The sequence below is a fragment of the Pseudomonas sp. YQ_6 genome (genome assembly GCF_043103245.1).
Lineage (GTDB): Bacteria > Pseudomonadota > Gammaproteobacteria > Pseudomonadales > Pseudomonadaceae > Aquipseudomonas > Aquipseudomonas alloputida.
Genome location: NZ_JBICJR010000031.1, coordinates 57,672 through 111,173 on the forward strand (window position 1 = coordinate 57,672; position 53,502 = coordinate 111,173).

41 protein-coding genes and 1 pseudogene (1 of these 42 cut by a window edge) are annotated in these 53,502 nt (G+C 61.5%); 28 read left to right on the forward strand and 14 right to left on the reverse strand.

Translation table 11 applies throughout. From position 1 onward, the window contains the following. On the forward strand, positions 1–1,011 hold the 3' end of the coding sequence (locus ACF8FG_RS10055; RefSeq protein ID WP_318077547.1) for a dermonecrotic toxin domain-containing protein. 3,675 nt of this gene lie to the left of the window's left edge; the window shows 1,011 of its 4,686 coding nt (coding positions 3,676–4,686); the start codon falls outside the window, past its left edge; it ends in the stop codon at positions 1,009–1,011. A 150-nt stretch (positions 1,012–1,161) separates the two neighbouring features. Next, a complete protein-coding gene (locus tag ACF8FG_RS10060; RefSeq protein WP_267273560.1) occupies positions 1,162–5,829 on the forward strand; it encodes a DUF6543 domain-containing protein in 4,668 nt (1,555 codons plus the stop codon). A gap of 30 nt (positions 5,830–5,859) precedes the next feature. Here the strand turns inward: ACF8FG_RS10060 and ACF8FG_RS10065 are convergent, their stop codons facing one another. The 4 genes from ACF8FG_RS10065 to gpmI all read right to left on the reverse strand — a co-directional run bounded on the left by ACF8FG_RS10065 (position 5,860) and on the right by gpmI (position 11,179). Beyond that, positions 5,860–6,627, reverse strand: coding sequence for a divergent polysaccharide deacetylase family protein (locus ACF8FG_RS10065; RefSeq protein WP_014592694.1), 768 nt, complete (start codon positions 6,625–6,627; stop codon positions 5,860–5,862). A gap of 8 nt (positions 6,628–6,635) precedes the next feature. Beyond that, entirely contained in the window at positions 6,636–7,952 is a 1,317-nt protein-coding gene (locus tag ACF8FG_RS10070; protein ID WP_004576741.1) for a S41 family peptidase, read from the reverse strand. 234 nt (positions 7,953–8,186) lie between these two features. Next, the gene (locus ACF8FG_RS10075) at positions 8,187–9,503 is read right to left on the reverse strand and encodes a murein hydrolase activator EnvC (protein ID WP_014592693.1); all 1,317 of its coding nucleotides are present in this window, start codon (positions 9,501–9,503) and stop codon (positions 8,187–8,189) included. 140 nt (positions 9,504–9,643) lie between these two features. Then, positions 9,644–11,179 carry a 2,3-bisphosphoglycerate-independent phosphoglycerate mutase gene (gpmI, locus tag ACF8FG_RS10080; RefSeq protein ID WP_076402343.1) on the reverse strand — a complete coding sequence of 512 codons (1,536 nt, stop codon included), beginning with the start codon at positions 11,177–11,179 and terminating at the stop codon, positions 9,644–9,646. Positions 11,180–11,386: 207 nt separating this feature from the next. On the opposite strand from gpmI, the gene ACF8FG_RS10085 reads away from it, so the two are divergent. From ACF8FG_RS10085 to secB, 3 genes are read left to right on the forward strand one after another with little or no spacing between them, the layout of a single operon-like run. Beyond that, positions 11,387–11,800: a rhodanese-like domain-containing protein gene (locus ACF8FG_RS10085; protein WP_010955605.1), complete on the forward strand. Its 414-nt coding sequence runs from the start codon at positions 11,387–11,389 to the stop codon at positions 11,798–11,800. Position 11,801: 1 nt separating this feature from the next. Further along, the gene (gene grxC / locus ACF8FG_RS10090; protein WP_003249204.1) at positions 11,802–12,056 is read left to right on the forward strand and encodes a glutaredoxin 3; all 255 of its coding nucleotides are present in this window, start codon (positions 11,802–11,804) and stop codon (positions 12,054–12,056) included. A gap of 39 nt (positions 12,057–12,095) precedes the next feature. Next, complete coding sequence (gene secB / locus ACF8FG_RS10095) at positions 12,096–12,581, forward strand: protein-export chaperone SecB (RefSeq protein ID WP_014592692.1); 486 nt, start codon at positions 12,096–12,098, stop codon at positions 12,579–12,581. A 154-nt stretch (positions 12,582–12,735) separates the two neighbouring features. Here secB and trmL read toward each other — a convergent pair whose 3' ends face one another. Continuing rightward, positions 12,736–13,197, reverse strand: a complete 462-nt coding sequence (trmL, locus tag ACF8FG_RS10100; RefSeq protein ID WP_003249209.1) for a tRNA (uridine(34)/cytosine(34)/5-carboxymethylaminomethyluridine(34)-2'-O)-methyltransferase TrmL — start codon at positions 13,195–13,197, stop codon at positions 12,736–12,738. On the opposite strand from trmL, the gene ACF8FG_RS10105 reads away from it, so the two are divergent. Further along, positions 13,196–13,633, forward strand: coding sequence for a hypothetical protein (locus ACF8FG_RS10105; RefSeq protein ID WP_010955603.1), 438 nt, complete (start codon positions 13,196–13,198; stop codon positions 13,631–13,633). The two genes, trmL and ACF8FG_RS10105, sit on opposite strands and share 2 nt — an antisense overlap. 588 nt (positions 13,634–14,221) lie before the next feature. Here ACF8FG_RS10105 and ntrC read toward each other — a convergent pair. From ntrC to glnA, 4 genes are all read right to left on the reverse strand, one after another. Beyond that, positions 14,222–15,658 (reverse strand): nitrogen regulation protein NR(I), encoded by a 1,437-nt coding sequence (gene ntrC / locus ACF8FG_RS10110; protein ID WP_010955601.1) that lies wholly within the window; start codon positions 15,656–15,658, stop codon positions 14,222–14,224. Then, positions 15,655–16,740, reverse strand: a complete 1,086-nt coding sequence (gene glnL, locus ACF8FG_RS10115; protein ID WP_010955600.1) for a nitrogen regulation protein NR(II) — start codon at positions 16,738–16,740, stop codon at positions 15,655–15,657. Before glnL ends, ntrC begins: the two co-directional genes overlap by 4 nt. A gap of 267 nt (positions 16,741–17,007) precedes the next feature. Further along, complete coding sequence (gene aroQ, locus ACF8FG_RS10120; RefSeq protein WP_014592691.1) at positions 17,008–17,550, reverse strand: gamma subclass chorismate mutase AroQ; 543 nt, start codon at positions 17,548–17,550, stop codon at positions 17,008–17,010. 148 nt (positions 17,551–17,698) lie between these two features. Then, positions 17,699–19,105, reverse strand: a complete 1,407-nt coding sequence (gene glnA / locus ACF8FG_RS10125; protein WP_003249219.1) for a type I glutamate--ammonia ligase — start codon at positions 19,103–19,105, stop codon at positions 17,699–17,701. A 470-nt stretch (positions 19,106–19,575) separates the two neighbouring features. On the opposite strand from glnA, the gene thiI reads away from it, so the two are divergent. From thiI to ACF8FG_RS10140, 3 genes are all read left to right on the forward strand, one after another. Further along, positions 19,576–21,030 carry a tRNA uracil 4-sulfurtransferase ThiI gene (thiI, locus tag ACF8FG_RS10130; protein WP_014592690.1) on the forward strand — a complete coding sequence of 485 codons (1,455 nt, stop codon included), beginning with the start codon at positions 19,576–19,578 and terminating at the stop codon, positions 21,028–21,030. 128 nt (positions 21,031–21,158) lie between these two features. Continuing rightward, positions 21,159–22,979 carry a translational GTPase TypA gene (gene typA, locus ACF8FG_RS10135; protein ID WP_010955599.1) on the forward strand — a complete coding sequence of 607 codons (1,821 nt, stop codon included), beginning with the start codon at positions 21,159–21,161 and terminating at the stop codon, positions 22,977–22,979. A gap of 185 nt (positions 22,980–23,164) precedes the next feature. After that, a complete protein-coding gene (locus ACF8FG_RS10140) occupies positions 23,165–24,586 on the forward strand; it encodes a PhoPQ-activated pathogenicity-related family protein (protein ID WP_014592689.1) in 1,422 nt (473 codons plus the stop codon). Positions 24,587–24,684: 98 nt separating this feature from the next. Here ACF8FG_RS10140 and ACF8FG_RS10145 read toward each other — a convergent pair whose 3' ends face one another. Beyond that, entirely contained in the window at positions 24,685–25,089 is a 405-nt protein-coding gene (locus ACF8FG_RS10145) for a YkgJ family cysteine cluster protein (RefSeq protein ID WP_003249225.1), read from the reverse strand. 184 nt (positions 25,090–25,273) lie between these two features. On the opposite strand from ACF8FG_RS10145, the gene ACF8FG_RS10150 reads away from it, so the two are divergent. The 5 genes from ACF8FG_RS10150 to ACF8FG_RS10170 all read left to right on the forward strand — a co-directional run bounded on the left by ACF8FG_RS10150 (position 25,274) and on the right by ACF8FG_RS10170 (position 30,623). After that, positions 25,274–27,724 (forward strand): glycogen/starch/alpha-glucan phosphorylase, encoded by a 2,451-nt coding sequence (locus tag ACF8FG_RS10150; protein WP_019438724.1) that lies wholly within the window; start codon positions 25,274–25,276, stop codon positions 27,722–27,724. Positions 27,725–27,961: 237 nt separating this feature from the next. Further along, positions 27,962–28,972 (forward strand): class 1 fructose-bisphosphatase, encoded by a 1,011-nt coding sequence (locus ACF8FG_RS10155; protein ID WP_010955595.1) that lies wholly within the window; start codon positions 27,962–27,964, stop codon positions 28,970–28,972. A gap of 3 nt (positions 28,973–28,975) precedes the next feature. Beyond that, on the forward strand, positions 28,976–29,572 hold the full coding sequence (locus ACF8FG_RS10160; RefSeq protein ID WP_014592686.1) for a DUF924 family protein: 597 nt from the start codon (positions 28,976–28,978) through the stop codon (positions 29,570–29,572). A 227-nt stretch (positions 29,573–29,799) separates the two neighbouring features. Then, on the forward strand, positions 29,800–30,054 hold the full coding sequence (bamE, locus tag ACF8FG_RS10165; RefSeq protein WP_003249234.1) for an outer membrane protein assembly factor BamE: 255 nt from the start codon (positions 29,800–29,802) through the stop codon (positions 30,052–30,054). After that, positions 30,051–30,623: a lipocalin family protein gene (locus ACF8FG_RS10170; protein WP_004576931.1), complete on the forward strand. Its 573-nt coding sequence runs from the start codon at positions 30,051–30,053 to the stop codon at positions 30,621–30,623. Before bamE ends, ACF8FG_RS10170 begins: the two co-directional genes overlap by 4 nt. A gap of 156 nt (positions 30,624–30,779) precedes the next feature. Here ACF8FG_RS10170 and ACF8FG_RS10175 read toward each other — a convergent pair whose 3' ends face one another. Beyond that, on the reverse strand, positions 30,780–32,144 hold the full coding sequence (locus ACF8FG_RS10175; RefSeq protein ID WP_318082222.1) for a formimidoylglutamate deiminase: 1,365 nt from the start codon (positions 32,142–32,144) through the stop codon (positions 30,780–30,782). Between the two features lie 144 nt (positions 32,145–32,288). On the opposite strand from ACF8FG_RS10175, the gene hutC reads away from it, so the two are divergent. The 14 genes from hutC to ACF8FG_RS10245 all read left to right on the forward strand — a co-directional run bounded on the left by hutC (position 32,289) and on the right by ACF8FG_RS10245 (position 49,937). Continuing rightward, entirely contained in the window at positions 32,289–32,999 is a 711-nt protein-coding gene (gene hutC, locus ACF8FG_RS10180) for a histidine utilization repressor (RefSeq protein WP_173881450.1), read from the forward strand. After that, on the forward strand, positions 32,996–33,568 hold the full coding sequence (locus ACF8FG_RS10185) for a HutD family protein (RefSeq protein WP_010955590.1): 573 nt from the start codon (positions 32,996–32,998) through the stop codon (positions 33,566–33,568). The genes hutC and ACF8FG_RS10185 overlap by 4 nt, the downstream gene beginning before the upstream one ends. A 484-nt stretch (positions 33,569–34,052) precedes the next feature. Next, the gene (gene hutU, locus ACF8FG_RS10190) at positions 34,053–35,726 is read left to right on the forward strand and encodes a urocanate hydratase (protein ID WP_004577162.1); all 1,674 of its coding nucleotides are present in this window, start codon (positions 34,053–34,055) and stop codon (positions 35,724–35,726) included. 108 nt (positions 35,727–35,834) lie between these two features. Beyond that, complete coding sequence (gene hutH, locus ACF8FG_RS10195) at positions 35,835–37,367, forward strand: histidine ammonia-lyase (protein ID WP_003249248.1); 1,533 nt, start codon at positions 35,835–35,837, stop codon at positions 37,365–37,367. Positions 37,368–37,524: 157 nt separating this feature from the next. Further along, positions 37,525–38,928: an amino acid permease gene (locus tag ACF8FG_RS10200; RefSeq protein ID WP_003249253.1), complete on the forward strand. Its 1,404-nt coding sequence runs from the start codon at positions 37,525–37,527 to the stop codon at positions 38,926–38,928. A 15-nt stretch (positions 38,929–38,943) separates the two neighbouring features. After that, positions 38,944–40,149: an imidazolonepropionase gene (hutI, locus tag ACF8FG_RS10205; protein WP_014592681.1), complete on the forward strand. Its 1,206-nt coding sequence runs from the start codon at positions 38,944–38,946 to the stop codon at positions 40,147–40,149. Between the two features lie 10 nt (positions 40,150–40,159). Continuing rightward, a complete protein-coding gene (gene hutG / locus ACF8FG_RS10210) occupies positions 40,160–40,963 on the forward strand; it encodes an N-formylglutamate deformylase (protein WP_014592680.1) in 804 nt (267 codons plus the stop codon). Between the two features lie 169 nt (positions 40,964–41,132). Then, entirely contained in the window at positions 41,133–42,104 is a 972-nt protein-coding gene (gene pip, locus ACF8FG_RS10215) for a prolyl aminopeptidase (protein WP_003249260.1), read from the forward strand. Next, the gene (gene dtd, locus ACF8FG_RS10220) at positions 42,101–42,538 is read left to right on the forward strand and encodes a D-aminoacyl-tRNA deacylase (protein ID WP_003249262.1); all 438 of its coding nucleotides are present in this window, start codon (positions 42,101–42,103) and stop codon (positions 42,536–42,538) included. Before pip ends, dtd begins: the two co-directional genes overlap by 4 nt. A gap of 263 nt (positions 42,539–42,801) precedes the next feature. Continuing rightward, entirely contained in the window at positions 42,802–44,523 is a 1,722-nt protein-coding gene (locus tag ACF8FG_RS10225) for a glucan biosynthesis protein G (RefSeq protein ID WP_392518754.1), read from the forward strand. Continuing rightward, positions 44,516–47,089 (forward strand): glucans biosynthesis glucosyltransferase MdoH, encoded by a 2,574-nt coding sequence (gene mdoH / locus ACF8FG_RS10230; RefSeq protein ID WP_019438720.1) that lies wholly within the window; start codon positions 44,516–44,518, stop codon positions 47,087–47,089. Before ACF8FG_RS10225 ends, mdoH begins: the two co-directional genes overlap by 8 nt. Before the next feature lie 281 nt (positions 47,090–47,370). Further along, the gene (locus ACF8FG_RS10235; protein ID WP_026031986.1) at positions 47,371–48,168 is read left to right on the forward strand and encodes a transporter substrate-binding domain-containing protein; all 798 of its coding nucleotides are present in this window, start codon (positions 47,371–47,373) and stop codon (positions 48,166–48,168) included. Between the two features lie 79 nt (positions 48,169–48,247). Next, the gene (locus tag ACF8FG_RS10240; RefSeq protein ID WP_014592677.1) at positions 48,248–49,210 is read left to right on the forward strand and encodes an amino acid ABC transporter permease; all 963 of its coding nucleotides are present in this window, start codon (positions 48,248–48,250) and stop codon (positions 49,208–49,210) included. After that, on the forward strand, positions 49,203–49,937 hold the full coding sequence (locus tag ACF8FG_RS10245) for an amino acid ABC transporter ATP-binding protein (RefSeq protein WP_076403731.1): 735 nt from the start codon (positions 49,203–49,205) through the stop codon (positions 49,935–49,937). Before ACF8FG_RS10240 ends, ACF8FG_RS10245 begins: the two co-directional genes overlap by 8 nt. A 118-nt stretch (positions 49,938–50,055) precedes the next feature. Here ACF8FG_RS10245 and ACF8FG_RS10250 read toward each other — a convergent pair whose 3' ends face one another. From ACF8FG_RS10250 to ACF8FG_RS10260, 3 genes and pseudogenes are all read right to left on the reverse strand, one after another. After that, a complete protein-coding gene (locus tag ACF8FG_RS10250; RefSeq protein ID WP_318079928.1) occupies positions 50,056–51,006 on the reverse strand; it encodes an RHS repeat-associated core domain-containing protein in 951 nt (316 codons plus the stop codon). Between the two features lie 153 nt (positions 51,007–51,159). Beyond that, positions 51,160–52,032, reverse strand: a complete 873-nt coding sequence (locus tag ACF8FG_RS10255; RefSeq protein WP_392518759.1) for a methyl-accepting chemotaxis protein — start codon at positions 52,030–52,032, stop codon at positions 51,160–51,162. Continuing rightward, a pseudogene (locus ACF8FG_RS10260) lies at positions 52,015–53,433 on the reverse strand (methyl-accepting chemotaxis protein); the annotation flags it as partial. The pseudogene ACF8FG_RS10260 and the gene ACF8FG_RS10255, both read right to left, overlap by 18 nt. Positions 53,434–53,502 lie beyond the last annotated feature (69 nt).

Sequence of the window (53,502 nt, forward strand, 5' to 3'; positions counted from 1 at the left end):
CTTGCGGCGATTCTCAACGCCGAACGGATCAAGAGAATCGGCAGCAAGCTCATCGATGTCCAGCGCCTTGAGGCCTACAAGCAACAGATGGTGCAGCTGAAAACCATAGCCGGTGATGCGCTGGTAGAGGCCATGCGCGAGCAGGCGGCCGGCCAGGCCCGTGGCGCTCGCCGTGCAGTTTATCCACAAAAGAGCCTACAGGTGGCCTACACCCGCGCCGGTCAGATAGTGATTGGCAGCGAAGCGGTGGTCGACGGGCAGCCTGTGTTGGAAGTTGTAGGGGCTCTGAACGAGACGGTGCTGCATCGTTTCCATAAGCAGGGAGACGACTGGGTTGAAGTGGTAGCCCTGGACGAATCTGAATCGGAGCCTCGGTCTTCGACGCCAGACTCCGAAAGCAACAACCGGGAACTGGGCGAGGCAATACTGGCACAGAACGAAAACGTCATCGCCCAGGCCAGAGACCTGGTTGCCAAGGATGCTGACGACAAGGGCCTCATGTCGATACTGGACGGCCAGATCAAAGAAGTGAATGCGCTGCGTGAACAGCTCAGCGATGCCGACGCAGAGCAAGGGCTGCTGGCGCGTATGGACGATGCATTGATTCAACTGCGTCAGGCCCGCCGCGACTGCTTGGTAGAGCTGTACACCAAGACGCGCTATCCAGGTTCCAGAGGGCTGAATTTTCTCCACGAGCAGGGCCTGCTCGACGTGGAGTATGTCGGGCCTCGGCAGGTGGTCTCCGATGGCTATCTGGACGAGTACCGGATCAGCCTGTTGCATGCTCCCGACGAGCCTCGGGTTAAACCCTTGTGGGCCGCGCATTTCCATTTTGCCGACTCGCAGGCGGCGCCAACGGCGTTTGGCAAAGGCCATCTCAAGCTGTGGAGCCAGCGCAAGATGGGGTATCGCGAGCAAATGAAGGCGGCGAGCGAAGGGCAGGTATTGAGTATCTACCGGGGTAACCTGACCTACGCACAGGCCAAAGATGTGATTCCGTTCAACCTCTAACAAACGGCCGGACAGCCTGGTGGCTGCGCCGAGCGAAGCGCCGGCCTACGGTGACCCTGGACTGCGCCAGCGCTTGATAAAGCAATATGTAATGCGGGTGTCGGGCATTCTTGCCGCAGCCTACCGTTTTTCACGGTGGAGGCACCCAGCATGACCAATCCTCAGGTTCCAACATTCGATTTCAGACAGGTGGTTGCCAGGCAGTTCGGCGATCGCCCGACGCTGCGGCAGGTCGCCAGTAAACAATTGCTGCGCTTGTTGCTCTCAGAACTGCCCTGGCTGGCCAATGTCACTCCCGACCTGGCAACGGCGGACCCACTGATGCTGGACAGCCCGGACCCCTCCAGTCCTTACTGGACCACCGGCTCCTTGGTGGACCGGGTGCTGGCCGCCTTGCTCGATTCGAAGCCGCTTAGCCTCGAGCCATTTGATGATGGTCGCCATTACAACCTCGGCCTGACCAAAGACTATCGTTTTCCTGGCTCGGATAGTGAATTCGATACCCGCCAGTTGTCAGGCTTGTCGCCCGCGCTGAACAAATTGGTGCAGCAACTTCCTGAGCATTTCTGCGAGGCTCAGCTGGAATACTGGAGAGCCGATGACAAAGGTGGTGTCCGACGCGACAGCTGGTTGCAGTTGCTGTTAAGGATCGCGTTACTGCGTGGCCTTCCGCTGCAAGGTCTGGACGCACAGGAGCAGGCGTGCATCCGTGGCGTGTTGTACGGCGGTGACGACCAACCAGCGGTGTATTTTGTCCAGACTCAGCTCATCAGCGCCTCGCTGCAGCATGATCAGTTGCAGTGCCTGATGCTGGTTTGCGGCGAGTGGGATGAGCGCGAGGTAGTGCTTTGGTGCGCGCCTTCCGGGGCGGTACGCAGCTTCGATTCGATGTCAGCGTTCGGCCTGGCGCTGCGTGACGAACTGGCGCAGGACTATGCATTCGAGCAGATGCGCTGGCAACGCTATCCGGCCGAAGGCAACGTATTTGCCCAGCAGGTTTCGCTCTTGCTCGATGCACTGCTTTGTCGGGTTGATCGCGCCCGCTGTCTGGCCATCGAGGATGTTCCGGCCCTGGAGCGGCGTTTTGCCCAGCTCAGTGATCCTTCGTCCTGGTTCGAGGTTTACCAGGATGACACGCCGGCAGTAGTGCCGCCTCCAGGGTTGCGTGCCAGTGCTCCCCAGGACAGCTTTGCCTGCAGCGCCGCCTTGCTGCAGATCGCGTTGCATCAGCTCGGCTCGGGCGGCGTGGGGGCGTTGGAGGGTATCCAATCGTTGACCGACTACGCTCGTCAGGCGCTGGAGAAGCAAATCTGGGATGACCATAAGGTTCACAGCTCGCCGGACGATCTGATGTTCGACCTTTATCGTGCTCGTGGGGTGCCGGGAGGTTCGGCAACGGGCACGGGCGGTGGGGAGCCGTTGGAGCCCGCGGGGAGCATGTCGCTTACCCAGTTCGCCATCGGTAACCTCGCTTCCCTCAAAGGAGCAAGCATCGGGCGAATCTACCAGCGCGCCGAGGGGGATGAGCCGAAATGGGTGGATGCGCCGAAATGGCTGAATGCGGACGTCGCCATGGGCCTCGTTACCAAGGTGGATATTGGTCGTCATTACCCTGCCTACGTCGCCGCCCAGTTGGACGACCCGGCCATGCGCGCGGAGCGGGTCAGGCGATTGGGTGGCGAATGGCGTGCTGCGCTGCTCGCCAGTGCTATCTCTGCCAAGCTTGGGGGAAAGATCAGAGAGGTCGGGTTGCAATGTGTGGTCGATTTCTGCGCCGGTCGCATCGACCCGGTAACGCCTCGAATGGTATTGATCCCGTTGGCGTTCAAGCGCAGCGCAACGTCGGCGAACATGGACAAGGTGCTGGGCATGTACCTACTGTACTGCGCAGAGCCTTCGCTGGTATTGCTCTATCGTCCGCTGTTCGCCACTGACACGCTACGTCAATACACCCATCTGGCGGATTTGCTGGGTCATGTGCGCGAGTCGAAGCTGCTGCAGGACAGTATTCTCGACTGGATGGCGCCGAACGTCAGGCCGATATATGAGCATGGGGGGTTCAGTGAGCCTCATACCACCTCCATAGGAATCGATCCCTATATCATTCCCGAGCGTCCAGCGCCCGCCCAATTGGCAGTCACCTACTGGACCGGCGATATTGACGAGCAGCTCTACAATGCGAACCGTGACCTTCTGCTCAGGCTTGCCGACGAGCAGACCGTATCCAATGCCGAGAACCGCTGGCAAACCCTGTGTGAGGGCGCATGGCTGTTATTCAATGTGGTAACTTTAGCGATCCGTGGGCCGGTGGCCTCCGTAGCGTGGTTGGTGCAGTTGCTCGCCTCCCTGCAGCACGACCTGGATGCCCTTGAGCGCGGGAATGAGTTTGACCGAACATCCGCAGTTGCCGACCTTGTGCTCAACCTGGGTATGGCGTTGCTGCATGGCAGGCAACCGCCACGGGAAATTCCCATTCATGAGCTGCCCGGCGCAGCAGCCGTTGAAGGCCCCGAGCCGCAGCGTGGAGCCTATGCCGAGCTAACCATCGTCCCGGTCGAGGAAGCGGCAGCCAGCGAGGGCCTTCGTGGGGGGTGGATCGATTTTTCCTGGCGTGGCCAAAGTGGGTTCAACTGGTTACCGCCTGCACAGCGGCAAGCACTTCGGGCAATGCGTTCAGGGGTGTCGCTCGATGGCAGGGTACCGTTGAGTAGCCCAGGCACAGCAGGCTTGTACCGTATCGACGACGCGTTATACGTCAGCTTGGCCGGGGATACCTACCGCGTGCAGCAATTACCTGGGGGGGTGCGAGTGATCGACGGCCACGGGGCAGTGGGGCCTTGGCTGAGCTCTGCCGATGGCGACTGGCGGCTGGACTCCTCACTTCGTCTGGACGGCGGCATGCCCCGGAACTCCGCCCAGGCTAGGCTGGCAAAGCGATTCGAAGAGTTACATCAGAAGGTCAACCAGCTGGACCAGGAGGTCGAACGCGCGAGGCAGCAATTCGGGCTGATGGCCAAGCAGTCCCTGGAGTCGAAGAAACCGCTGCAGAACCTGAAGGACCTTAGGAGCAGGGCAGCCGCAAAGCTGGCTGACCTGCCGGAGGGGGATGAAAGTGAGCAGTTGGGTAAACTGGTCCAGCGATACGATGAGCGTATAACCGAGTTGGAGCAGGAAGCCTCCCAACACAGAGACCAGTCGATAAAACAGCTGGAAGCCGCTGTCAGCGCCGATACGGCATTACTGCCGATATTGGCAAGCATGAATGAACCCAAGTACGCCAGCGAGCGGCAGAAAGGAGGCTGGGACGACACGCTTCGGCAGCATGAGACGACCGTTCGCGCGGAGATCATCCGCAATAGCGATTTCATCGTCTATGAACTCTGGGACCTTGTTGATTTGCCCCGGCTAGCCGAGATGCAGCAGGCGCTGGATGGCAGGCCAATCGGCCAAGTGTCCGACTTGTATCAGGCGTTCCGGCTCAAGCTGCAGGCCGCAGTTGACCTGCAGGATCGCTTGCTTGCGGGCTACGAGAGTCTCGATCAGATCCTCGCTGATACACCCGACGCCTTCGAAATTACCGGAGCCCCGGATGAACCTGCGCGGACGGTTGCGCAGCTGATAGCCAAGCGCACCATCAATACGGTTCAGCTGCGTTTCCATCAGGTATTGAACCTGGCGGACCTTGCCTTGCACCTGGACAATGAAGCCGGTCGTTCAATTCTTGCCGGTTACAGGGATGATCTGGCGGGCCTGAGCCTGCGCAATGCGGCTGAAGCTCACGGCGCACTGGATTTTGCCAACCTTTCGGCGCAGGACAGGATTGTCATCTTGCAGGAAGCCTGGGATGAGTACAGTGCTGCAATGCTCAACAGCGACCGTATTCGCAAGGAGGGAGGCAGGTTGATCGAGCCGGCGATGCTCGACCGGTACCGGGAGCATGTCGGCAAGCTCAAGCTGGATGCTGGCCGCCGTCTGGTCGAGGCGGCTCGCGAGCAGGATGAGGCCCGCGCGCCCACCAGTCGTCTGCCGTATCCTGTGTCCAGCATGCCGCAGCGGCTGGTGCGTAATGCTCAGGGGCAGTTACAGATCGGAACCGAAGTGCAAGTGCAGGGGCAACGCCTGCTTGAAGTGCGTGAGGGAATCAGCGAAGCGGTGCTTGCGACCTTTGAGCACGTTGAAGGAGAGTGGCGTCAGCGTGATGTAAAACGGCCTTCATTGACTGACGAAGCGCCCCCAGGCGATTTGGCCATGTGGGTGCAATCATTGCTGGATGAAACCAGTAAGGTGCGGATGAAGGCCAAATCGTATGTCGAGCACGATATCAAAGGGACCTTGCTCGCTCAGTTGTTCGACCTGCATCTGGCCAAACTGGAACAGGCGGTGAGTACCGTACGCGAGGCGGGTGGCAGCGACTCACTGTTGAGGGCCCTGGAGCGGGATGCGGATGCGTTGCGCGGTGAGAAAAAGCTCCAGCTCATCACCCTCTACACTGACACCAGCTACCCATCCGCCGAAGCCCTGCGTTACTTGCACGCTGAAGGCTTGATCACCGTCGAATACGGCGAGCGCCGGCTCATGCAGGATGGCGGTGCCTTTGACGAGTATCGTGTGCTGCGCCTGCCGAGCAGGCGTAACCTCTGGGCTGCACATTTTCATTTCCAATCTCAGAGTGATCATGGTGAAAATTTTGTAGCCGGCCACCTGAAAACCTGGAGCCAGCGTCGTATGAGTAGCCGCCTCGCAGCAATGGCGGGGCAACGGATTCACCGTGGGAAGCTGACGTTGGAGCAAGCCAGGGGGATTATTCCTTTCAGCTGACCTGGGCGATACGAGGCGCGAACCTCGTGCTCAGCGGTTGCTGTAGCGGCCGTGCTTGCCATGTGCAGGCATGGCCTGGTTGCTCCGCTCGGCGATCATCTGATTCAAGCCGATCAGGGTAATGCCTTGCCTCTTCAGGCCTGGCAGTTCGCGCTCCAGCACCTCGAGCGTTTGTGGGTAAGGGTGCCCGATCAACACCACCGAGCCTTGCTTGCTGGCCAGCGCAATACCTTGATGAAGTTGCCTGGTAATTGCCTCGGTGGTACGCACATCGTCGAGAAACACATCGCGCGAGACATGTGCCAAGCCTTGTGCCTGCGCTTCGGCAGCTGCCACCGTGGCCGCGCTGGTACGGCTGTCGACAAAGAACAGATGGCGCTGCTGCAGCTCGCCCATCAGCCAAGCCATGGGCTGGCGTTGGGCGGTCATGCGGCTGCCCATGTGGTTGTTGATGCCGGCGGCGTAGGGCACCTTGGCTAGCGCAGTGTCGAGCCGCCTGGCCAGCTCCGTCAGCGGAACCTCCGGGTGCCAGGCATAGGGCCCGGTGGCCGGGTCCATAGGCATGTGCAGGATCACCGTCTTGCCGGCCTTGTGCGCCTGGCGAGCAAAGTCAGTGGCATGCGGGGTGTCGGGCATGATCGCCATGGTCACTGGCCCGGGCAGGGCCAGGGTACGGTTGTCACGCTCGGCGCTCTGGCCCAGGTCGTCGATGATGATGCTCATGTAGGCCTTGTTGGCCGGCGCCGCTTGCGCGATTCCGGCCATCAGGCAAAACAACAGACACAGCAGATAACGCATAGGGTGGCTCAGTCGCCCTTGGTGATGTTCAGGCCCTTGAGCAGGCTCAGTGCCTGGCTCAGCTGGAAGTCGTCATCCTGCGGGCGCTCCTTGCGCTTGCTGCTGCCGGTCGGGCGGTCGGCGCCGCCGTTGCCGTTGCCCAGGTGGCCCTGCAGGTCGGCTTCCTTGAAGTTTTCGGTGTCGGCTTCGGCGGTGAGCTTGGCCGGGCGCACCTCGATGTCCGGGACGATGCCCTGGGCCTGGATCGAGCGGCCGTTGGGGGTGTAGTACAGCGCAGTGGTGAGCTTCAGGGCGCGGTCGTTGGCCAGTGGAAGCACGGTCTGCACCGAGCCTTTGCCGAAACTGTCGGTACCCATCAGCACGGCGCGCTTCTGGTCCTGCAGGGCGCCGGCGACAATTTCCGATGCCGATGCACTGCCACCGTTGATCAGTACCACCAGCGGCACGCCTGCGCTGGCATCGGCCGGGTCGGCCGAGAAACGCAGCTCGGAGTTGGCGATGCGGCCCTTGGTGTAGACGATCAGACCTTTGGTCAGGAAGTGGTCGGCCACTTCCACTGCCGATTGCAGCACGCCGCCTGGGTTGTTGCGCAGGTCCAGCACCACCCCGCGCAGCTTCTTGCCGTTGTCCTTGCGCAGCTTGGCCAGGGCCTTGCCCACTTCGTCACCGGTCTTGACCTGGAACTGGGTGATACGGATGTAGCCGTAGTCGTTCTCCAGTAGCTGGCTCTTCACGCTTTTGACCTGAATGACTGCACGGGTCAGGTTCACGTCGAACGGGTTGCCGCCGTCGCGCACCAAGGTCAGGGTGATCTTCTCGCCGACCTTGCCGCGCATCTTGTCGACGGCTTCGGTCATGGTCTGGCCGCGGGTCGGGGCACCGTTGATCTTGACGATCAGGTCACCAGCCTGCACGCCGGCCCGCGAGGCTGGGGTGTCGTCGATTGGCGAGACCACCTTGATGAAGCCGTCTTCCTGGCCTACTTCAATGCCCAGCCCGCCGAACTCGCCGCTGGTGCTTTCCTGAAGCTCCTGGAAGTCCTCAGGGCCGAGGTAGGCGGAATGCGGGTCAAGGTTGCTAAGCATGCCCTTGATGGCGTTTTCCAGCAGGGTCTTGTCGTCTACCGGTTCGACGTAGGCAGCTTTGATGCGGTCCAGGACCTCGGCGAAGGTGCGCAGTTCTTCCAGCGGCAGTGGCGCCTTGGCGGTCACCTCGGTGGCTGGCACTGCAGCGGCCTTGGCCGGCTCTGCGGCGGTGGCCAGGGGCGCGCCGACCGCCAGGGCGATGGACAGGGCCAGCTGGGTGAGACGAGGCGAGTGCAGCATGTCGAACGAACTCCTGATCCTGTAAGCGCTCCCTGGGGAGCATCGGCGCAGCACTCAGGCTGCGCCGTAGAAATGTGACTAGGCTTTGTACGAAAAGCCTTGATACTTGTTCATGCTGCGTTGAAAACAGCCTCGGAATGCTCATGTACTCCAGTACAGTCGGGCGCGACCCCGGCCGTTCCTCGGCTGTTTTCGCCTTGCCTGACCTGCGTCTCAAGACTTTTCGTACAGAGCCTAGCCCCGGCACCACTGCGAAGGGTCGGTAGGCCGGCCCTGCTGGCGGATAGCGAAATACAAGCCTGCCGCGTCCTGGCCACCGCTGTCGCCAACGGTGGAAATGGCCTCTCCGGCCTTGACGATATCACCGGCATTCTTGAGCAGGCTCTGGTTGTGGCCGTACAGGCTCAGGTAACCGTTGCCATGGTCGAGAATGACCAGAAGCCCGGCACCGCGCAACCAGTCCGCGAATACCACACGCCCGCCGTGCACGGCACGTACCTGGGTGCCTGGGTTGGCGCTGATCATAACCCCGTCCCACTTGGCACGGGCGTCGCTACCGCGGGCATCACCGAAGCGTGCCAGCAATCGACCATTGACTGGCCATGGAAGTTTGCCCCGCGCAGCAGAAAATGCGCCGCCGTAATTTGCGCCATCGCTGGAAACCATCGGCCCGAGGGTGGTGCGGGCCTTTTTCGGCGGTTCCACTGGCTCTGCGGGCTCACGGGCCCGGTCGCGGGCAGCGGCGGCGGCCAGCGCTTCCTGCTGGCGGCGTTTTTCTGCTTCCTGCTGTGCCAGCAGGGCCTTCTTGCGTGCCTCTTCAGCTTCACGCGCCTGGCGGGCGAGGGTTTCCTCGATGGTCTTCAGGACTTTGGCCAGGTCGGCCTGGTCCTGTTCGCGCGCTTGCAGCTTCTGATCGCGGTCCTTCACATCGCTGTTGAGCTTTGCCAGTACCTGCTGGCGCTTGGCGCGCTCGGTTTCCAAGGCCTGGCGGCGGCTGTCGAGGTCGGTGCGCTGGGCCAGCAGTTGTTGTTGCTGGCTGGAAATTTCCTGTTCGACGTTGGCCAGTTGGCGCAACGTCTCGTTGAAGGTGCGCAATTGCTCCAGGCGCGCCTTGCTCAGGTAGTCGTAATAGGTGAGGGTGCGGGCGAATTTCTCGGGGTTCTGCTGGTTGAGCAGCAGCTTGAGGTATTCCTCGCGACCGTTGTTCTGGTAGGCCGAACGGGCCTGAATGGCGATCAGTCGTTGTTGTTCAACGCGGGCGCTCTGGAGTTTTTTTTTCTCGGTATCAAGGCGCTCCAGCTCGCCTTCAGTCTTTTTTAGTTCTTGCTGCAGGGCCTCCACCTGCTTTTCGAGGTTACCGATGTCGGTTTCGGTGGCTTTGAGGTCTTTTTGCACACCGGCCTTTTCTTCCTGGAGCTTGCTCAGCGTTTTCTTGAGCTCGGCAATGTCCTGGCGGGTGGCATCCAGTTGCTGCTGGGTCTGCGCACGCTCATCGGCGAAGGCCGGGCTGAGCAGGCAAGACAGGGCTAGGAGGATCAGGGCGCGAAGCATGGGGTTTGGCGTACCAAGGATGGAGACTGGCCTAGTATGCCCGCCTGGGCAGGCAAAAAAAACGCCTCGCTGCGGATGCAGGGGGGCGTTTGTCTGGAATTCATGTGCAATTGGGGCTGCAACGCAGCCCCTTTCGACATTCAGGCGTCGACCAGAATCGAGGTACCGGTCATTTCCACCGGCTTTTCCAGCCCCAGCAGCTTCAGCATGGTTGGCGCCACGTCGGCCAGCACGCCGCCCTCGCGCACTTTCACGTTGCGCTTGCCCACGTAGATGAACGGTACCGGCTCGGTCGTGTGCGCGGTGTGCGCCTGGCCGGTGCACTCGTCTTCCATCTGCTCGACGTTGCCGTGGTCAGCGGTGATCAGCGCTTCGCCGCCGACCTTGTCCAGTGCGTCGACAATGCGCCCTACACAGGTATCCAGTGCTTCGACGGCCTTGACCGCTGCCTCGAACACGCCGGTGTGGCCGACCATGTCGCCGTTGGCGTAGTTGACCACGATGACGTCGAAGCGCTGCTGTTCGATGGCTTCGACGATGCGATCGGTCACCTCTGGTGCGCTCATTTCCGGTTGCAGGTCATAGGTGGCGACCTTCGGCGACGGGATCAGGATGCGTTCTTCGCCTTCAAACGGCTCTTCACGGCCACCAGAGAAGAAGAAGGTGACGTGGGCGTATTTCTCGGTTTCGGCGATGCGCAGTTGGGTCTTGCCGTTTTTCGCCAGGTATTCGCCCAGTACGTTGTTCAGGCTGGACGGGGCAAAGGCTGCTGGTGCCGGGATCTTCGCCGAATACTGGGTCAGGCCGATGTACGCCGCCATCTTCGGCAGGCGCGCACGGGCGAATTCCGTGAAGTCTGGCTCTACGAATGCACGCGACAGTTCGCGAGCGCGGTCGGCGCGGAAGTTCATGAAAATCACGGCATCGCCATCTTCGACCTTGACGGCTTCGCCAATGCGCGTGGCCTTGACGAACTCGTCGCTTTCGTCGCGGGCGTAAGCGGCTTCAAGGCCAGCCAGGGCCGTGTCAGCGGTGTATTCGGCAGCGCTATCGACGATGAGGTTGTAGGCGGCGCTGACGCGGTCCCAGCGATTGTCTCGGTCCATGGCGTAGTAGCGGCCAATCAGGCTGGCGATACGGCCCTTGCCCAGTTTGGCGAAGGTGGCGTCGAGCAGTTCGATGGACGACTGCGCGCTGCGTGGCGGGGTGTCCCGGCCATCGAGAAAGGCGTGCAGGTAGATCTTTTCAGCGCCACGCTGGGCGGCCAGTTCGGTCATGGCCACCAAGTGGTCCTGGTGGCTGTGTACGCCACCATCGGACAGCAGGCCGAGGATGTGCACGGCTTTGCCAGCACCGACTGCCTTGTCCACAGCACCGGTCAGTACCGGGTTTTCGAAGAACTCGCCGTCGCGGATGGCCTTGGTCACCCGAGTGAAGTCCTGATAGACGACGCGACCTGCGCCGAGGTTCATATGACCGACTTCGGAGTTGCCCATTTGCCCGTCCGGCAGGCCGACATCCATGCCCGAGCCGGAAATAAGGCCGTGCGGCTGGGTGGCGCACAGGCGGTCATAGACCGGTTTATTGGCGGCAAAGATGGCGTTGTGTTCGGGGATATCGCTATGGCCGAAGCCATCCAGGATAATCAGGACCAGGGGTTTGGGCGTGCTCGTCATCAATCAAACTCACGGTTGTTCAAAGATGATAAAGACACGCATTTTAGGGCAAATACGCCACCTGCGGCTAATATTCGTCCCATTCCACCGACCGGCGCACCTGTAGTAGCAACATGAAGGTGGTTTTGTGGCCGGCCCGTCGGGCTTTGGTGGCACCAAGGGGCTGTGTATACTGGCCGGCATTTTCAATCGCCTGGAACACCGCTGATGGTTGCTCACCTGATTCAATTCGCGACAGATCACTACATCCTGGTTGCGATCTTCCTCATTCTGCTGGTCTTGCTGCTCATCAATGAAATCCGTCGTGGTGGCCAGAGCCTGACTAATGGCCAACTGACAGCCCTGGTCAATGCCGAGAAGGCCCTGGTGATCGACATTCGCCCGGCCAAGGAATACTCCGCCGGTCATATCGTCGGCGCTGTGAACATCCCGCAGGACAAGCTGGCCAACCGCATGACTGAGCTGGGCAAGCATAAAGAAAAGACCTTGATCGTCGTCGACGCGATGGGCCAGCAGTCCGGCACCATTTGCCGCGAGCTGCTCAAAGCTGGTTACAACGCCGCCAAACTGAGCGGTGGCGTTTCCAGCTGGAAAGCCGATAACCTGCCCCTGGTGAAGTGATATGAAGCCTGTCATCGTCTACTCCAGCGACTACTGCCCCTACTGCATGCGCGCCAAGTACCTGCTCGAGAGCAAGGGCGTGGCCTTCGAGGAAATCAAGGTCGACGGCAAGCCGCAGGTTCGCGCCGAGATGAGTCAGAAAGCCGGCCGTACGTCGGTGCCGCAGATCTGGATCGGCAGCACCCATGTCGGTGGATGCGATGACCTCTATGCCCTGGAGCGCGCGGGCAAGCTCGACGCGTTGCTGGCGGCCTGATTTGCACTGCATTCAAAAACATTAGGATAAGGATCTGACATGACTGACCAACAGACCAACGGCGCTGCTGCAGAAGACAACAGCCCTCAGTTCTCCCTGCAACGTATTTATGTGCGCGACCTGTCGTTCGAGGCCCCGAAAAGCCCGCAGATCTTCCGTCAGACCTGGGAACCGAGCGTTGCCCTGGACCTGAACACCAAGCAGAAATCCCTGGAAGGCGACTTCCACGAGGTCGTACTGACCCTGTCGGTTACCGTCAAGAACGGTGACGAAGTGGCCTTCATTGCTGAAGTGCAGCAGGCCGGTATCTTCCTGATCGCCAACCTCGATGCGGCTTCGATGAGCCACACCCTGGGTGCGTTCTGCCCGAACATCCTGTTCCCTTATGCTCGTGAGGCCCTGGACAGCCTGGTGACCCGCGGTTCGTTCCCGGCGCTGATGCTGTCGCCGGTCAACTTCGACGCCCTGTACGCGCAAGAAATGCAGCGTATGCAGGAAGCGGGTGAAGCGCCTACTGTGCAGTAATAACTGCCGGTATCAAGAAAGCGCCTTTCGGGCGCTTTTTTGTTGCCTGTGTGGGCCTCTTCGCGGGTAAACCCGCTCCTACAGGGGATCGCGCCGTTCCCTCGACCTGTGTAGGAGCGGGTTTACCCGCGAAGAGGCCCGTACGGGCAACACATCAGCTCCCGGCAAACCCGTTCTGCCGCCACGCCTCATACACCGTCACCGCCACGGTATTGGACAGGTTCAGGCTACGGCACCCTGGCCGCATCGGCAGGCGCAGTCGGTGCTCGGCCGGCAGGCTGTCCAACACCTCGGCCGGCAGCCCGCGGCTCTCTGGCCCGAACAGGAAGGCGTCGCCTGGCTGGAAGGCCACTTCGTGGAACGGGTGCGAGCCCTTGGTGGTAAAGGCGAACAACCGTGGGTTGCCAAGGCTTTCCAGGCATCCGGCCAAGCTCTCGTGGCGCTTGAGCGTGGCATACTCGTGGTAGTCCAGCCCTGCGCGGCGCAGGCGCTTGTCATCCAGTTCGAAGCTGATGGGTTCGATCAGGTGCAGGGCGCAGCCGCTGTTGGCGCATAGGCGAATGATGTTGCCGGTATTCGGCGGAATTTCTGGTTGAAAAAGGATGACGTGAAACATGCACGGCTCCAAACGTGAAGATGACGGGCATTCTACCCCTGAACCGGACGTGCGTTCGAAGGCCTTCCCACGGGTGATGCTGTCATTGGCGATCGTTGGCTTGATGGTAGGGCTGATGATCGGTCGCCTGACTACGCCGGACGAGCGTGAGCTGCAGCAGGTGCAAGTGATGCAGGATGGCCTGGAGCTGTGGTTCAACGAAGAGCCCAAGCTGCATGGCGAGAACGTGGAAGGGACGGTGGCGTTGCTGTTTCAGGCCCAGGGCAAGGCTCAGCAAGGGCAGCTCAGCCTGCAGGGCAAGCCGGTTAGCTGGCGGGTACAGCACAGCAAGGAAGGTTTGTTGCTGACGGTGGTGGCCGCGCGCCCTCTGCACGGCGAATGGGCCGGTGCAGAGGACGCTGGGCGCTGGCGGGTGCAAGTGAAACTGCACGAATAAAAGAGGGGATATCCCGGCCTGCCTGTACCAGGGTCCCCAAAAGGGGTACTGCGTATAAAGGGGGGATTTCCCGGCCTGCCTGTACCGAGGTCCCCAAAAGCGGCGGTGCTGCAAATAAAAGAGGGGTTCACCCGGCCTGCCTGTACCAGGGCCCCCGAAACTGGAGATGTATTGCTTATTGCAGGGGGCGTGCCAGTTTTGCAAAAGCCGTGAATACTGGGCTTTGCGGGTTATTTGGCCGGATTTTGAGGGGATTTGTGCCTTCGAGAGGTGCAGCCGGCACAGGAACGGTGCATTCAGAAGGCTGAAATGGCTGGGGCCGCTTTGCGCCCCATCGCGGCACAAGGCCGCTCCCACAGGATCGTGGTAGGAGCGGGTTTACCCGCGAATACGGTGGCGGCGGCAACGCTGAACGGCAGGTGGAGATTGGCCAGCAGGCCCGGCCTCTTCGCGGGTGAACCCGCTCCTACGACGACCGCGATGTGTGTCCATCGCATCAGCCTTGGGGGCAGAAGTGTCCTGTGGGGGCGGCCTTGTGTCGCGATGGGCTGCAAAGCAGCCCCAGCAATCTAGAAGCTAATTCAGAGCTCAGTGGTCATCACCTTCCTCATCATCCCCCCCAGCCACATTCATCCCCAGCTCCTTGATCTTGCGTGTCAGGGTATTGCGCCCCCAACCCAGCAACAGCGCCGCATCGCGACGGCGGCCGGCGGTGTGCTTGAGTGCTGTTTCGATCATGATCCGCTCAAAGCTCGGCACTGCGCTGTCCAGCAGGCTGGTCTGCCCGCGCGCCAAGGCCTGGTCGGCCCACTGGCGCAGGGCCTGCTCCCAGTTGGTCACCGGCGCGGCATCGTGTGGCAGGTTCAGCAGTTCTGGTGGCAGGTCGCCGATCAGCACTTCGCGGCTGGAGGCCATCACGGTGATCCAGCGGCAGGTGTTCTCCATCTGCCGCACATTGCCAGGCCATGGCAGGTTGCGGATGAACTCTTCGGTTTCCGGCTTGAGGATCTTCGGCTCGACTGCCAGCTCTTGGGCCGCCCGTGCAAGGAAGTGGCGGGCGAGGGCGGGGATATCTTCGCGGCGGTCAGCCAGGCGCGGAATGTGGATACGGATCACGTTCAGGCGGTGGAACAAGTCCTCACGGAACTTGCCGGCCTGCACCAGTGACTCCAGGTTCTGGTGGGTGGCGGCGATGATGCGCACGTCGACTTTGACCGGCACATGGCCGCCTACGCGGTAGAACTCGCCATCGGCCAGCACACGCAACAGGCGGGTCTGGGTGTCGGCAGGCATGTCCCCGATCTCGTCGAGGAACAGCGTGCCACCATCGGCTTGCTCGAAACGGCCGCGACGCAAGTTGGCAGCACCTGTGAAGGCGCCTTTCTCATGGCCGAACAGCTCCGACTCCATCAAGTCCTTGGGGATGGCGGCCATGTTCAGGGCAATGAACGGCGATGCTGCTCGTGGGCTGTGCCGGTGCAGGGCGTGGGCCACCAGTTCTTTGCCGGTGCCGGACTCGCCATTGATCAGCACGGTGATGTTGGAGTGGCTGAGGCGGCCGATGGCGCGGAACACCTCCTGCATCGCCGGGGCTTCACCAATGATCTCCGGGGTGCGCGCCAGGTTCTGTGGCACATCCAGGCCTTGCTGCTCCTGGGCGTGCTGGTTGGCGCGCTTGACCAGTGATACCGCTTCGTCGACGTCGAATGGCTTGGGCAGGTACTCGAAGGCACCGCCTTGGTACGAGGCCACGGCGCTGTCCAGGTCGGAGTGGGCGGTCATGATGATGACCGGCAGGCGCGGATGCTGCTCGCGGATCTGCGCCAGCAGGTCGAGGCCGCTGGTGCCAGGCATGCGAATGTCGGAAATGATCACGTCGGGTTGCTGGCGTGCCAGGCGTCCCATGACACCGTCTGCGCTGTCGAAGCTCTGGGTGGTCATGCCTTCCTGTTGCAGGGCTTTTTCCAGGACCCAGCGGATGGAGCGATCATCGTCGACGATCCATACGGTTTCACTTCGGCTCATGAGGCGGTGGCTCCTTGTTCCAGAGGCAGGTAAATCGAGAAGGCGGTATGGCCAGCGTGGCTTTCACACTCGATCAGGCCCTGGTGCTGGCTGATGATGTTCTGGGTAATGGCCAGGCCCAGCCCGGTACCGTCCGGGCGGCCACTGACCATGGGATAGAAGAGGGTTTCCTGCAGTTCCGGCGGGATGCCCGGGCCGTTGTCGATGATCTCTACCCGCGCTACCAAGCGGTGACGCACGTGGCCGATGGTGAACTGGCGCAGGGCGCGGCTGCGCAAGGTGATGCGACCCAGGCGCAGCTCATTCTGCGAGCTGATCGCCTGCATGGCGTTGCGCACGATGTTGAGTACGGCCTGAATCATCTGTTCTCGGTCGATCAGCACGTCCGGCAGGCTTGGGTCGTAATCGCGCACCAAAGTGATGCACCCCTGGCTTTCGGCATCGACCAGGCTGCACACCCGCTCCAGCACTTCGTGAATATTGGTCATGGCCAGCGACGGCAGCTTGTTCGAGCCGAGCATGCGGTCGACCAGGTTACGCAAACGGTCCGCCTCTTCGATGATCACGTTGGTGTAGTCGCGCAGCCCTTCCTCGGGCAGTTCGCGGGCCAGTAGCTGGGCCGCTCCGCGGATGCCGCCAAGGGGGTTCTTGATTTCGTGGGCCAGGCCGCGCACCAGCATCTTGGTGGTTTCTTGCTTGCTCAGTTGGGCCTCTTCCTTGGTGATGCGCAGCAGCCGGTCCCGCGGGTGCACTTCGAGCAACAGCAGGGTCTGGCCTTGATGCAGTATCGGCGTTACCGCGTAGTCGACGGTGATGGTCTGCCCGGTCAGCGATGTAAGCTGCGCTTCACGCTTGGTGAATGGGTGCGCCTGCTCGACCGCCTGGCGCAGCGAACTGAGCGCCTCGGTCGATTCGGTGAACAGCTCGCTGATGAACTGCCCATGGCTGCGCTGGCCACTGACGGCCAGCAGCATTTCTGCCGCCGGGTTCATGTACTCCAGGCGCAGCTCGGCGTTGAGCAGCAACGTGGCGGTGGTCAGGTTGTCCAGAAGCAGACGGTGCTGTGCATCGCTGATGGTCATAAGGCGTCGTTGACCTCGTTTGGCGCTTGCCTGGCACTTGGGGCCAGATCCGAGCGTGCTGTGGATCCGCTGATGCGAGACTCTCTTCCTGCAAAAAATGCAAGAAACAAACCAAGGCTCCGAAAAGAAGCGGAAATAGCTGAGAAAGGCCTGGATTTGCGCTCAATCGGATCAAAATTTGCTGAGCGGGCGCTCCGCGCGACCTGTTTTGGGGTGCATGGCGGAGCGTTTGGCGTTGTTATGCACCAATATAGAGCATTGGCGCGCCTAGTGTTTCGGGCACAGCTGTGCGGTTGCGCGGACCAGGGTAAGGTGGCGTATCGGGTCATTGGTGCGGGCGTGCAGGGCGTTGGCGAGTTTACGCGCGCAGTCCTCTGGAGGGTGCCGGTCGAAGCGCCCCAACTCGAATAGAAGCGTTGTCTGAAGCTTGTCCAGGCGAGGCCGCAGTTGGTCGACCAAATCAAGGACGGCTGCTGATGGCCTCTGCTCTAGCATGACCCAGCGATCGAGCAAGGTGTACTGCATCAGCTTGTTGGCCTCGATCTGGTCGCTGAAGAAAGCTGCGGCGCGTTCAGGGCTGAGGTCATGGTCGGCAGCCTGCTGGCGCACCAGGGCAAGGACTTCGCGCTCGCGCTCGGGCGCCGCTACGGCAAGGTTGTGTTCCCACTTGTGCAGTGCGACCGAGCTGGCCAGGTCCAGTCGGTACTCGATGTTGGACAGGAGTGGGTTGAATTCAGGCTGGGATGCTTCAGGAGCGATGCAGCCGATCAAGGCAAACGGCAAGCAAAGTGACGTGATGGCCAGGCGCATGGTGTTCTCCATACAGAGGGAGAATGGATTGTGCGCAGTTGACCAAACGCTGCTTGTAGGGGCGTTCTGATTCGCATGTATGAAAACAAAAACGGCCTCCCGAGGGAGGCCGTTGTGATCATGTCATCGGCGCGATGCGCCAATCAGATCAGCAGCTGTAGTACAGCTCGTATTCCAGCGGGTGTACGAAGGTACGGACCTTGATTTCTTCTTCGCTCTTCAGCTCGATGAAGGCATCGATGAAGTCGTCGGAGAACACGCCGCCCTTGGTCAGGAACGCACGGCCTTTATCCAGCTCTTCCAGAGCTTCTTTCAGGCTGCCGCACACTTGCGGGATGTTCTTGGCTTCTTCTGGCGGCAGGTCGTACAGGTTCTTGTCGGCCGCGTCGCCTGGGTGGATCTTGTTCTGGATGCCGTCCAGGCCAGCCATCAGCAGGGCCGCGAACGCCAGGTACGGGTTGGCCGATGGGTCCGGGAAGCGTGCTTCGATACGGCGGGCTTTCGGGCTGCCAACGTAAGGAATACGGATCGAGGCGGAACGGTTGCGAGCCGAGTAGGCCAGCATTACCGGGGCTTCGAAGCCTGGAACCAGACGCTTGTACGAGTTGGTCGACGGGTTGGTGAAGCCGTTCAGGGCCTTACCGTGCTTGATGATACCGCCGATGAAGTACAGGGCGGTGTCGGACAGGCCGGCATAGCCTTCACCCGAGAAGGTGTTCTTGCCGTCTTTCCAGATCGACATGTGCACGTGCATGCCCGAGCCGTTGTCGCCGTACAGTGGCTTCGGCATGAAGGTGGCGGTACGGCCGTAAGCGTCGGCAACGTTGTGCACGACGTATTTCAGCGCCTGTACTTCGTCAGCCTTCTTCACCAGGGTGTTGAACTTGACGCCGATTTCGTTCTGGCCGGCAGTCGCCACTTCGTGGTGGTGAACTTCAACGGTCTGGCCCATTTCTTCCAGGGCGTTGCACATGGCAGTACGGATTTCATGGTCGTGGTCGAACGGCGGAACCGGGAAGTAGCCGCCTTTCACGCCTGGACGGTGGCCTTTGTTGCCGCCTTCCACGTCAGCGCCGGTCATCCACGAGCCCTGCTCGGAGAAGATCTTGAACATCGAACCGGAGATGTCCGAGTGGAACTTCACTTCGTCGAAGATGAAGAACTCAGGCTCTGGGCCGGCGAATACGGTGTCACCGATGCCGGTGCTCTTCAGGTACTCTTCAGCGCGCTTGGCGATGGCGCGTGGGTCGCGGTCGTAGCCCTGCATGCTCGACGGGTCGACGATGTCGCAGGTGATGATCAGGGTTGGTTCTTCGGTGAACGGGTCCAGAACGGCGGTTTCGTCGACCGGCATCAGGATCATGTCGGACGCTTCGATGCCTTTCCAGCCAGCGATGGAGGAACCGTCGAACATCTTGCCGACTTCGAAGAAGTCTTCGTCCAGCGCATCACGCGACGGCATGGTCACGTGGTGCTGAATGCCTTTGGTGTCCGTGAAACGCAGATCAATCCACTTGACGTCATGATCTTTGATGAGTTGAACCGACTTCGACATGTTGTCCTCCGGATGGTCTAGAGCGCGGTGGGCCGCTGCCCTGGAAAAAGGGTGTTGCCGGGCGCGGATAGTCGGCCAAGCTTACCTGCCTCACAAGGGAGCAAATTGCATGCCAGTGCCCGAAAATGGCGAGGGTGGGATAAAAGGGGGCGTTTGCGGGCATTTGGCGTTGGGTTAGCGGGTAAAAGTGCACCCTTACGATGCGTTTTTTGATCGTGTCGCACCAATAGGGTGCGCTGCATAAGTGATGTGCCAGCTTCTTGGGCCTCTTCGCGGGTAAACCCGCTCCTACGGGCTTTGCACCGCCTGTAGGCGCGGGTTTACCCACGAAAGGGCCGGAACAGGCACTGCAAAACCTGGCCTCTGCATTTATCTCAAAGCTTCTGATCAAAAGTTGGTCAAATCCTGAGCAATTTCCGATATAATTCGCGCCCCTCATTTTCGGCAGGCCCTGCGCGCGCTGTTAACCAATGAAACTTATCGTCAAAGTCTTCCCAGAAATCACCATCAAAAGCCGGCCGGTGCGCAAGCGCTTCATCCGCCAGCTTGGCAAGAACATCCGCAACGTGCTCAAGGATCTCGACCCTGAGCTCGCGGTCGATGGTGTCTGGGACAATCTCGAGGTGGTCACCCGCGTCGAAGACGAAAAAGTCCAGCGCGAGATGATCGAACGCCTCACCTGCACCCCGGGTATCACCCACTTCCTGCAGGTAGAGGAATACCCGCTGGGTGACTTCGACGACATCGTCGCCAAGTGCAAGCACCACTTCGGCCACCTGCTGGCCGGCAAGCACTTCGCCGTGCGCTGCAAGCGCGGTGGCCACCATGACTTCACCTCGATGGACGTCGACCGTTACGTCGGCAGCCAGCTGCGCCAGCAGTGTGGCGCCGCCGGGATCGAGCTGAAAAAGCCTGAAGTGCTGGTGCGCATCGAAATCCGCGACCAGCGCCTGTACGTGATCCACAACCAGCACAATGGCATCGGCGGTTATCCGCTGGGTGCCCTGGAGCAGACCCTGGTGCTGATGTCGGGTGGTTTCGACTCCACCGTTGCGGCGTACCAGATGATGCGCCGCGGCCTGATGACCCACTTCTGCTTCTTCAACCTCGGCGGCCGTGCCCACGAGCTGGGCGTGATGGAAGTGGCCCACTACCTGTGGAAAAAGTACGGCAGCAGCCAGCGCGTCCTGTTCATCAGCGTGCCGTTCGAAGAAGTGGTTGGCGAGATCCTCAACAAGGTCGACAACAGCTACATGGGCGTGACCCTCAAGCGCATGATGCTGCGCGGCGCCGCCCATATGGCCGACCGCCTGCAGATCGACGCGCTGGTGACCGGCGAAGCGATTTCCCAGGTGTCCAGCCAGACCCTGCCGAACCTGTCGATCATCGACTCGGCCACCGACAAGCTGGTGCTGCGCCCGCTGCTGGCCAGCCACAAGCAGGACATCATCGACCAGGCCACCGAAATCGGCACCGCGGACTTTGCCAAACACATGCCGGAGTACTGCGGCGTGATCTCGGTAAACCCGACCACCCATGCCAAGCGTCACCGCATGGAGCACGAAGAAAAGCAGTTCGACATGGCCGTGCTGGAGCGCGCTCTTGAGCGCGCCAAGTTCATTTCCATCGACCATGTGATCGATGAGCTGGGCAAGGACATCGAAATCGAGGAAGTGGCCGAGGCGCTGCCAGGCCAGATCGTCATCGACATTCGCCACCCCGATGCCCAGGAAGACGAACCTCTGGTGCTGGAAGGTATCGAAGTCCAGACCATGCCGTTCTACGCCATCAACAGCAAGTTCAAGCACCTGGACCCCACGCGCCAGTACTTGCTGTATTGCGACAAGGGTGTGATGAGCCGTTTGCACGCACACCATCTGCTCAGTGAGGGACATGCCAATGTGCGTGTTTATCGTCCGACATAAGACGCCGGGGCTGTATGGCGGCAGTATTCGCCATCGCCCTCCCGACCGCCGGGCCCGCTGAGCCTTAAACGGTACATATTGGCCGCCTACACTGGGCGGCAACCGAATCCTCTGATCGAGATACACTTGTGATCGAAAATCTGCGTAACATCGCCATCATCGCCCACGTTGACCATGGTAAAACCACTCTGGTCGACAAACTCCTGCGTCAGTCCGGCACTCTGGAGCGTAACGAGCTCAACGACGAGCGCGTCATGGACTCCAACGACCAGGAAAAAGAGCGCGGTATTACCATTCTGGCGAAAAACACCGCCATCAACTGGAACGGCTACCACATCAACATCGTCGACACCCCCGGCCACGCCGACTTCGGTGGCGAGGTTGAGCGTGTAATGTCGATGGTCGACTCCGTGCTGCTGCTGGTCGACGCCCAGGACGGCCCGATGCCGCAAACCCGCTTCGTGACCAAGAAGGCTTTCGAAGCCGGCCTGAAGCCAATCGTCGTGATCAACAAGGTTGACCGTCCGGGCGCACGTCCTGACTGGGTTCTGGACCAGATCTTCGACCTGTTCGACAACCTCGGTGCCACCGACGAACAGCTGGACTTCAAAGTGGTCTACGCCTCGGCCCTGAACGGCATTGCCGGCCTGGACCACACTGCCATGGCCGAAGACATGACCCCGCTGTACCAGTCGATCGTCGACAACGTACCAGCTCCGTCTGTTGACCGCGACGGCCCGTTCCAGATGCAGATCTCCGCACTGGACTACAACAGCTTCCTCGGCGTTATCGGTGTTGGCCGTATCGCCCGTGGCCGCGTCAAGCCGAACACCCCGGTTGTCGCCATCGACACCAACGGCAAGAAGCGCAACGGCCGTATCCTGAAGCTGATGGGTCACCACGGTCTGCACCGCGTTGACGTCGAAGAAGCCCAGGCTGGCGATATCGTCTGCATCAGCGGTTTCGATGAGCTGTTCATCTCCGACACCCTGTGCGCCCCGGATGCGGTAGAAGCGATGAAGCCGCTGACCGTTGACGAGCCGACCGTTTCGATGACCTTCCAGGTCAACGACTCGCCGTTCTGCGGTAAAGAAGGCAAGTTCGTCACCAGCCGTAACATCAAGGACCGTCTGGACAAGGAGCTGCTGTACAACGTTGCCCTGCGCGTTCAGGAGACCGACTCCCCTGACAAGTTCAAGGTTTCGGGCCGTGGTGAGCTGCACCTGTCGGTGCTGATCGAAACCATGCGTCGTGAAGGCTTCGAAATGGCCGTGGGCCGTCCTGAAGTGATCATCCGCGAAGTCGACGGCGTGAAGCAGGAGCCGTTCGAGAACGTCACCATCGACATCCCTGAAGAATCCCAGGGCAAGGTCATGGAAGAGATGGGTCTGCGTAAAGGCGACCTGACCAACATGGTTCCGGATGGCAAGGGCCGCGTTCGTCTGGAGTACAACATTCCAGCCCGTGGCCTGATCGGTTTCCGTAACCAGTTCCTGACCCTGACCAACGGTGCAGGCATCCTGACCTCGATCTTCGATCGCTACGACACCATGAAGTCGGGCCAGATGTCCGGCCGCCTCAACGGCGTACTGGTTTCGGTCGAGACCGGCAAGGCACTGACCTACTCGCTGGAAACCCTGCAGGCTCGCGGCAAGCTGTTCGTTGAACACGGCCAGGAGATCTACAACGGTCAGATCATCGGCCTGAACAGCCGTGACAACGACCTGGGCGTGAACCCGACCAAAGGCAAGAAGCTCGACAACATGCGTGCTTCGGGCAAAGACGAAGTCATCGCCCTGGTACCGCCAGTTCGCCACACCCTCGAGCAGGCCCTGGAATTCATCCAGGACGACGAGCTGTGCGAAGTGACGCCTAAGTCGATCCGTCTGCGCAAGAAGATCCTGGACGAAGGCGAGCGTACCCGCGCAGCCAAGAAAGCCAAGAACTGAGTTAGCTCAGGCTGAATGAAAACGCCCCCGGTCGAAAGGCCGGGGGCGTTTTTGTTTGCCTTGTGGAAAGCTCCAGTAGGAAGCGACTGTGTTTTGCAGGTGCTTGTTCGACGGCAAACCGAGGAGCCTTGTGACAATCAGAAGCCGTGCTTAGGTTGGCTGGCTCTTTCTTTGGAGCTTGGAACATGAATTGTCGTTACCTGTTGTTTATTCCGTGTCTCGCCGTCAGTTTTCAGGCCAGTGCCCAGCAGGCGTGTAGCGCGTTGCGACCGCAGGAAATAGCCCGCTGTCATGTCGAGAAGGTGAGACAGGCACCCTTGCAGTACCAGTTGGAGCAGAAGACACCCGCACAGGGCTATACGCTGTATAAATACCGGATGACCTCACAGACCTGGTCGCCTGAGCCCGTTGTTGAGCCCCGCCTGTGGGAGCACCGCGTCGAACTGTTCGTGCCAGACGTGGCATTGGCGGAGAAAGCGTTGGTAGTAGTCAATAACGGTGTGAGGTTTGGTGAGGAACAACAAATCCCTGACTACTCGTCCGAGGCGTTGAGTGCCATTGCCGTGCAGACACAGACTGTTGTGGCGTCGATCAGCGATGTGCCCAACCAGTATGTGACCTTCCGTGATGCACAAGCGCCGATGCGCGAGGATGATGCCGTGGCCCACACCTGGGCGCATTGGCTGCGTAACGAAGCGGCTGCCCCGGAGCTGCCGCTGCATGTGCCAATGGCCGCTGTCGCCAGCAGGGGCATGGACCTCATGGCTGACGCGTTGCCCGAGCTACGCCTCGAACAGTTCATCATCACCGGTGCCTCGAAACGCGGTTGGAGTGCATGGCTGACGGCCATGGCCGATGATCGGGTAGTTGCCATCGTGCCCAGCGTCATCGATGTTGCCGACACTTCCAGCATGCTGGAGGGCTTGCGCAAGCGGTACGGTGGTTCATGGCCATTGGCGCTTTGGCCCTATCAGGCTGCGGAGGTATTGCAGCAGTTGGGCAGCCCGGCCTTCGCTCGGTTGATGGCACTGATGGACCCGATGCAGTACCTGGATGAGCCGGGTGCTCGCCTGAAGATACCGAAATACCTGGTGTCCGCCAGCGGGGATGATTTCTTCGCCCCTGATCACGCCACGGACTACCTGCAGCGCCTGCCTGGCCAGACCAGCCTCAGGGTGCTGCCGAACTCGGACCATGGGGGCGTGCGTGCGCATGTTGTCACTACCCTCGTGCCGATGGTTCAGCGTATCCAGGCCAGCCTGCCGATGCCTCGCGTGCAAGTGGCTCCGGGCGAAGGAGCTGCGCATGTGCTGGTACGGCTTTCGGAAATGCCTGTAGCAGTTAAGGTATGGACTGCGGCTAACCCCTTGGATCGGGACTTCCGCCATGCCTGTGGGGTACGCTACACATCGCAGACGATCATCCCCAGTGAGGCGTTCAGCCTTGACTGGGCGCCGCCGGCGCAAGGCTGGCAGGCGCGGTTCGTAGAGGCGCGGTTTGCTGATGGTTTCGTTGTCACCAGCCCGGTCAGCGTTTTGCCGCAGACTTATCCTGAGCATCCACCAGCGGATCAGGGTGGTGCTTGCCGGAGCTTCCCCGCTGGTTGAAATGGGAGCGGTGGGTTCAGTGCTTCATGCCCAACTCGGCATCGCCACAGAATCGAGCGCCGCCCGCGCGGCGCTCGATTTATGCCCCGGCGCAAGACTCAACGCCCAACCACCTTGGGCTTGTAGGCGCAATACCCCGGCCGTGGCCCGACCTTGGGGTGGTTGCGGCAGGTATCCGGGCGCTTGTCATAAATGGTGCATAGCCGGCTTTTACGATCCAGGTACATGCAGTCGTCGTTGCTCATCCGGGTCAGGGTGAAGATCCCGGACTTCTGGTTGAAGCGCTCGATGATGCCTTCTTTTTGCAGGCGCTTGGCCACGTTCTTGGGGGGTTCGTCTTTTTCGAACTCGTCGACCACACCGATACGGATCAGATCCTTGATCTTCACCTCCACCGGCAGGGTGCAGCAGGTCGAATGGCAGCCATGGCACATGTTGCTGGTATAGCGCTGCCAGGTCTCCAGGCGGTCGACTTCGGCCGCGGCGATCAGGGTCGTTTTCATCTTTATAGGGTGGATCACGGTCTTGGGGCGCGCGATGATACCGGAATTGTTCAATTTATGAACAACCTTTTGCCGGAATCGCAGAGTGGGCATGAAAACTGCGAACCGTAACTGTCGCTCTCTGTCGAAGGGTCTAGTCTGAACACTCTCCCTCCGCTTTCGTCAACTTGCCCGAGGATGCCGCATGTCCCAGGAACCCAAAGCACGTGACGCCGAAGTCGCGGATTTTCGCGCTGCTGTACTGAACAAGCTGACCTACGCGGTCGGCAAGGACCCCGAGCACGCCTTCGACCATGACTGGTTCGAAGCCATTGCTCTGGCCGCGCGCGATCACATGGTCGACCACTGGATGGATCACACCCGGCAGGCCTATCGGCGCAGCCAGAAGCGTGTCTATTACCTTTCCCTGGAGTTTCTCATCGGCCGCTTGCTGTACGACAGCCTGAGCAACCTGGGCCTGCTGGACGTGGCCCGCGATGCGCTGGAAGGGCTGAATGTGGACCTCGAACGCATTCGCCTGCTCGAGCCGGACGCCGCGCTGGGCAATGGTGGCCTTGGCCGTCTGGCTGCGTGCTTCATGGAGAGCATGTCTACCCTGGGTATCGCTGCCCATGGTTACGGCATCCGCTACGAGCACGGGCTGTTCCGTCAGGCCGTGGTCGATGGCTGGCAGCAGGAACAGACCGAAAACTGGCTGGATTTCGGCAACCCCTGGGAGTTCGAGCGCGCCGAGGTGATCTACCCGATCAGCTTTGGCGGCAGTGTCGAAACGGTGCACGATGCAAGCGGTAGCCAGCGCCAGGTATGGTGGCCGGGCGAGACGGTGCGAGCGGTGGCCTACGACACGCCGGTAGTCGGCTGGCGTGGATCCAGCGTCAACACCCTGCGCCTGTGGCGTGCGCGGGCGCTGGAAGAGCTGCACCTGGAGCGCTTCAACGCCGGTGACCACCTGGGGGCTGTGGCTGAAGTGGCGCGTGCCGAGAGCATTTCGCGTGTGCTTTACCCCGCCGACAGTACCGAGGCCGGTCAGGAACTGCGCCTTCGCCAGGAGTACTTCTTCGTCTCGGCTTCGCTGCAGGACTTGCTGCGGCGCCACCTGAACATGCACAAGGACCTGCTCAACCTGCCTGATGCAGCGGCCATCCAGCTAAACGACACCCACCCTTCGATTGCGGTGGCGGAGCTGATGCGGTTGCTGGTGGATCAGCACGAAGTGCCTTGGGAAAAGGCCTGGGAGCTGACCGTCGGCACGCTCGCCTACACCAACCATACCCTGTTGCCAGAAGCCCTGGAAACCTGGCCGGTAGCGCTGATGGAGCGCATGCTGCCGCGGCACATGCAGATCATCTACCTGATCAATGCCTACCATATCGATGCGTTGCGGGCCAAAGGCCTGCACGATTTCGACGTGCTGCGCGCGGTTTCGCTGATCGAGGAAGACAACGGCCGACGGGTGCGCATGGGCAATCTGGCGTTTCTCGGCTCGCACAGCGTCAACGGTGTGTCGGCGCTGCACAGCAAGTTGATGAAGAGCACGGTGTTCTCCGAGCTGCACAAGCTTTACCCGCAACGGATCAACAACAAGACCAACGGCATTACCTTCCGCCGCTGGTTGTACCAGTCCAACCCTCAGCTGACCGAGATGCTGGTCGAGGCGCTTGGGCCGGAACTCAAGGACGACCCGCAGACGCTTCTGGCGGGCCTGGTGCCGTTCGCCGACAAACCCGGTTTCCGCAAGCAGTTCGCTGCCCAGCGGCTGCACAGCAAGCGTGCCCTGGCCAGCATCATTCAGGATCGCATCGGCGTCACGGTCAACCCCGAGGCGTTATTCGACGTTCAGGTCAAACGCATTCACGAATACAAGCGCCAGTTGCTCAACCTGCTGCACACCGTTGCACTGTACCAGGCCATACGCAACGACCCCGGCACCAACTGGGTGCCGCGGGTGAAGATCTTCGCTGGCAAGGCTGCGGCCAGTTACCACCAGGCCAAACTGATCATCAAGCTGGCCAACGACATCGCCCGGGTGGTGAATAACGACCCGACAGTGCGCGGCCTGCTGAAGGTGGTGTTCTTGCCCAACTACAACGTCAGCCTGGCCGAGAGCATCATCCCGGCGGCAGACCTTTCCGAGCAGATATCCACCGCGGGTTACGAAGCTTCCGGTACCAGCAACATGAAGTTCGGCCTCAATGGTGCGCTGACCATTGGCACCCTGGATGGCGCCAACGTGGAGATGTGCGAACAGGTGGGGGCCGACAACATGTTCATCTTTGGCCTGACCGCGCAGCAGGTTGAAGCGCGCAAGCGTGCTGGTGATTTTGGCGCCAGTGCTGCCATAGCCGCTTCCAACCGCCTGACCGATGTGTTGCAGGCCATTCGCAGTGGTGTGTTCTCGCCAGACGACCCTTCCCGGTACACCGGGTTGATCGACGGCCTGGTGGCCTACGATCGCTTCCTGGTGTGTGCCGATTTTGACGCCTACTGGGATGCTCAGCGCCGGGTCGAGGATCTGTGGCACACACCGCAGGAGTGGTGGCGCAAGGCGGTGCTCAATACCGCGCGGATGGGCTGGTTCTCGTCGGATCGGACCATTCGCGAGTATGCGACCGAGATCTGGAAGGCGCTGGATTGAGGCAGGCCTGTGCTGGCTTGATCGCGGGTAAACCCGCTCCTGCAGGGCCCTCATAAGCCTGTAGGCGCGGGCGCGCCCGCGAACCGCCCCACAACCAGACCACCGGCCTGGCGAAGGCTGAACTACCGACCTATTGTGCCGTCTGAGAGCCGTGGCGAGTCTCATCACTCGCTAGCCCGTCACTCTCCCTGTAAACTGCGTGGGTTTTTCATCCCCCCAATCCGTTCGGAGCCATACATGTCCCGCGTTACCCTGAGTCGCTATCTGATTGAGCAGACCCGCAGCAACAATACCCCTGCCGATCTGCGCTTCCTGATCGAAGTGGTAGCGCGTGCGTGCAAGGAAATCAGCCATCACGTGTCCAAAGGCGCCCTCGGTGGTGTGCTGGGCAGCATGGGCACTGAAAACGTGCAGGGCGAGGTCCAGAAGAAACTGGACGTGATTTCCAACGATATCCTGCTGGAAGCCAACGAGTGGGGCGGTCACCTGGCTGGCATGGCTTCCGAAGAAATGGACAACGCGTACCAGATCCCGGGCAGGTACCCGAAAGGCGCCTACCTGCTGGTCTTCGACCCGCTGGACGGTTCGTCGAACATCGACGTCAACGTGTCGGTCGGTACCATCTTCTCGGTTCTGCGTTGCCCTAACCAGTACCTGAGCCAGAACGAAAGCCTCAACGAAGAAGCGTTCCTGCAGCCAGGTACCGAGCAGGTTGCTGCCGGTTATGCCATCTACGGCCCGCAGACCATGCTGATCCTGACCCTGGGCAACGGCGTCAAGGGCTTCACCCTGGATCGCGAACTGGGCAGCTTCGTGCTGACCCACGAAAACATCCGCGTACCGGAGACCACCGCCGAGTTCGCCATCAACATGTCCAACCAGCGCCACTGGGAAGCCCCGGTACAGCGCTATGTGGGCGAACTGCTGGCAGGCGAGACCGGCCCGCTGAAGAAGAACTACAACATGCGCTGGATCGCCTCGATGGTGGCCGACGTGCACCGCATCCTGACCCGTGGCGGCCTGTTCATGTACCCACGTGACGCCCGCGAACCAAGCAAGCCGGGCAAGTTGCGCCTGATGTACGAAGCCAACCCGATGTCGTTCATCATCGAACAGGCCGGTGGCGCTTCCACCAACGGTTACGATCGCATCCTCGACATCAAGCCAGAAAGCCTGCACCAGCGCGTGTCGGTGATTCTCGGCTCGAAGGAAGAGGTCGAGCGCGTTACCGCTTACCACAAGGAGTAAATCATGCTCGCACCTTGGCAGCCGTTGCTGGAATGGTGGTTCGGTTGGGGCACCAGTGCCCAGGCCGTGGCTGACGAGAAGAGCACGCTGTGGTTCGGCAAGCATTACGATGCCGACGCCCATGCGCTTTTTGGCGACTTGGTCGAGCACGCCCTGGCGGGTGGGCTCGAAGAGTGGCAGCAAAGCCCGCAGGGCTGGCTGGGCCTGCTGATTTTGCTCGACCAGCTGCCACGCATGATCTACCGCGACACGCCGCGTGCCTTCGAGGGCGACCGGCGTGCTCAGGTGGTGGCCATGCAGGGCCTGCAGAAGGGCTGGGATTACCAGCTGCTGCCGATCCAGCGCGTGTTCGTGCTGCTGGTACTGGAGCATGCCGAAGTGCTGGACTGGCAGAACCTGTGCGTGGAGCGTTATCGAATGCTGCTGGACGAACAGCCCGAGGCCAACCGCCGGCTGTTCGAAGGCTTCCTCGACTATGCCGAACAGCACCAGCGCGTAATTGCCCGCTTCGGGCGCTTCCCGCACCGCAACCTGGTGCTGGAGCGGCCGAGCACCAGCGAAGAGATGGACTTTTTGCTGGAGCCTGGGTCCCGGTTCTAAGGCCCAAGGGGCCTGCTGCGCAGGCATCGCGACGCAAGGCCGCTCCAATTAGGGGCGGCCTTTTTTATTGGGCGCATGATTAATGCTTTGTGATTAATCGCACAATAGTGGCCATCCGACCAATGGTGTAGGGGCATAGGGGGTGGGGCAGGGAACCTGGGAGGGATTTTCACGTCGAAGGTCACTGCAGGCCACTCGCCTGTATCATCTTTCAGGAGTGTCCCTTCATGTCGTTGCGTTCCCTCGCCCTGTTGTCGCTGTGCGTCGTGCTGACTGCCTGCAGCAAGATCAATCAGGAAAACTATTCCAAGATCAAGGCCGGTATGAACAAGGCCGAGGTCGAGCAGTTGCTCGGCACGCCGACCGAGTGTTCTGGCGCGTTGGGCATGAGCAGCTGCACCTGGGGGGACGAGAAGAGCTTCATCAGCGTGCAGTACGCAGCTGACAAAGTGCTGATGTATTCCGGGCAGGGCCTCAAATGAGGCGTGCGTACCTGCTGATGGGGGTATGCCTGGCGTTGCTGCTGGGCGGTTGTGCAGGTTCCGTGCACGACCCGCTGGCGCCGAAAACCGCCGGCCATGTCGACCTCAAGCGCTACCAGGGCAAATGGTACGAGCTGGCGCGCCTGCCCATGCGCTTCCAGGAAGGCTGCGAGCAGTCCGAGGCCCATTACAACCTCAGGCCTGATGGCAGTTATGGCGTGCTCAACCGCTGCCGCACCATGGGTGATGAATGGCTTCGCGCGGAAGGGCATGCGAATATCCAGGAGCCGGGGCACACCGACAAGCTGTGGGTCGAGTTCGATAACTGGTTCACCAGGCTGGTGCCTGGCGTGGCGCGGGGTGAGTACTGGATTCTTTATGTGGACGACCACTACCGCACGGCAATCGTCGGCAGCCCGGACCGTAAGTACCTTTGGATTCTGTCGCGCACGCCGACACTGCCGGCTTGGGAGCGCGAGAACCTGCTGTCCAGGGCGCGGCAGCAGGGGTATGACACCAGCCGCTTGATCTGGCGGGCGTCCGATCAGCAAATTGTAAAAATGCACTGAGTTTTTTGGGGTTGCGTGGCAACCCTTCGCGGGCAAGCCCGCTCCCACAGGTTCTGCGCTGAACCCTGGGCTGCCCCCAAGACGTTTTGTGGGGCAGTCCACCACCCTGTGGGAGCGGGCTTGCCCGCGAAGGGCTGCAACGCAGCCCCGGTACGCTCAGCCCAAAAGCTGGCGCAACACCTTGGCAAACGCCCGCCCGCTTTCTTCTTCTTGGGCATGCCGCCCCTGGCGCACTACCCACTGCCCATTCACCATCACATCGCGCACCTGGCGATCGCCGCCGGCAAACAGCCAGCGGTTGAGAATGGCATCACCCTCCGCCATGGCGATGTAGGGGTCCTGCCCATCGAGCACCAGCCAGTCGGCACGCTTGCCCACTGCCAACTCGCCGACCGCCTGACCCAGCGCCTGCGCGCCGCCGGCCAGCGCCGCGTCATACAGCGTGCGCCCGACCATCGGTTGGTCGCCGCGATACAGGCGGTTGCGCCGCTGGTCCCGCAGGCGCTGGCCATATTCCAGCCAGCGCAGCTCTTCCACCACGCTCAACGACACATGGCTGTCCGAGCCAATGCCCATACGTCCGCCCTGTGCCAGGAAGTCCACTGCCGGGAAGATCCCATCGCCCAGGTTGGCTTCGGTGGTCAGGCACAACCCGGCCACTGCGCCGCTGCGGGCCATGGCAGTGACTTCGTCCGGTTTGGCATGGGTAGCGTGTACCAGGCACCAGCGGCGGTCCACGTCCACGTGCTCGAACAGCCACTGCAGCGGGCGCAGGCCGCTCCAGGCCATGCAGTCGTCGACTTCCTTCTGCTGTTCGGCGATGTGGATATGCACTGGGCACTGCCTGTCGCTGGCCGCCAACACTTCGGCGATCTGCCCAGGCGTTACCGCCCGCAGCGAGTGGAAGCAAAGGCCCAGTTGCTGCGCCGGTTGCGCGGCCAGCAGCGGGGCGAGCTGGGCTTGCAGCTGCAGGTACTGCCCGGTGGAGTTGATGAAGCGCCGCTGCCCGTCGTTCGGCGCCTGGCCGCCAAAGCCTGCATGGCTGTACAGCACCGGCAGCAATGTCAGGCCGATGCCGCTGTCGGCTGCGGCCGCGCTGATGCGTCGCGACAGCTCGGCGGGGTCGGCGTAGGGCTTGCCGGCCTGGTCGTGGTGCACGTAGTGGAACTCCGCCACCGAGGTATAACCGGCCTTGAGCATCTCGATGTACAACTGGCGGGCGATGACCTGAAGCTGCTCTGGGCTGATCTGCCCGACCAGGCGGTACATCAGGTCTCGCCAGGTCCAGAAACTGTCGTTGGGGTTGCCGGCAACTTCCGCCAGGCCTGCCATGGCGCGCTGGAAGGCATGCGAGTGCAAGTTGGGCATGCCGGGCAGCAGCGGGCCGGCCAGGCGCTCGGCGCCTTCGGCCGAAGCGCCAGGCTCGATGCTGGCCACGCGACCATCGCTGGCGACCTCGATACGCACATGGCTGGCCCAACCCGTAGGTAGCAGGGCGCGTTCGGCGAAGTAGGCTGACATCGGTGGAATCCTGTTATTGTTAACTTGTATATACATATACAGGCGTTTGCCTGCCGGGTAAACTGCGGCAAGCTACCGCTCATTTCATTTGCACAAGGATCCATCGCCGTGCCGACACCTCCTGTCTCCGTGCTGGTTGCCCAGATGGGCGAGGGCCCGGCGCCGCTCTACGCCCGGGTCAAACAGATGATCATCCAGCAGATCGACAACGGCAGCTGGCCACCGCATCACCGGGTACCTTCCGAGAGCGAGTTGGTCAACGAGCTGGGTTTCAGCCGCATGACCATCAACCGCGCCCTGCGTGAACTCACCGCCGAGGGCCTGCTGGTGCGCATGCAAGGGGTCGGCACCTTCGTGGCCGAGCCCAAGGGCCGTTCGGCGCTGTTCGAGGTCAACAACATTGCCGATGAAATTGCCGCGCGCGGGCACCAGCATAGCTGCCAGGTGATCACGCTTGCCGAAGAAGCGGCCGGCTCCGAGCGGGCGCTGGCTCTGGACATGCGTGAAGGTCAGCGGGTGTTCCATTCGCTGATCGTGCATTTCGAGAACGGCGTGCCGGTGCAGATCGAGGACCGCTACGTTAACGCGGCCATCGCCCCCGATTACCTCAAGCAGGATTTCACCCGGCAGACGCCTTACGCCTACCTGTCCCAGGTGGCGCCGTTGACCGAAGGTGAGCATGTGGTCGAGGCGATCCTGGCCGAGCCGGAAGAATGCCGCCTGTTGCAGATCGAGCGGGGCGAGCCTTGCCTGCTGATTCGTCGTCGCACCTGGTCCGGCCGCCAGCCGGTGACCGCTGCACGGCTGATCCACCCCGGTTCCCGTCATCGCCTGGAAGGACGTTTCAGCAAATGAGTCAGCTGCAGTTGTTGCGTGCGCACGATTACCCGCGCATGCCGTGGAAGAACGGTGGCGGTTTCACCGAAGAGATTACCCGCGACAGTGGCGAGGGCCTGGACGGTTTTGGCTGGCGTCTGTCGATTGCCGATATCGAAGAGTCGGGCGGGTTTTCCACCTTTGCCGGCTACCAGCGGATCATCACCGTGCTGCAGGGCGACGGCATGCGCCTGCTGGTCGACGGCCAGGCCAGTCGGCCATTGCTGGCGTTCGATGCGTTTGCGTTCAGCGGCGAGAGCCAGGTCAGCTGCAAGTTGCTGGGCGGGGCGATCCGCGATTTCAACCTGATCTATGCACCGCAGCGATATCGGGCGCGCTTGCAGTGGCTGGATGGCACCAGCCGGGTGTACAGCTCGGCGTCGACGGTGTTGTTGTTTGCTGCCAGCAGCCTGGTCGAAGTCACTATTTCCGGGCGCGAGACGCAGCGGTTGGGGTTGTTCGACTGCTTGCGGCTGGAAGGCAATGATGAATTGCTGGGGCTGGTTGTGCAGGGGCGATGCTGCCTGATCGAACTTGATGGGCGCTGAAGGTTCGGCTGTAGATTTTTGGCGCCTGTGAGATCGAGCGCCGCCAGGTGTCCGCCTCGACACATTCTGCGCCTGTGAGATCGAGCGCCGCCCGCGCGGCGCTTCGCGGGTAAACCCGCTCCTACGTTTGTTTCAGGTCAATTATGCCTGTGGGATTTGCGCGCGAACGCCTTGGTGCATGCCTCGATATCGCGTCGTACAAACAAGGCGGTCGCGCGCGCCAGGCACAGGATGGACTGGCCCGAAACAAACGTAGGAGCGGGTTTACCCGCGAAGCGCCGCGCGGGCGGCGCTCGATCTACGCACCGCCGCAGAACTTAAGCCGGACCGGCGCTCGCTTTACCCCCCCCCAAAAAAAAAAGTCAAGGTAGGAACGGCAAGGTCCGATTATTTTGGTTGTCCATGCTTGTACATACAAGTAAAGGTGTGTTTGTATATTGACCACGACATACCCGCCCGCGGACGACCGCAGAGGACCTTTCCCGTGACCGACAACAACAAATACCGTGACGTTGAAATCCGTGCCCCACGTGGCAACAAGCTGACCGCCAAAAGCTGGCTGACCGAAGCGCCACTGCGCATGTTGATGAACAACCTCGATCCACAGGTCGCGGAAAACCCGAAAGAGCTGGTGGTATACGGCGGTATCGGCCGCGCCGCGCGCAACTGGGCCTGCTACGACAAGATCGTCGAAACCCTGACCCGCCTGGAAGACGACGAAACCCTGCTGGTGCAGTCGGGCAAGCCGGTCGGTGTGTTCAAGACCCACAGCAACGCACCGCGCGTGCTGATCGCCAACTCCAACCTGGTGCCACACTGGGCCAATTGGGAACACTTCAACGAACTGGACGCCAAAGGCCTGGCCATGTACGGCCAGATGACCGCCGGCAGCTGGATCTACATCGGCAGCCAGGGCATCGTCCAGGGCACCTATGAAACCTTCGTCGAAGCCGGTCGCCAGCACTACGGCGGCAGCCTGAAAGGCAAGTGGGTACTCACCGCTGGCCTGGGCGGCATGGGCGGCGCCCAGCCACTGGCCGCGACCCTGGCCGGGGCTTGCTCGCTGAACATCGAATGCCAGCAGAGCCGTATCGACTTCCGCCTGGAAACCCGCTACGTCGACGAGCAGGCCACTGACCTCGACGACGCCCTGGCACGCATTGCCAAGTACACCGCCGAAGGCAAGGCCATCTCCATCGCCCTGCATGGCAACGCCGCCGAAATCCTCCCAGAGCTGGTCAAACGTGGCGTGCGCCCGGACATGGTCACCGACCAGACCAGCGCCCACGACCCACTGAACGGCTACCTGCCTGCCGGCTGGACCTGGGAACAGTACCGCGACCGTGCGCAGACCGAACCGGCTGCAGTGGTCAAGGCTGCCAAGCAGTCGATGGCCGTGCACGTGCAGGCCATGCTGGACTTCCAGAAGCAGGGCATCCCGACCTTCGACTACGGCAACAACATCCGCCAGATGGCCAAGGAAGAGGGCGTGGCCAATGCCTTCGACTTCCCAGGCTTCGTCCCGGCCTACATCCGCCCACTGTTCTGCCGCGGAGTCGGCCCGTTCCGCTGGGCGGCGCTGTCCGGTGAAGCCGAGGACATCTACAAGACCGACGCCAAGGTCAAGGAACTGATCCCCGACGACGCCCACCTGCACCGCTGGCTGGACATGGCCCGCGAGCGCATCAGCTTCCAGGGCCTGCCGGCACGTATCTGCTGGGTAGGGCTGGGCCTTCGCGCCAAGCTGGGCCTGGCTTTCAACGAAATGGTCCGCAGCGGCGAGCTGTCGGCACCGGTGGTGATCGGCCGTGACCACCTCGACTCCGGCTCGGTATCCAGCCCGAACCGCGAAACCGAGGCCATGCGTGATGGTTCGGACGCTGTTTCCGACTGGCCGCTGCTCAACGCCCTGCTGAACACCGCAGGCGGCGCCACCTGGGTATCGCTGCACCACGGCGGTGGCGTGGGCATGGGCTTCTCGCAGCACTCGGGCATGGTGATCGTCTGCGACGGTACCGATGAGGCCGCCGAGCGCATCGCCCGGGTACTGACCAACGACCCAGGGACTGGCGTCATGCGTCACGCCGATGCCGGTTATGACATCGCCATCGACTGCGCCAAGGAGCAGGGCCTGGACCTGCCGATGATCACCGGCTGATCACCACGCTTTGGATCGCACCCTGCAAGGGGTGATACTGAACAACAAGAAGGAGCGCGCAGGCACCCACAAGCGGGCCTGCGGCTCCACGCGATTTGGAGTAGTAACGTGACCGAACTCACCCTCAAGCCCGGCACCCTGACCCTGGCCCAGCTGCGCGCGATCCATGCCGCGCCCGTGCGCCTGCAACTGGATGCCAGTGCCGCGCCGGCCATCGACGCCAGCGTCGCCTGTGTCGAGCAGATCATTGCCGAAGACCGTACTGCGTACGGTATCAACACGGGTTTCGGCCTGCTGGCCTCGACCCGCATCGCCAGCCATGACCTGGAGAACCTGCAGCGTTCGCTGGTGCTGTCCCACGCCGCCGGTATCGGCGCGCCGCTGGATGACGACCTGGTGCGGTTGATCATGGTACTGAAGATCAACAGCCTCAGCCGTGGTTTCTCCGGCATCCGCCGCAAAGTCATCGACGCGCTGATTGCCCTGGTCAACGCCGAAGTCTACCCGCACATCCCGCTGAAAGGCTCGGTCGGCGCATCCGGTGACCTTGCGCCGCTTGCGCATATGTCGCTGGTGCTGCTGGGTGAAGGCAAGGCACGCTACAAGGGCCAGTGGCTGCCGGCCACCGAGGCCTTGGCGATTGCCGGCCTCGAGCCGCTGACCCTGGCCGCCAAAGAGGGCCTGGCCCTGCTCAACGGTACCCAGGCCTCCACCGCCTATGCCTTGCGTGGCCTGTTCCAGGGCGAAGACCTGTATGCCGCTGCCATCGCCTGCGGTGGCCTGAGCGTCGAAGCTGCGCTGGGCTCGCGTTCGCCGTTCGATGCGCGTATCCACGAAGTGCGTGGCCAGCGCGGCCAGATCGACACCGCTGCCTGCTTCCGTGACCTGCTGGGCGACTCCAGCGAAGTGTCGCTGTCGCACAAGAACTGCGACAAGGTCCAGGACCCGTACTCGCTGCGCTGCCAGCCGCAGGTCATGGGTGCCTGCCTGACCCAGCTGCGCCAGGCCGCCGAGGTGCTGGGCATCGAAGCCAACGCCGTGTCGGACAACCCGCTGGTGTTCGCTGCAGAAGGTGATGTGATCTCCGGCGGCAACTTCCACGCCGAACCGGTGGCCATGGCCGCCGACAACCTGGCCCTGGCCATCGCTGAAATCGGCTCGCTCAGCGAGCGCCGCATCTCGCTGATGATGGACAAGCACATGTCCCAGCTGCCGCCGTTCCTGGTGGAAAACGGTGGGGTCAACTCCGGCTTCATGATCGCCCAGGTCACCGCTGCCGCCCTGGCCAGCGAAAACAAAGCCCTGTCGCACCCGCACAGCGTCGACAGCCTGCCAACTTCGGCCAACCAGGAAGACCACGTGTCGATGGCCCCGGCCGCCGGCAAGCGCCTGTGGGAAATGGCAGAAAACACCCGTGGCGTGCTGGCCATCGAATGGCTGGGCGCGTGCCAGGGCCTGGACCTGCGCAAAGGCCTGAAGACTTCGGCCAAGCTGGAGCAGGCGCGCCAAGCGCTGCGCAGCGAGGTGCCGCACTACGACCGTGACCGTTTCTTCGCGCCGGATATCGAAAAAGCCGTGGACCTGTTGGCCAAGGGTAGTCTGACCGGTTTGCTGCCGGCGGGTGTGCTGCCAAGCCTGTAATGCTCCTTGGGGCCGCTTGGCGGCCCTTCGCGGTCAAGCCCGTTCCTACACAGCCTGCGATAGGCAAACGCTATCCATGTAGGGCGGGCTTGCCCGCGAAGGGGCTGCGCAGCAGCCGCTCAATCTCACGACCACAAAAACAATTCAAGGACGTGACATGCAACAAGCTCAAGGTCTCAAGCGCGGGCTAAGTGCCCGCCACATCCGTTTCATGGCCCTCGGCTCCGCCATCGGCACCGGCCTGTTCTACGGCTCTGCCTCGGCCATCCAGATGGCAGGCCCGGCCGTGCTGCTGGCCTACCTGATCGGTGGCGCTGCAGTGTTCATGGTCATGCGCGCCCTTGGCGAAATGGCCGTGCACAATCCGGTGGCCGGCTCCTTCGGCCACTACGCCACCACCTACCTCGGCCCAATGGCCGGCTTCATCCTCGGCTGGACCTACGCTTTCGAGATGGTCATCGTCGCCATCGCCGACGTCACCGCGTTCGGTATCTACATGGGTTTCTGGTTCCCGGAGGTAGCCCGCTGGATCTGGGTGCTGGGCATCGTTTTCCTGATCGGCGGCCTCAACCTGTGCAACGTCAAGGTATTCGGCGAAATGGAATTCTGGCTGTCGCTGCTCAAGGTCGGCGCCATCGTGGCGATGATCCTGGCCGGCCTCGGCATCATGGCCTTCGGTTTCAGCCAGGTGGGTACCGGGCATGCCGTAGGCATGAGCAACCTGTTCGACCACGGCGGCTTCATGCCTAACGGCGTGGGGGGCTTGATTGCGTCGTTTGCCGTGGTGATGTTCGCCTTCGGCGGTATCGAGATCATCGGCGTCACCGCCGGCGAGGCAAAAGACCCGCAGCGCGTCATTCCCAAAGCGATCAACGCGGTGCCACTGCGTATCCTGCTGTTCTACGTGCTCACCCTGTTCGTGCTGATGTGCCTGTACCCATGGCCGCAGATCGGTAGCCAGGGCAGCCCGTTCGTGCAGATCTTCAGCAACCTGGGCATTGGCTCTGCCGCTGCCGTGCTGAACGTCGTGGTGATTTCCGCTGCCATCTCCGCCATCAACAGCGACATTTTTGGCGCTGGCCGCATGATGTATGGCCTGGCCCAGCAAGGCCACGCCCCGCGCGGTTTCAGCAAGTTGTCAAAACATGGCGTACCGTGGATGACCGTCGTGGTGATGGGGGCTGCGCTGCTGATCGGCGTATTGCTCAACTACCTGATCCCGGAAAATGTGTTCCTGCTGATTGCCTCGATCGCCACCTTCGCCACGGTGTGGGTGTGGCTGATGATCCTGCTCACCCAGGTAGCCATGCGCCGCAGCATGAGCCGCGAGGAAGTGGCCCAGCTCAAGTTTCCGGTACCGTTCTGGCCATACGGCCCGGCCATGGCCATTGCGTTCATGGTGTTCATCTTTGGCGTGCTCGGCTACTTCCCGGACACCCAGGCGGCATTGATCGTCGGCGTGATCTGGGTGGTGTTCCTGGTGGCGTCCTACCTGCTGTGGTGCAAGCCGCGCGCAGGGCAGGGCCAACCGGTAGCGGAGCCGGCCGAGCTGCACCGCTAGCAAAGGAGATTGTGCATGAGAACCCTCTGGCAGCATTGCCATGTTGCAACCATGGCCGATGGCCGTTACTCGGCCATCGAGGACGCGGCGATCGTCACCAGCGCCGGGTTGATCGAGTGGATAGGCCCACGCGCCGAGCTGGCGCCGGTCGAAGCTGACCGCACGGTTGACCTGGGGGGGGGCTGGGTCACCCCCGGGCTGATCGACTGCCACACCCATGCGGTGTTCGGTGGCAACCGCAGCGGCGAGTTCGAGCAGCGCCTGCAGGGCGTGAGCTATGCCGAAATCGCCGCGCAGGGCGGTGGTATCGCGAGTACCGTGCGGGCTACCCGGGCAGCCAGCGAAGACGAACTGTTCGCCAGTGCTCGCCAGCGCGTTCAGGCACTGATGCGCGATGGAGTGACCACCCTCGAGATCAAGTCCGGCTACGGCCTGGACCTGGCCAACGAGCGCAAGATGCTGCGAGTGGCCCGGCGCCTGGCTGACGAGTTGCCGTTGACGGTGCGTGCCACGTGCCTGGCGGCGCACGCTTTGCCCCCGGAGTACGCAGGTCGGGCCGATGACTACATCGCGCACATCTGCGATGAAATGTTGCCGGCCCTGGCCGCCGAAGGCCTGGTAGATGCGGTGGATGCCTTCTGCGAACACCTCGCGTTCTCGCCGGCCCAGGTCGAGCGACTGTTCATCAAGGCACGCGAACTGGGCCTGCCGGTCAAGCTGCATGCCGAACAGCTGTCATCATTGCACGGCTCAAGCCTGGCCGCGCGTTACCAGGCACTGTCGGCTGACCACCTGGAGTTCATGACAGAGGAAGACGCCGTGGCCATGGCAAACGCCGGCACGGTCGCCGTGCTGCTACCGGGTGCGTTCTACTTCCTGCGTGAAACCCAGCTGCCGCCAATGGATGCATTGCGCCGCCACGGGGTAAGGATTGCCCTGGCCAGCGACCTCAACCCCGGCACTTCGCCAGGGTTGTCGCTGCGGTTGATGCTGAACATGGGCTGCACCTGCTTCCGCATGACGCCGGAAGAGGCCCTGGCAGGCGTTACGGTGCACGCCGCCACGGCGCTGGGCCTGGGTGACAGCCACGGCTCGCTGCAAGTGGGCAAGGTGGCCGACTTCGTTGCCTGGCAAATCGAACGCCCCGCCGACCTGGCCTACTGGCTGGGTGGCGACCTGCCCAAGCGCGTAGTGCGCATGGGCCACGAAATCTCCAATTGAGCGAGGCACGATGGACAAGGTATTGAGTTTTCACCAAGGTCGCCTGCCGCTGCTGATCAGCATGCCGCACGCTGGCTTGCGTCTGACCGACGCCGTGCGCGACGGCCTGGTCGACCAGGCGCAAAGCTTGCCGGACACCGACTGGCACATCCCGCAGTTGTACGACTTTGCCCGTGACTTGGGTGCCAGCGTGGTGGCCGCAGAGTACTCACGCTTCGTCATCGACCTGAACCGCCCGGACGACGACAAGCCGCTGTACGTCGGCGCCACCACGGGCTTGTACCCGGCGACCTTGTTCGGTGGCGAACCCCTCTTCAAAGACGGGCTGGCGCCGTCTGGCGAAGAGCGCAGACGCTATCTGGAGCAGATCTGGCGCCCTTATCACGCGACCATTCGTCGTGAACTGGACCGCTTGCGTGAGCAGTTTGGCTATGCGCTGCTGTGGGATGCCCATTCGATCCGTTCGCTGATACCGCACCTGTTCGACGGCAAGTTACCGGACTTCAACCTGGGTACTTTCAACGGCGCCAGTTGCGATCCGGCACTGGCTGAGCGGCTGCAGGGTGTGTGCGCCAAGGTGCAGGGTTACAGCCACGTGCTGAATGGTCGGTTCAAAGGCGGTCACATCACCCGGCATTATGGCGACCCGGCCAACCATATCCATGCTGTGCAACTGGAGCTGGCGCAAAGCACCTATATGGAGGAAGTCGAGCCATTTGCCTACCGGGAAGACTTGGCGCAACCGACGCAAGCGGTATTGAGGCAGCTACTGCAAGCGCTGCTGGCCTGGGGCGACGAGCGTTACAAGCGTTGAGTGGAGGCGGCGACGCTATCGGCGTCGCCAGGCACCGTGGGAGGCAGTTGCCGGAAATCTGCGCAAGGGTCAATTCGCGCCGTTCGAACGCGTCAGCAAGGACGGTGCTGAAAGCGCAATTCAGGTTTATGATGGCCCACGGCCGAATAATCCTCACACGGAGTGCGCAATGCAGACCCTCTACCCGCAGATCAAACCCTACGCCAGGCACGATCTGGCCGTGGAAGCGCCGCATGTGCTTTATGTCGACGAAAGCGGCTCGCCGGAAGGTCTGCCCGTGGTGTTCATCCACGGAGGCCCCGGTGCTGGCTGCGACGCCCAGAGCCGCTGCTACTTTGATCCCAACCTGTACCGCATCATCACCTTCGACCAGCGCGGCTGTGGCCGCTCCACGCCCCATGCGAGCCTGGAGAACAACACCACCTGGCACCTGGTCGAAGACCTGGAGCGCATTCGCGAACACCTTGGCATAGACAAGTGGGTGCTGTTTGGTGGCTCTTGGGGCTCGACCCTGGCCCTGGCCTACGCTCAGGCTCACCCAGAACGCGTGCACGGCCTGATCCTGCGCGGCATCTTCCTGTGCCGGCCGCAGGAAATCGAGTGGTTCTACCAGGAAGGCGCCAGCCGCCTGTTCCCCGACTACTGGCAGGACTACATCGCACCGATTCCACCGGAGGAACGCGGCGACCTGGTCAGGGCCTTCCACAAACGCCTGACCGGTAACGACCAGATCGCCCAGATGCACGCCGCCAAGGCGTGGTCCACCTGGGAAGGCCGTACCGCCACCCTGCGCCCCAACCCGCTGGTGGTCGACCGCTTTTCCGAACCGCAGCGGGCGCTGTCGATCGCCCGCATCGAATGCCACTACTTCATGAACAACGCCTTCCTCGAACCGGACCAGCTGATCCGCGATCTGCCCAAAATCGCCCACCTGCCGGCGGTGATCGTGCATGGTCGCTACGATGTGATCTGCCCCTTGGACAACGCCTGGGCGTTGCACCAGGCCTGGCCGAACAGTGAGTTGAAAGTGATCCGTGACGCCGGTCACGCGGCTTCCGAGCCTGGCATCACCGATGCCTTGGTGCGTGCCGCCGACCAGATGGCCCGGCGCCTGCTCGACCTGCCTCTGGAAGAAGCATGAGGGGCCTGCTGCAGCGCGTGCGCGGTGCGCGGGTTGAAGTGGCGGGGGAGGTGGTCGGCGCCATCGACCAAGGGTTGCTGGTGCTGGTCGCGGTCGAGCCTGAAGATTCCCGTGAACAGGCCGATAAGCTGTTGCACAAGCTGCTGAATTACCGGGTGTTCAGTGACGAGCAGGGCAAGATGAACCTGTCGCTCAAGGATGTCGGGGGTGGCCTGCTACTGGTGTCACAGTTCACCTTGGCGGCCGACACCCGCAATGGCATGCGTCCAAGCTTCTCGACCGCAGCGCCACCGGCCCTCGGCGCCGAGTTGTTCGACTATCTTTTGCAACAGGCAAAAGCTCAGTACGCCGACGTAGCCAGCGGCCGTTTTGGTGCGGATATGCAGGTGCACCTGGTCAATGATGGCCCCGTAACATTTATGTTACAAATATGAGGTCAAAAAACCCTTTGTTCACAGGAAAACAAGGGGTTTTGTACGATAAATAGTTGCTCCAGCCTGATGCGTTGTCACGCAACCTGCTGGATAATCGCGCGCTGCATGGACCTGCGTTCGCAGGTCCGTTTCACTCTGACTCGAGCATTGTCTGGATCCGTTTGGGGAATCATTACGCCCTCGCGGGGTCCGAACAGTGCTCGCCAACCCGGCATTTGTCGCTGGCCGTTGGTTTCATGATCTGTTTTCGGCGAGGGTTGCTCGTGATTGTTAGTCCCCAAAAAGCATCAAGAATCCCCGGCGTCCGGCTACGCAAGGCGCTGATGGCCAGTGTGGCTCTGGTCGGCCTGATGAGCGCGGGCCAGCTGTGGGCATTCAATCTTGACGATGTTGCAGCCAAGGCAAAGGATCTGGCCGGCCAGAAGTACGACGCACCAAAAAGCAACCTGCCGGCCGTGTTCCGCGACATGAAGTTTGCGGACTACCAGAAAATCCATTTCCTGCAGGAAAAGGCCGAGTGGGCCAAGGACAAGACCCCGTTCAAACTGTCGTTCTATCACCAAGGCATGCACTTCGACACCCCGGTGAAAATCAACGAGGTCACCGCCACCAAGATCAAGGAAATAAAGTACGACCCGAGCCGTTTCGAGTTCGGTGACGTGCCACACGATCCGGAAACCACCAAGAACCTCGGTTACGCCGGTTTCCGCGTGCTGTACCCGATCAATAAGGCCGACAAGCAGGACGAGATCATGACCCTGCTTGGCGCCAGCTATTTCCGTGTAGTCGGCAAGGGCCATGTGTACGGCCTGTCGGCCCGTGGCCTGGCCATCGACACCGCACTGCCATCGGGCGAAGAGTTCCCGCGCTTCACCGAGTTCTGGGTTGAAAAGCCCAAGCCGGCCGACAAGCACCTGGTGATCTACGCCCTGCTGGATTCGCCGCGCTCCACCGGCGCCTACAAGCTGACCCTGCGTCCGGGCAACGACACCGTGGTCGACGTGCAGTCCCGCGTGTTCCTGCGTGACCACGTCAGCCGCCTGGGCATTGCGCCGCTGACCAGCATGTACCTGTTCGGCCCCAACCAGCCGTCCAAGGTGCTCAACTACCGTCCGGCCCTGCATGACTCCGAAGGCCTGTCGATTCACGCGGGCAATGGCGAGTGGCTGTGGCGCCCGCTGAACAACCCGAAACACCTGGCTGTGAGTAACTTCAGCGTCGAGAACCCGCGTGGTTTCGGTCTGATGCAGCGTCAGCGCGCCTTCAGCGACTACGAAGACCTCGACGACAACTACCAGAAGCGCCCAAGCGCCTGGATCGAGCCGAAGGGTGATTGGGGCAAAGGCACCGTCGACCTGGTCGAAATCCCGACTGCCGACGAGACCAACGACAACATCGTGGCCTTCTGGAGCCCTGAAAAGCTGCCTGAGCCAGGCAAGCCGTTCGAGTACGCCTACCGCCTGCACTGGACCATCGACGAGCCGAAGTTCCAGGCCCCCGAGCTGGGCTGGGTCAAGCAGACCCTGCGTTCCACTGGCGACGTCAAGCAGTCCAACCTGATCCGCCAACCAGACGGCAGCGTGGCCTTCCTGGTCGACTTCGCCGGCCCGGCGCTTGCCGCCCTGCCGGAGGATACCGCCGTGCGTAGCCAGGTCAGCGTGGGCGACAACGCCGAGGTGGTCGAGAACAACCTGCGCTATAACCCTGAGACCAAGGGCTGGCGCCTGACCCTGCGTTTGAAGGTCAAGGAAGCCAACAAACCGACCGAAATGCGTGCCGCGCTGGTGCGTGATGTGCCGGTCGAAGCCGCCAAGCCTGCCAAGGATGCCAGGCAGGACAAGGCAGCAGCCAAGCAAGCCAAGGCCGAGAAATCCGCCAAGGCCGAACAACCTGCCGCCGATGCGGCGCCCACCAACGGGACCCCGGCCACCACCGAGAAGGTGCTGACCGAGACCTGGAGCTATCAGTTGCCTGCCGATGAGTAACTCAAGCGCAAGGCCGGAATCGCTTGGCGAGTACCTGGCCCACCTACCCCTGAGCGATGAGCAGCGGGCTGAACTTGCCAGCTGCACCTCGTTCAGTGAGCTACACCAACGCTTGGCGGCCAACCCGGCCGCCAGCTCTGCCGAGGCCGTGCAGGCCTCGGTGGGCCCGCGCCTGACCGTGGGCAGCGCCGCCGAGCTGGAAGATGCCGAAATGCTCGGCGTCGACGGCAGCGGTCGCCTGTGCCTGAAGATCGCTCCGCCGATCAAGCGCACCAAGGTCGTGCCCGAGCCATGGCGCACCAATGTGCTGATCCGCATGTGGCGACGCATGACCGGCCGCCCCAACGCCCCGCAGCCGCCCAAGCGCGAGCTGCCGCCGGCTCGCTGGCGCACGGTTGGCTCTATCCGCCGTTACATTCTGCTGGCGCTGATGATCGGCCAGACCATCGTCGCTGGCTGGTACATGAAAGGCATCCTGCCGTACCAGGGCTGGTCGTTCGTGGACTTCGACGAAATCGTCAACCAGCCGCTGTGGGACACGGTGGTGCAGGTGTGGCCGTACGCTCTGCAAACTTCCATCCTGATCCTTTTCGGCATCCTGTTCTGCTGGGTGTCGGCGGGCTTCTGGACCGCGCTGATGGGCTTCCTCGAGCTGCTCACCGGGCGCGACAAATACAAGATTTCCGGTAGCAGCGCAGGCAACGAGCCGATCGCGCCCGAGGCGCGTACCGCGCTGGTGATGCCGATCTGCAACGAAGACGTGCCGCGGGTGTTCGCCGGCCTGCGCGCAACGTTCGAGTCGGTGGCCGCCAGCGGCAACCTCGACCGGTTCGACTTCTTTGTGCTCAGCGACACCAACGACACCGACATTGCCGTGGCCGAGCAACAGGCCTGGCTGGATGTGTGCCGCGAAACCAAAGGCTTTGGCCGCATCTTCTACCGCCGCCGTCGGCGCCGTGTGAAGCGCAAGAGCGGCAACCTCGACGACTTCTGCCGTCGCTGGGGTGGCGAGTACAAGTACATGGTTGTGCTCGACGCCGACAGCGTCATGAGCGGCGAGTGCCTGAGCAGCCTGGTACGCCTGATGGAGGCCAACCCGGACGCCGGCATCATCCAGACCGGGCCGAAAGCCTCGGGCATGGACACCTTGTATGCACGCATGCAGCAGTTCGCTACCCGCGTGTACGGCCCACTGTTCACTGCCGGTCTGCACTTCTGGCAGTTGGGTGAGTCGCACTACTGGGGCCACAACGCGATCATCCGCATGAAGCCGTTCATCGAGCACTGCGCCCTGGCACCGTTGCCAGGCAAAGGCGCGTTCGCCGGTGCCATCCTTTCCCACGACTTCGTCGAGGCCGCGCTGATGCGCCGTGCCGGCTGGGGTGTATGGATTGCCTACGACTTGCCGGGCAGCTATGAGGAACTGCCGCCAAACCTGCTCGACGAGCTCAAGCGCGACCGCCGCTGGTGCCACGGCAACCTGATGAACTTCCGCCTGTTCCTGGTCAAGGGCATGCACCCGGTTCACCGTGCGGTGTTCCTCACCGGGGTGATGTCTTACCTGTCGGCGCCGCTGTGGTTCCTGTTCCTGGTGCTGTCGACCGCGCTGCTGGCGACCAACACGCTGATGGAGCCGCAGTATTTCATCGAGCCGTACCAGCTTTACCCGCTGTGGCCGCAGTGGCACCCGGAGAAGGCTGTGGCGCTGTTCTCCACCACCATTGTGCTGCTGTTCCTGCCCAAGCTGCTCAGCGTCATCCTGATCTGGGCCAAGGGCGCCGTCGAGTTCGGTGGGCGAGTCAAGGTTACCTTGTCGATGCTGATGGAGATGCTGTTCTCCATGTTGCTGGCACCGGTACGCATGATCTTCCACACCCGCTTCGTGCTGGCCGCATTCCTCGGCTGGGCTGCGACCTGGAACTCGCCGCAGCGTGACGACGACTCCACGCCGTGGGGCGAAGCGGTGCGCCGGCATGGCCCGCAGACGCTGCTGGGCATTGCCTGGGCCGCACTGGTGGCGTGGTTGAACCCGAGCTTCCTGTGGTGGCTGGCGCCTATCGTCGGTTCGCTGGTGTTGTCGATCCCGGTATCGGTGATTTCCAGCCGCACCCGCCTGGGCTTGGCGGCCAAGGACGAGAAGCTGTTCCTCATCCCAGAGGAATACGCCACCCCACAAGAGCTGCTGGCTACCGACCAGTACACCCACGAAAACCGCTGGCATGCCCTGCATGATGGCTTCGTGCGGGCCGTGGTCGACCCGCGGCAGAATGCCCTGGCCTGTGCCATGGCCACTGCCCGTCATGGCCAGGCGGCACCGATCGAAGCGTTGCGTGCCGAGCGCGTTGCCAAGGCGATTGAAGTCGGGCCAAAAGGCCTGGACCTCAATACTCGCCTGGCCCTGCTCAGCGACCCGGTGGCACTGAGCCGCCTGCACGAGCAGGTGTGGGCCGAGCACAATGCGGCCTGGATCGATGTGTGGCGTGCGTCGATCAACAATGACCCGCATTCGCCGCTGTTGCCGTTGCACCCGGAAAACGCAGGCCAACCGGCACTCGTCGGCGCCTGATCGGGCCTCTTCGCGGGTAAACCCGCTCCTACGGGGGCCTGATCGGGCCTCTTCGCGGGTGAACCCGCTCCTGCCAGGGATACACATTCCCTTGTAGGAGCGGGTTCACCCGCGAAGCTTTTTGGCCTGGCCCCCTCATTTTGGCCAACAAAGTCCCCCCGCAGCTCTAGGTCCACGGGCCGCCATGCGTTAGCATCCCTCTCCGATACGACGCTTCGGCCAGTACGGCCGTGCCAACACAATAAGATTCGCTACTTTTCTTGCTAGGGGACTTGGTGATGATCAAGAAATACCTTTCGCGACTGCTGGTCGGTGTGACCGCCCTGGTCGCCGTGACCGCGGCACAGGCGGGCGCCATCGATGACGCGGTCAAGCGCGGCACCCTGCGGGTGGGCATGGACCCGACTTACATGCCGTTCCAGATGACCAACAAGCGTGGCGAGATCATCGGCTTCGAAGTCGATATCCTCAAGGCAATGGCCAAGTCCATGGGCGTGAAGTTCGAGGCCGTGTCCACCGCCTATGACGGCATCATCCCGGCCCTGCTGACCGACAAGTTCGACATGATCGGCAGCGGCATGACCCTGACCCAGGAGCGCAACCTGCGTCTGAACTTCAGCGAACCCTTCATCGTGGTTGGCCAGACCCTGCTGATCCGCAAGGAGCTGGCTGGCGAGATCAAGTCGTACAAGGACCTGAACAACGAGAAGTACCGCCTGACCTCCAAGCTTGGCACCACCGGCGAAATGGTGTCCAAAAAGCTGATCAGCAAAGCCAAGTACCACGGTTACGACAACGAGCAGGAAGCCGTCATGGACGTGGTCAACGGCAAGGCCGACGCCTTTGTCTATGACGCGCCGTACAACGTGGTGGCGGTGGATAAAGCCGGCGCCGGCAAGCTGCTGTTCCTCGACGAGCCCTTCACCTACGAGCCGCTGGCCTTCGGCCTGAAGAAAGGCGACTACGACAGCATCAACTTCATCAACAACTTCCTGCACCAGATCAAGCACGACGGGACCTACGATCGTATTCACGACAAGTGGTTCAAGAACAAGGACTGGCTGAAGGAAATGGAATAAGGCTCAGGCCACAAGCCCGGCTTTATGACCCCGACGCGCAGGCAAACCCTGCGCGTTCGCATTTACGGAAGTACCCCACGTGATCAAACACAAGAAAGCCCAGTGGCCTTGGCATGGGTTGACCGCCCTGGTCCTGGTAGGCCTGGCGCTCAGCCTTTACATGGCCACCTCGATGATTTCCTACGAGTGGCGCTGGAACCGCGTACCGCAGTACTTCGCCTACAAGGCCGAGGAAACACAACGCGCTGCCGGCTACGGCACTGTGCAGGAAATCGTCATCTCCGGTGACAACGCCCGCGTCACGCTGAAGGACGAAAATGGTGCCGAGCAAGTGCTCGATGTGGCCAAGGACAGCCTGCAACTGAGCCGCGGCGACGATGTTGCCGAAGGCGACCAGATTGGGGTAACCCGCCATTGGGCCGCTGGCCCGCTGGCATGGGGCCTGTGGACCACCTTGTGGATCTCGGTGGTGTCCGGGGCGCTGGGCCTGGTGATCGGCCTGTTCGCCGGATTGTGCCGGTTGTCGAACAACCCGACCCTGCGCGACCTGTCGACCGTGTATGTCGAGCTGGTGCGCGGCACGCCGCTGCTGGTGCAGATCTTCATCTTCTACTTCTTCATCGGCACCGTGCTCAACCTGTCCCGCGAGTTTGCCGGGGTAGCGGCCCTGGCATTGTTCACCGGTGCTTACGTGGCCGAAATCGTCCGTGCTGGCGTGCAGTCGATTGCCAAGGGCCAGAACGAGGCTGCCCGGTCGCTGGGCCTGAACGCAGGCCAGTCGATGCGCCATGTGATCTTGCCGCAGGCGTTCAAGCGCGTGCTTCCGCCCCTGGCTGGCCAGTTCATCAGCCTGGTCAAGGACACATCGCTGGTGTCGGTGATCGCCATCACCGAGCTGACCAAGAGTGGCCGTGAGGCTATCACCACCTCGTTCTCTACCTTCGAGATCTGGTTCTGCGTGGCAGGCCTGTACCTGCTGATCAACCTGCCGCTGTCGCACATTGCCAGCCGGCTCGAGCGGAGGCTTGCGCAAAGTGATTGAAGTCCGTGACCTGCTGAAAGTCTTCGACACCCGTGGCCAGGTGGTAAGGGCTGTGGATAACGTCACCACTCAGGTCGCCAAGGGCGAAGTGGTGGTCGTGCTCGGCCCGTCGGGGTCGGGCAAATCGACGTTCCTGCGCTGCCTCAATGGCCTGGAGCATTTCGACCAAGGCCATGTGGCCATCGATGGCCTGCAACTGGCCGACCCCAAGACCGACATCAATGCCTACCGCCGCGAAGTCGGCATGGTGTTTCAGCACTTCAACCTGTTTCCGCACATGACCGTGCTGGAAAACCTGTGCCTGGCGCAGAAGGTGGTGCGCAAGCGCAACAAGGCCGAGCGTGAAGCCAAGGCCCGGGCGTTGCTGGAGAAGGTGGGTATTTCGCAGAAGGCCAACGAGTACCCGTCGCGCTTGTCTGGCGGCCAGCAACAGCGGGTGGCGATTGCCCGGGCCCTGGCGATGGACCCGAAAGTGATGCTGTTCGACGAGCCGACCTCGGCGCTTGACCCGGAAATGGTCGGTGAGGTGCTGGACGTGATGAAGACCCTGGCCCAGGAAGGCATGACCATGGTTTGCGTCACCCACGAAATGGGCTTTGCCCGCGAAGTGGCCGACCGCGTGCTGTTCTTCGACCATGGCAAGCTGCTGGAAGATTCCGCGCCAGGCGCGTTCTTCGATGCGCCGAAGGACCCGCGTGCGCAGGCGTTCCTGCGCCAGGTATTGTGAAACTTGGTGGGCGGTAGAGCGTAGCCAACCCCGGAGCTCGCTTCCTGCGGGTTGGCTATTTCACTCATCCGTTGATTTGGAATACAGCTGGCAAATGAATAATTGCGTGGCATGTGGCTTAAGTGATTTTTCTAATTGCTTTTGAAACTACATGAGGATATTTCTCTGCTAGGTAATCTAGACGGCTGCGCGCTGCCTGAATTGCTATTTTGTTATGTTTAACTCGCCACTTTGCTGCCTCAACTTTCGACGGTGTTTGCTCTAGTTCGAGGCGCTTTGTAGTCAACTGGTCATGCTCGGCTGCAAGATTCTTCAATCCGGACGCTTTATCGGCGTAACCTGCGTATAAGTAACTTGCCTTTACGCCGTGCTTGCTATTTTCGTATATGACTGTGCCATCCATTTTGCTCATATCGTCCATGAACGCTAACATTTCCTCATTTGTTTCTTGGAGTTTGGTATCAATCGTTTGAATATCTCGCTGTATCTGAACGTCTTTTCTTTCTTCGTTTCCGACGTTAAACTTTAAGTTTTCAGTGCTGTCTATGTGATGTTTCAAATTCTTTGAGGCTTTGACTAGAGACTTTCCAGCTTTCCAATTCTTGTAGCGCGCTATAAGTCCACGGGCATTTCCTGAAGGATCATTATAATTAATCGGGTCTCCCGCAGTGTAAGCATATGTATTAAGATTTCCGGCCAAGAAAATGCTGGCACGATCGGCAGAAATAAATCGCCTAAGACGGGGGCTGTATCCACGTTCTCCACGGCCTAACAAGTACACGCCGAAATCTTCCAGATGCTCTCCGTTGAAGCCTAGTGTTACAGGTAAAGGCCCAGTGCCGTAATTTCCATAAGCACAGTATGTCACGCTGTTGATGGCAGAACTCTGGGTCGAAACCAACACGGACTTTGCTCTGTCCACAGCAATCAGGTTGGTCTCGGTAAAGGGTGACCCCCCTAGCTGGCACAGCGGAGTGCCGGCCGCGGTCATCACTCTTATTGAACTACCGGGCACTCCAATAGATGCGAGCCGATCATGCTCATAAAAGCGTAACTGACGATTAGCCATGAGAAGATTCCCTGTTGAATCATGACCTCAAGGATGCGGGCAGCAAGGTAGCCCCGACAACTGACAAAAATGCCAGGTTGGTGCGCTCCGGTAATTCTTTATGCCAAAGCCCGGTTTGAACGGTCGAGGGGCTGCAAAGCAGCCCCGCTAACCTCAGATGCTGAACCGCCCAACCATCCCCCGCAATTGCTGCCCCAGATGCTCCAGCTCTCCACTCGAGGCGGCCGTCTGCTCACTGGCCGCACTGGTCTGATCTGAAACATCCCGAACATTGATCACACTTCGGTTGATCTGCTCGGCCACCACGCTCTGCTCTTCACTGGCGGTGGCAATCTGCTGGTTCATGCCCTGAATGCTCGATACCGTGTCGGTGATCTGGCTCAGTGCGTGCCCGGCCCTGCGGCTCAGCTCCACGCTCTGTTCGGTCAGGCTCTTGCTGCTGTCCAGCAAGCGAGTCACTTCGTCGGTACCGTTGTGCAGACTGTCTATCAGTTGGCCGATCTCTTCGGTCGCCGTCGACGTGCGCTGTGCCAGACCACGCACCTCATCGGCCACTACGGCAAAGCCGCGGCCGGCTTCACCGGCCCGCGCCGCTTCGATCGCTGCGTTCAGCGCCAGCAGGTTGGTCTGTTCGGACACCGACTTGATCACATCGAGAATGCTGCCAATCCTTTGGCTCTCGCCTGCCAGGTGCTGCATGGCCGCCAGGCAATGGTCCATCTGCCCGGCCAGTTGTTCGATACGGCCGATGGCTTCGGCTACTACCTGGTCACCCACCTGAGCCTGCTGGTCTGCATTGGTGGCGGCCAGCGAGGCTTGCTCGGCGTTCTGTGCCACTTCCTGCACAGTGGCGCTCATCTGGTTCATGGCAGTGGCCACCTGGTCAGTTTCCTCGCGCTGCTGATTGATGCGCAGCTTGGTGTCTTCGCTACTGGCCGCCAACTGCGTGGCGGCCTGTGACAGCTGGCCGACACCCTGATCAATGCCACCGATCAGCTCGCGCAGGCTCAAGGTCATCTCGCGCATGCTGGTTTGCAGCTGGCCCATCTCGTCGCGACGTTGCACGGTGTCGACCTGGCTCAGATCCCCCTTGGCGATGCGCGCGGCCACAGCCAGCGTCTGGCGCAATGGCTGGGTGATCTGCAAGGTGATCAGCCAGGCGGCCAGCGCCCCTACCACCATTGCCAACAGCGCCACACTGGTCAGCAGCGACCGGGCGGCCAAGGCCTCTCTGTCGCGTTGTTCGACCTTGCGTTTGCCCAGTTCGAGGCTCACTGTTCGTAGCTCATTGCCCATGTTTTCCATGTTGTTCTGCAACTGCTCGACACGTACGGCGGCGCGGCGATACTGATCCAGGCTGGTGCGGTACTTGCTCAGCTCGACACCCGGTTGCTCACTGATGGCGCGTGGCAAGCCCAACGGCGCAAGGCCTTCAAGCAGTTGCGCAAGGCTACTGTCGGCGGCGTCGAGGGCGTTATCACCGACTTTGGCAAAATCCTCGACCGGGACGAAGGTGTAGGCTGGAACCAGGCTTTGCTGGTTGGCACCTTCGACATGCCGGCTGAGGGTGTCCATCAGGCCCAGCACACCACTTTGCTGACTGTCGTCAGGCATTTTCAGCAAGGCCTGGGTCTGCAGTTGGTCAATCGCCTCGCTGAGTGCATGCTCCTGCGACTGCAGGGCTTCGCGCAGGGCTACACGGCTGGCGACGCTGCGCTGCAGTTCGCTGAAGTTGTCGCGCAGGCTCTGCAACAATGCCATTTTTTCTGTCAGCAACTGCCGTGACTCATCGACGTTGCTGCGTTGTTGCAGGGTAGTGAGCATGCTGTTGAGCTGGTCGAGGATATTGCTGATGCGCGCTCTGCTGGCATCGTCGTTGAGCACGCGGTAGGTGATGCGTTCCGCGCGCAGGTCTTTTGTCAGGTCGTTGATCAGGCCTATTTCGCTGAGTTGCTGTGAGCGCACGATGGCACCATCCAAGGCACGCCAGCCGCTGATGGTGGTGGCCAGGGTGAGCAGCAGGACCACGGCGAAGCCGAGGGCCAGCTTGGCGGCGACACTGATGTTGCCGAGCTTGCGGTTGAGGGAGCCAAGCATGGGGAATCTCCGAGCGAGTGAGAGAAAGGATGCAGGCGCATGGCTGGCATCACATCTCTGCCCATCGGCAGCGGAGCTGTAGGACTTGACCTGATAATCAGGTAGGAAAATTCGCCGCGAACAGTAGGATATATTTCGTCCTGTGCCGGTCTCTTCGCGGCGGCAATGGTGAACGGCGGGGGGAGATTGGCCAGCAGGCCCGTCCTCTTCGCGGGTAAACCCGCTCCTACGACGGCCTGTGCATGTGTGTAGGAGCGGGTTTACCCGCGAATACGGTGGCGGCGGCAACGGTGAACGGCGGGTGGAGATTGGCCAGCAAGGCCGGCCCATTCGCGGGTGAACCCGCTCCTACGACGGCCTTTGCATGTGTGTAGGAGCGGGTTTACCCGCGAATACGGT

Coding starts and splice junctions, on each gene's coding strand:
- ACF8FG_RS10060 (WP_267273560.1), top strand. CDS start 1,162: ATGACCAATCCTCAGGTTCCAACATTCGATTTCAGACAGGTGGTTGCC.
- ACF8FG_RS10065 (WP_014592694.1), bottom strand. CDS start 6,627: ATGCGTTATCTGCTGTGTCTGTTGTTTTGCCTGATGGCCGGAATCGCG.
- ACF8FG_RS10070 (WP_004576741.1), bottom strand. CDS start 7,952: ATGCTGCACTCGCCTCGTCTCACCCAGCTGGCCCTGTCCATCGCCCTG.
- ACF8FG_RS10075 (WP_014592693.1), bottom strand. CDS start 9,503: ATGCTTCGCGCCCTGATCCTCCTAGCCCTGTCTTGCCTGCTCAGCCCG.
- gpmI (WP_076402343.1), bottom strand. CDS start 11,179: ATGACGAGCACGCCCAAACCCCTGGTCCTGATTATCCTGGATGGCTTC.
- ACF8FG_RS10085 (WP_010955605.1), top strand. CDS start 11,387: ATGGTTGCTCACCTGATTCAATTCGCGACAGATCACTACATCCTGGTT.
- grxC (WP_003249204.1), top strand. CDS start 11,802: ATGAAGCCTGTCATCGTCTACTCCAGCGACTACTGCCCCTACTGCATG.
- secB (WP_014592692.1), top strand. CDS start 12,096: ATGACTGACCAACAGACCAACGGCGCTGCTGCAGAAGACAACAGCCCT.
- ACF8FG_RS10105 (WP_010955603.1), top strand. CDS start 13,196: ATGCACGGCTCCAAACGTGAAGATGACGGGCATTCTACCCCTGAACCG.
- trmL (WP_003249209.1), bottom strand. CDS start 13,197: ATGTTTCACGTCATCCTTTTTCAACCAGAAATTCCGCCGAATACCGGC.
- ntrC (WP_010955601.1), bottom strand. CDS start 15,658: ATGAGCCGAAGTGAAACCGTATGGATCGTCGACGATGATCGCTCCATC.
- glnL (WP_010955600.1), bottom strand. CDS start 16,740: ATGACCATCAGCGATGCACAGCACCGTCTGCTTCTGGACAACCTGACC.
- aroQ (WP_014592691.1), bottom strand. CDS start 17,550: ATGCGCCTGGCCATCACGTCACTTTGCTTGCCGTTTGCCTTGATCGGC.
- glnA (WP_003249219.1), bottom strand. CDS start 19,105: ATGTCGAAGTCGGTTCAACTCATCAAAGATCATGACGTCAAGTGGATT.
- thiI (WP_014592690.1), top strand. CDS start 19,576: ATGAAACTTATCGTCAAAGTCTTCCCAGAAATCACCATCAAAAGCCGG.
- ACF8FG_RS10140 (WP_014592689.1), top strand. CDS start 23,165: ATGAATTGTCGTTACCTGTTGTTTATTCCGTGTCTCGCCGTCAGTTTT.
- ACF8FG_RS10145 (WP_003249225.1), bottom strand. CDS start 25,089: ATGAAAACGACCCTGATCGCCGCGGCCGAAGTCGACCGCCTGGAGACC.
- ACF8FG_RS10150 (WP_019438724.1), top strand. CDS start 25,274: ATGTCCCAGGAACCCAAAGCACGTGACGCCGAAGTCGCGGATTTTCGC.
- ACF8FG_RS10155 (WP_010955595.1), top strand. CDS start 27,962: ATGTCCCGCGTTACCCTGAGTCGCTATCTGATTGAGCAGACCCGCAGC.
- ACF8FG_RS10160 (WP_014592686.1), top strand. CDS start 28,976: ATGCTCGCACCTTGGCAGCCGTTGCTGGAATGGTGGTTCGGTTGGGGC.
- bamE (WP_003249234.1), top strand. CDS start 29,800: ATGTCGTTGCGTTCCCTCGCCCTGTTGTCGCTGTGCGTCGTGCTGACT.
- ACF8FG_RS10170 (WP_004576931.1), top strand. CDS start 30,051: ATGAGGCGTGCGTACCTGCTGATGGGGGTATGCCTGGCGTTGCTGCTG.
- ACF8FG_RS10175 (WP_318082222.1), bottom strand. CDS start 32,144: ATGTCAGCCTACTTCGCCGAACGCGCCCTGCTACCTACGGGTTGGGCC.
- hutC (WP_173881450.1), top strand. CDS start 32,289: ATGGGCGAGGGCCCGGCGCCGCTCTACGCCCGGGTCAAACAGATGATC.
- ACF8FG_RS10185 (WP_010955590.1), top strand. CDS start 32,996: ATGAGTCAGCTGCAGTTGTTGCGTGCGCACGATTACCCGCGCATGCCG.
- ACF8FG_RS10200 (WP_003249253.1), top strand. CDS start 37,525: ATGCAACAAGCTCAAGGTCTCAAGCGCGGGCTAAGTGCCCGCCACATC.
- hutI (WP_014592681.1), top strand. CDS start 38,944: ATGAGAACCCTCTGGCAGCATTGCCATGTTGCAACCATGGCCGATGGC.
- hutG (WP_014592680.1), top strand. CDS start 40,160: ATGGACAAGGTATTGAGTTTTCACCAAGGTCGCCTGCCGCTGCTGATC.
- pip (WP_003249260.1), top strand. CDS start 41,133: ATGCAGACCCTCTACCCGCAGATCAAACCCTACGCCAGGCACGATCTG.
- dtd (WP_003249262.1), top strand. CDS start 42,101: ATGAGGGGCCTGCTGCAGCGCGTGCGCGGTGCGCGGGTTGAAGTGGCG.
- mdoH (WP_019438720.1), top strand. CDS start 44,516: ATGAGTAACTCAAGCGCAAGGCCGGAATCGCTTGGCGAGTACCTGGCC.
- ACF8FG_RS10250 (WP_318079928.1), bottom strand. CDS start 51,006: ATGGCTAATCGTCAGTTACGCTTTTATGAGCATGATCGGCTCGCATCT.
- ACF8FG_RS10255 (WP_392518759.1), bottom strand. CDS start 52,032: ATGCGCGAGATGACCTTGAGCCTGCGCGAGCTGATCGGTGGCATTGAT.